The following is a 57,671-nucleotide window of genomic DNA, read 5'->3' as shown; positions in this document are numbered from 1 at the left end:
CCAAACCGCAAAATAAACGCCTCTTTCACCCTCTACTTCAAGTTCATGCGAACCAAATTTTTCATACAGTTTGAAATGCCTGCCCGACTGGAACAGTGCGACATCAAATTCCGAAAAAAGACTATGCGGTATTACGTTATAGGCCATGTTTACCCCTCTATCAATATGTTGTCAAATTCACGTGCGACATTAATCCAATATCGCCCCTGTTCATCTTGCTGTACTAGCGTATCAATTCCGTCTGTTTTTACTTTTTTTACCGTAAATGGTAGCCCTATCAATTGCAGTTTATATTCTTCGTACCGCTCGGTAAATAAGCCGTCACGGGTCTGTTTGATTGACAGGGAATCTTTTAATCCGGACACCGTAAAGCATTTTTCTAAATAAATATCTTGCTCATACGCGAAGGTGTCTCCGTGATCAGAATACACATAGGAACGATGCACACCTACTGAAAAATAGACATTTAATTGCAGTTCCTCTACTTTCTTTTCGCCAGTATATTGCATGACAGGATATTCTGGAATAACGGATCCACCGCGAATAAATAGTGGCATTTCATCCAAAGGTGTTGCAATTGTGTGCTCCTTACCCCCAATGTAAACCTCATTATTGAAATAATAATACCAATCTCCGGCAGGAAGGTATACAATCTTGCTTTTCTGCGCAGGTTGCAACACGGGCGACACCAATATTTTATCACCAAAACAGAACTCCTCTTCCCGCTGCCAATTGGTTGGAATATGCTGCTCAACCATTGAAATCGGACGTAGGATCGGATAGCCGTATTTGGTCTGCTCCCAAAAACAGGTATAGATATATGGCAAAAGCTGATAGCGCAGCTCAATAAACTTTTTATTTATTTTTTCCCAATCTTCACCAAAGCTCCAGGGCTCGCGGTCACGGGTATCGCCTGCAGAGTGCACCCGCATAAACGGCGAAAAAACGCCAAACTGCATCCATCGGGTAAAGAGTTCACCATCCGGTTCCCCTGTAAATCCGCCAATATCGGTTCCACAGAAAGACATCCCTGAGGTGGACAAGCGTTGCAACTGTAAAGTCCCTAGTTTAAGATGCTCCCAGCTGGCTAAGTTATCTCCCGTCCATACCGAGGAATAACGTTGTGTGCCGGCATAAGCCGCTCGTGTAATGGTAAATGGCCTTTTATTCTTATACAGTTTCTTCAGGCCGTCATAAGTCGCACGCACCATCTGCATGCCGTAGACATTATGTGCTTTTCGATGTGACCCGCGATGGCCATCATATTGATGCCTGACATCATCCGGAAATGTCCCACGACCAAAAACGGCCGGTTCATTCATATCATTCCAAAAGCCGGCCACCCCGTCCTCCACTAGTCCCTGGTATAAAGTTCCCCACCATTGTCGAACTTCAGGGTTCGTAAAGTCAGGAAATTGACAGCGTCCGGGCCAAACAAATCCTTCCATAAAATAATCATCGCCCCTTCGACAGAAATATCTATTCTCCTTTCCTTCTCTAAATACCCAGTAGTTTTCGTCAACCTTAATTCCCGGATCGATCATAACCACCGTCTTAAAGCCCTCATTGGCAAGGTCGGCAATCATTTTCTTCGGATTTGGAAAGTATTGCTTATTCCAGGTAAAACAGCGGTACCCATCCATATAGTCGATGTCAAGGTAAATGGCATCACATGGAATCTGTCTTTTACGGAATTCTTCGGCCACCTTACGTACATTCGCTTCGGGGTAATAACTCCAGCGGCATTGATGGTACCCAATAGCCCATAATGGTGGTAAATAATGTGTTCCGGTTAAGGTATGGTACCTCCGGATCACGTCAATAATATGAGGGCCATGAATATAATAATATTGCAATTCACCACCCTCAGACCAGAAACTGGTCTTACTTTGATCCTCGGCAGCAAAATCGAAATATGTTTTAAAGGTATTATCAAAGAAAATACCGTAGGCTTCCCCATCTTTCAACCCGATGTAAAAAGGGATCGTTTTGTATAAAGGATCCTGATCGTAGGCAAAAGCATAGGTATCCGAATTCCAGTTTTTTAATCGTTTGCCACGAAGATTAAGTTTGGTCGCCTTGTCGCCTAGGCCATAGAATGCTTCGTTTTCAAAAGCAATCTTTGTACTATAGACGTAATATCCGCCAAAATCCGGATTTTCTTCCCAATGCATAGGTGCCTGATCCGCATTAAACAATTTCCCGGCCCGATCAGAGAAAGAAATCAAAAAATCTTCTTTATTGATCCGGCAGGAAATCGTGTTCGTATGCACGCTATAGTGATCTTCCTCTTCTTTACACTGATGAATACTGACGCGATGATCTTTCTTTGCCAGCGCGTAGGAAAAGTCCTCTAAAAACGTTCCTTGCGGCGCCAATCGAACACGAACAATCTCATCGGTTACGATCTTAATCTCAACTTTTGCCTTACCATCGGAAAAATAGTATGATTTATCGTTTTGATTGTGGGATACAACATTTTCGAGGTATTTCTTTTCAATTTTGGGCAGATCCAATACCGGATTATTTACATGATGCATACTCTCCAAAGTACCATCATTTTCTTCCTCGTTTAGTGTGGTTTGATTTAGGTTGTCGTCTTCAAGCATAGCTGTATATGTTAAAAGTTTCTGAAGGCTTAATTCCTCTTTAAGATAGAAAAATTATCCCGCGCCGACAACAAAACGTAAAAAAAAATCCCGCCCCATCAGGACGGGCAGGATTTTTTTCAATAACCGTAGATGAATTGCTACATGCTACTTAATGAAATGCGCGCGCAGCATCCAGGCCATCTTTTCATGTTTTTCCAATAGTCCAACCAAAAAGTCCTCCGTACCGTTGTCTGCTGTTCCTTCGACTACAGCAATATCTGCACGAATGGACATCGCAATAGACTCATGATCTGTTAACAGCTCCTTATAATACGACTGGCTATCGGTCTTTTCGGAAGTAGACTCTGTTAAACGTGTTAATTTCAGATATTTATCAAAGGAGCCCACGGCATAATGGCCCAACGTACGAACACGCTCCGCAACTTCATCAATAACTTCGGCCAGCTCATCGTATTGGGATTCCAAAAATAAATGAGCAGCATGAAAATCAGCTCCTTCGACATTCCAATGCGCATTGCGTGTTTTCATGTAGATAATATGCTCGTCGGCCAATAAGACATTGAGCAATTTCGCAACTTTTTTCAAGTCTGCATCTTTAATTCCAATTGAAGTTTTCATATTGTGTTTATTTGTTAACCATATCTTTTAATCGCTTAGTTAAATTTACCCAAAAAAAGCAGGGAAAACAAAAAAAGCGGCGTTAAAATGTCATTTCAATCGCATAATAACCGTATTTTTGTGGTCAGAAAATTATTAGAGGGAAGACTGTGGGTACTTTAGACAACAACGCTTATTTTCATGCATTCAAGAAGGATATTTCGGGCTTCGAGCTCCCGTCACGGTTCACTTTCCCATTTTGCTATGAACCGCATCCACTCGCCATTATTGCTGCTCAGGAACTCCAGGACTACCTGGAGACACAAAACGAGTGGACCCATAACTTTGGGCTTGAAGAAAATAATGACGGTCTTGCCATAGGCAAGATGTTTGGTATATTGGTTGTCCGCGATCAGCAACACCGCCTCGGATATCTTGCGGCTGTATCAGGTAAGCTTGCCGGTAGCAACAAACACAGCTACTTTGTGCCCCCTATATTTGACATGCTGGAAAAGGATGGCTTCTTTTTAAATGAAGAAATACACTTGAATGCGCTCAACAGAAAAATTGAACTTCTTGAAAACAGCGCCGAACTGGCACAAACAAAAAGCAATCTCCATAGACTGAAAGACCAATGGGACACAGCGCTCGACCTGCTCAAAACAAAACTCAGAAATCAGAAAAAAGAACGTAAGGAAACCCGAACCAGATTGCGGCCTATCCTGTCAGACGAAGCGTATGAAACGCTGATGGAAGATATGCGTAGCCAAAGCTTAAAGGACAAACAAGAACTTCAGCGCTATCAATATGACATGCATCTGGCCCTGGAATCGGAGAACCTTAAGCTCCAACAATTGCTTTCCGATATTTTGGCAATGAAAGAGGAGCGCAAGACCCGATCGGGCAATCTGCAAAGACAACTTTTTGAACAATATAATTTTTTGAATGCTGAAGGGCAGCGCAAGAATGTCATTGCCGTTTTTCAGGATTTTGACCAAAGTACGCCGCCTGCAGGCTCCGGAGAATGTGCTGCGCCGAAATTATTGCAATATGCCTACAGCCGCAATCTTACCCCCATAGCACTGGCCGAATTTTGGTGGGGCTGTTCCCCCGCTTCCGAAATCCGCAGACATAAAAACTACTATCCGGCCTGCCGTAAAAAATGTGAACCTATTCTGGGTTACATGCTTCAGGGACTTACGGTCGACCCGAATCCCATGCAACAGGAAACAACCTTGCAAACGGAACTCCCGCAGATCTATGAGGATGAAGATATTATCGTCTTCAACAAGCCTGCAGAGTTTTTATCCGTTCCCGGTATATATGTTAAAGATTCCGTCTATAATCGTGTCCTCAAACGCTATCCAAATGCCGGCCCTATTATTATCCACCGGCTGGACATGTCCACTTCGGGGCTTTTGGTGGTAGCCAAAAACAAAATGGCGCATCAATTCATACAGGATCAATTTATACAACATACCATAACGAAGGAGTACATTGCTTTACTCGATGGTGTTATTGAACAGGAATGCGGGCTGATTGATCTGCCGCTCCGTGTGGATTTAGACGACAGACCCCGACAAATGGTCTGTTATACCTATGGAAAGTCAGCACAGACCAAATGGGAAAGAATTGCTGTCGAAAATGGTAAAACACGCGTTCGCTTCTACCCATTAACAGGTAGAACACATCAACTCCGTATGCACGCTGTACATCCAAAAGGCCTGAACACTCCCATCGTCGGTGATGATCTATACGGTACAAAAGCCAACAGATTGCACCTACATGCCTCTTTTATCAAATTTATGCATCCAGGTTCAAAACAAGAAATTAGCTTTGAAATCCTTCCCGATTTTTAGCGCAATTGACTATATCGTTACAAAAGTCAACAAATATTTGACAGGAAAATCATCGTGAAGTCAAAATGTGAACGCTAAATTATTGACTTAAATCAATAATTTAAGACAAATAACTGCAAAACAACAACTTAAGACACAAAAGAAAGAAGTAGGTTTCCTTTATTACATCACAATAAAATTTTAATTATTCTTAATTTTTTGTTTCCTTTGTTCACTGATTTTTTGATTTTAATACCTATAAAGTCAGAAATAAAGTAAAAACAACAAAACAATTTTGAATTTTCAAGATTATAGCAATATAATGGAAGCTAAAATAAACGCACAAACCTTCATAAATAAACTCTTTTTCTCGATAACATTCTTGCTATCAGCATCTCTGGCATTCGCACAGACCAAAACGGTGACAGGTACGGTCAAAGATGCAAAGACAAAGGCCCCCATTGCTTACGCCACCGTTGCGGTCGTGGGCGCGCCTGCTGCTGCAGGAACCTCGACATCGACCAATGCAAATGGTGAGTTCAGGCTGGTTTTCCCGACATCTTATGTCAAAATCAGAGCAAGCTATGTTGGCTATGACAATAAGGATGCTTTCGTTACCAATGATGCTGTACAGACCAAGGAAATCCTAATGGATGCACAGGACAATATGCTGGAAGAAGTTGTTGTCAAAGCCAAAAAGAAAAAATACAGCAACAAAGACAATCCTGCCGTTGCCCTAATCCGTAAGGTGATTGAAAATAAAGATAAAAACCGACTGTCGGGACAACAATATGCTGAATTTGATCAATACGAGAAGATGTCTTTGGGATTGAGCAATCTTTCAGAAAAATTCGTCAACAAAAAAATCTTTAAGAATTATCAATTTCTTTTCGAAACCGACGATTCGGCCAAAACAGCGAATAAATACCTTTTGCCAGCCTTTATCGAGGAGAAAATGTCCAAAGTATACTATCGTAAGGATCCGAGCAAAACAAAACAATATATTTTGGGTAACCAACGTGCACAGTTTGACCCTAAATTTATAGATAATGATGGTTTGACGGCCTATTTTAATAAACTCTATGAACAAGTTGATATCTATGACAACAACATTTCATTGGTGACCAACCAGTTTTTGAGTCCGATTGCGAATTCTGCACCGACATTTTATAAGTTTTTCATTACCGATACCATCAAAACTTCTCAGCCTTGGCTGGTCGAGCTAAGTTTCGTACCCCGTAATAAAGCAGATATGTTGTTTAAAGGGCAATTATATGTCACGCTGGATGGTAATTATGCCGTTCAAGGAGCCAATATGACTGTTGCGGATGATATCAACCTAAATTTTGTACGCGACCTTCAGGTTCAGCTCAAATTCGAAAAAGACAATAAGAGCAGGTTCTACCTGAAGACAAGTACATTGGGAATTGATTTTTCATTGACTGAAAAAGGAATGGGTATCCGCGGAAGCCGAACGGTCGATTATAACAACTATAAAGTCGGTGTGCAACAACCCGACAGCATTTATGATGGTCCATCAACGGTAATCGCTTACAATGTCGAGAATAAAAAAGCGACAAAGTCCTTATTTGAAACACAACGTCCTTTGGCTTTGGCACAGAATGAACTGAATATCTACCACAATATAGATACTTTACAGAAAATTCCTTCTTTCAGAACCTTCATGGATATCGCGGCCCTGCTTCTTTCGGGTTACAAACAAGCCGGTCCGGTGGAAATTGGTCCAGTAAATACATTCTACAGTTTCAACCCTGTTGAAGGCTTTCGCTTGCGTGTGGGTGGTCGTACGACCGAATCACTGAGCAAACGTTTCTATGCAGAGAGTTATGCGGCTTATGGCTTCAAAGATCAGAAATGGAAGTACTTTTTCAGTGGGACTTATGCCTTTAACAACAAGTCGGTATACTCCTTCCCTATGCACTATATCAGAGCCTCCTATAAAAAGGACACCAAAATTCCCGGACAAAAGCTCGAGTTTATTCAAGAAGACAACTTTTTGTTATCCTTCAAACGTGGTGATAACGACCGTTATATCTACGAAACCAACTATGGACTGGAGTATAAAAAAGAATTCTTGAACCACCTGGCTATTGGTGCTGGATTTAATATTAACAAACAAACTCCGGCAGGCAGCCTAACCTACCAAATGTTGGATGAAAATGGACAAAATAAATTATTCAACGAATTAAATACAACAGAATTGTCGGTCAACTTTAGATACGCACCGCATGAGGAATTTTATCAAGGTAAAATCTATCGTACGCCGATCTTCAATCAATACCCGATATTCACCTTCAATTATACTGCGGGAATAAAAGGTTTGGCAAAAGGAGAATACAACTATCATAGTTTTAATGTAGGTGCATTCAAGCGTTTTTACCTAAGTCAATTTGGTTACGCCGATGTGACTGCAGAGGGAAATTACATCGCTGGAAAAGAGATTCCATTTCCTTTCCTGACAATCCACCGGGCCAACCAGACCTATGCGTATCAGTTAAACTCGTATAACTTGATGAACTTTCTGGAATTTGTCAGTGATCACAACGCCTCTATCAATCTGCAGTATTATATGAATGGATTCCTGTTGAATAAGATCCCATTGATCAAAAAGCTCAAGCTACGCGAGGTATTTAGTTTCAAAGGTGTTTATGGTGGTCTTCGTAAAGAAAACGATCCTGACGATCCGAATTACGGTTCTAAAGTCTTTGCATGGCAACGCAATGCACAAGATATCCAAAGTTCATATACCTTCGGCTCTGAACCTTATATGGAAGCCAGTATCGGTCTGTCCAACATCTTTAAAATTTTGCGTGTAGACTACGTCAAACGTCTGAATTACCTTGACCATGTGGATGCTCCGGCTTGGGGGATCCGTGCCCGCGTCAAATTTGATTTCTAATAGTTTCCATAATTTATAGTATAATTTTGAGGCCCTGTCAATTGAGAAAATGACAGGGCCTTTTTTCTTATTTACAGCGTCTCCCATTTGATCCTTATCCCGCGGTATTTCCCCATCTTTCTTAGTCGATTTATCCGATTGCGGTTCGGCTCGGCGAAAAACCCCAAAAACTTTAACCCTCGCTGACTCCAAGTTCGGGGAGTTATTCGGGTCATATTTGTATCTGATTCGGGACAGATTTGGGACAGATTCGCCTCTGCTACCAGATGCGAGCGTGATTACTACACAATGAGTATCTGATAAATGCGTCCGAGACTCGGACTCAACACGGACTCATCATGGACTCAATACGGATTCACCCCGACTTTAGGGCGAAGTAGATACGACACTGTGCCGAAGCCTTGGCGAAGCGAATTCGATGGTGAACGAATGAATCCCTAAAAAAGTACTATATTAAGAAACATTGCATGATCGAAAAACTAAGCTTTACGCAAAAAAAATCCCCCTTGCAAACCGCAAAGGGGATAAAATTAGAATATGACGATGGTTAGTTTTTCTTTTTGAATGCATTTACACCGCTCTGTAGAAATGCTTTGTATTGTTCAACATTGTAATTTGCCCCACTTTGAGGAACCAGCACCTGACCGTTTGGATCAACAATCACATACAATGGCTGCGAATTACTATTAAATGAAGCGGCTTGAAAATCGCTATTTTTGTTTCCGATAGTCTTTATTTTTTTATTACTGTATGTAGAAACTATCTGCTCATCGACAGGCAATTCGGTTTTATCATCCACAAATAACTCGGCCATTACAAACTCTTCTTTCAACAACTTGGCTACCGCAGGATCTGTCCATACGTTTGCCTCCATTTTACGGCAATTAACACAATTCCAGCCTGTAAAGTCAATCAAAACAGGTTTGTTGAGTTCTTTCGCTGTTGCTAAAGCCTGATCGTAATCATAATAGGGATCGAAGCCTTTTGGTGTACCACGCTCGTGAAAAATCTCAGCGTATTTTTTGACTTTTCCATCCGTATGCGCAGCAGTACTATTGCCAACTCCAGTGGACAAATCAAAATCCTGGGTTGCCGATGGTGGCAAAAAGGCTGAAATAGACTTTAAGGGAGCTCCCCATAAACCGGGAATCATATAAATCACAAAGGAAAAAACCACAATAGCGAGTATTGTTCTCGGAACAGACAGAAATTTGAGGTCGCTATCGTGGGAAAACTTAATTTTACCGATCAGATAAAGCCCCATCAAACCAAATACGGCGATCCATAAAGAGAGGAATACTTCTCTGTCCAACCAGTTCCAATGGTAAGCCAAATCTACATTCGACAAAAATTTCAATGCCAAAGCCAGCTCCAAAAAACCAAGCACCACTTTTACACTGTTCAACCAGCCACCTGATTTAGGCAGCGATTTAAGCATTGATGGGAACATGGCGAATAGGCCAAATGGAATAGCCAAGGCAATAGAGAATCCCAACATACCTATGGCTGGCCCCAATCGTTCACCTTTTGACGCTGCTTCCACCAGGAGCGTTCCGATAATCGGCCCGGTACAGGAAAACGACACTAACGATAAACTAAATGCCATAAAAAACAGACCTACAAGTCCTCCTTTATCAGACTTGGCATCCATTTTATTCACAAAAGAGCTCGGCAAGGTAATTTCAAATGCACCGAAGAATGAGGCTGCAAATACCACCAACAGCAAAAAGAAAATAAAATTAAAAATCCCATTGGTCGAAAGGGCATTGAGCGCGTCAGAACCAAATGCAATGGTAATGATCATGCCCAAAGCGACATAAATCACAATAATAAACAGCCCGTACAATAAAGCTTTACTTATACCACTCGCGCGACTGCCTGACTGTTTGGTAAAGAAGCTTACGGTCAAAGGAAGCATCGGAAATATACAGGGCATCAATAAGGCTGCGAAGCCCCCAACCAAGCCTGCGATAAAAATACTCCAAAGTGATTTTTTTCCACCTTCTGCCGGACCAGCTGCTTTAGCCGTGGCAGCCACCGTTGTCTTACTGGAATCAACAGGAGCTGTAACCGTGTCAGGCGACTCTTCAAAAGATAATGAATCCGGGCTGATTGTACCATCCGTGAATTCGATACCTTCCGTGCTAACTGTACTATCCTGCTGCGCAAACATAGCAAGAGGAAAGATGAGCAGGAATAAAAGGGTTAATAGTTTAAAATTAGTTTTCATCAGAATATCATGTGTTTTTCATAATTTATTTGCTTGGAGACCTGTTCATTTGTTTCTTGTGTAAATAAAACCCGAGGAGCAATACACTCCCCGAGTTCACTATAAACATATGAAACTAAATCTTACTATGCCCCAAATACAGGATTTGGCAGCCTACAAATTGGTTGAAAACCCAGAAAATCAACATCGCTGGATAAATAGCCCGGTTTAACAGGCTCTTCTTTTACCAAATCCGTACTTAAATATTTCTTATTGTCATCACATAGTAGCGTGACGACAACCGCTTCGTCGCCTAACTCCTGTTGTAACTTGATTGCTCCTATAACATTTGCCCCGGAAGAAATTCCAACGGCAAGTCCCAATTGCCTTGACAGCTTCTGGGCCATAATAATCGAATCGCCATCGTTGGCACAAACAACACGATCCAATTCATCCAAATTCACAATTGCTGGAATAAATTCATCGGATATACCCTGAATGCGGTGTGAACCAACTTTATGTCCTGTTGTTAATGTTGGACTCTCTGCCGGTTCCAAGGGATGTACACGAACATTTGGATTAGCCTTCCGCAAGCTACGCCCTACCCCCATGACGGTTCCGCCTGTCCCCACTCCAGCCACAAAGGCATCAGCAATCAAGCCCTGTTCTTCCAGTTGCTTCACGATTTCATAACCGGTCGTTTTCTCATGTGCTTCGGCGTTATATTGATTTTCAAACTGTCGAGGAAGAAAAACCCCTCCAGCGGCAGCAAGCTCTTCGCTCAAACGAATGCTACCCAAAAAACCGCCTTCTTCTTTACTGATCAGCTGAATATCGGCCCCCATGCTTCTGATAATATCGGTACGCTCTTTACTCAACCAATTTGGCATGATAATCTTTACCTCATGTCCCAAAGCTTTACCAATTGCCGAAAAAGCAATTCCTGTATTTCCGCTCGTAGCTTCAATAACAACATCCGTCGGTCTAATTTGGCAATTCATATATGCTTTATACAGGATATATAAAGCCATTCTGTCTTTGATACTACCTGTTAAATTATAATTCTCACATTTTACGAATACCCGGCCTGGCTTACCTTTGTAGGTATACTGCAATTCCAACATTGGCGTGTTACCGACCAATCTCCACAAATGCTTAAATCTTTTGTCCAATGCAGGCGATAAACATGCACTTAGTAATTCTTGTTCAGCCATTTTTATATAAATGATTATTCTGTTGCAAAATTGAACAATAACAAGATATTATTCAATACAAAACTATAATTTCAAGAAAAATTCAATAAAAACACATCATAGACAATAAATTATTCATACAAACATTGTAATTTTGCAACAACACCGAAAATATTCAGATTATGGATTTGGACGATATCGATCTAAAATTATTGCGCTTATTACAGCATGATGCTTCATTAAGTAATAAGGAACTCTCCTTTGAATTGAATAAATCAATCGCAGCAGTGCACGAAAGGGTAAAAAAATTAAAAAGACTGGGTTATATCAAAAAAACGGTAGCGATCCTGGATCGGCATAAAATCGGGATTGGACTGATTTCGTTTTCGCAGGTATTCCTGAAAGCACATACCTTTGAGGTTTTGAACGAATTTGAAAAAGAAGTAGCCAAGTTTCCCGAAGTTATGGAATGCTATCAGATGGCCGGATCGTATGATTTCATGTTACGCATCGCTACGAAAGACATGGATGCTTATCACATTTTTTTAAGACACCGTCTGGCGGTGCTCCCGCAGGTCAATACCGTACAGACCTATTTTGTATTATCGGAAACAAAGAGTGAAACTGCTTATCCATTATAATAGGTACGGACAGGCCAAACACTTAGATAAAACGTATGAGGTATTGATTCTAATAAAATCAATACCTCACTTATATCATTCAATTTAATCGAACAGTAGGGTTCCGGTGACGTTCCAGCTGCTGAAACTTGTTCCTTCCGGAGCGCCTTGTGGGATCTGAACCTGCAATTTGTAATCACCAGCTTCTAAATCACCTAAATCGATGTAAATTGGTGGAGTCACTGTTCCTGGGCACCAGTTGGAACGACTCAAATCGGACGAAGATAATCCCGTGGCAAAATTACCCGAAGCGGGATTGGACAGACGGTAAGAACCGCAATCGTTACGCCAGGGTGTATACTTAAACAGTAAGGCATCATTTAGGAAAATTCGGTTTTCTTTGGGTACAAACTCATCGCCATTTCCCCAACCACCATGACCGGTTGTGATGTAACGCAGTTGCACATTTTTGGCATCCTGATCCAAATGGAACGAGAGCGTCAGCCCCTTATCCTGATCAAACATGGATCCATACTCCTGCCCTCCCATTTCCATCACATTGGTCGTCGTGAATAACGGCATCGTCTTTTTTAGATTTCCTTCTGATCCTGCCTCAAAACCTGGGTGAATTGTGAGCTCAACGCTAACTTCATGACCATTCTTGTCATAGTTGCCAATGAATGCACCTACATACACTTCCTGTTCGCTCAACATCCCAGCGAGCTCAGACACATCCTGCCGGTAAAGCACCGAATCCTGCCAGACCTTATCCTTTAACTGAAGATAGTTAAACTGCTTAACACCAAAAGGTGTAAAGAATCGCATCAATTCAACAATAGGTTCGAAAGTCGCCGTTCTTACCACGCCTTGATAACTCTTTCCATTTCCATTTTCATACTTTGGTAAGGTTGACATGCCATTTTTCATACCATCCATAAAACTCTGTGCTTTATTTGCTGGAATAATAAAAACGGATCCGGTTCGGTCATACGCATCACCTTTTGATTGCTCCACAAGTTGAACAAACACATTATCGCTAAGTTTGATTTCCGGTATTTTGACCTTCTTGACAATGACTGTACCATTCGCAAAACGCAGGATTGAATCAGATTTGACATCCTCGGAAAAACGAATGCGCTCTTTTTGAAAGATAGGAAGCCGGATAAAACGATTTTTCCAAATAAGGTCTTTATAGGAAAGTTCATCATAGCGCTTTTCGCTTCCTTTTAGCTTCAATTGATCAGGGACAGCATTCACTTTCTCGACTTTCGTTGCGAAGGTCCTTGTATTGCCGTTTCTGATTACTTCCAGCACTAAGCCAAGATCCTGCCCCAACTCGATCGGAGCTCCTTTTACCCCTAGTTTATCCGTGTACCATAGCTCGATCTTATTGGAATTGATACTGGTTTCCATTTTTTTACAGGGATAGCCCAAAATCGTCTTCGTCTCATTGGTCGGTGTAAATTTCTGTTTGGAGAGCGCCAAAGAGTCTCTTGTCAGGATAAGGGAACCATCTTTGAGTTTCGCAATTTTAAGCAAGGCATTTCCAGACGATCGGTCCACTAGTACGCGTTCGTAAGGCGGCAACAATTGTCCTTTTATATCTTTTTCCGAGCTGACATACGTTTCATTCACATTGGCATACACCAGTACTGCATTTTGATTAGCAGGCGTATTCCCATTAAAACTTTGATTATACTGGATGACATAGCTGGTTAGCTTTTGGGCATAAGAAGTCAATGACAGACATAAAATTGAAACAAAAAGGATATTTTTTTTCATAGTACGCATATTGGATTAGACACAAAAATAAGAAAGGCTTTAGGAATTCCTAAAGCCTTTCTTATTTTATGCTAAAACGTTTATTTTATCAACCAGATATCCAAAAGATAAAAGATGGCAAAGATGACCGAAGCGTAACCATTGGTGGTCATGAAATCGCGGTTTACCCGACTTAGATCTGTCGACGAAAACAGTGTGTGTTGATAGATCAGCAATGCACCATAAAACGCAACTCCTAAATAATAAATCCAACCGACGGGCATTAAAAAGGCAGGTATTAAAACAAATATAAAAGACAGCACATGTAAACATTCAGATACCCGCATCGCCCCTTTTGTTCCCAACCACACAGGAATGGAGTTCAACTTATTGGCCCGGTCAAAGGCCTCATCCTGCAATGCATAAATGATATCAAAGCCACTCACCCAGGTCAATACAGCAAAGCCATACAAAACAGGGACAGTTGCAAATTGTCCGGTGATCACCATATATGCCCCAATTGGTGCTAACCCCAATCCTGCCCCAAGTACCAAATGGCACAAGGGTGTAATGCGCTTGGTATAAGAATAAAAAAGCACAACAAAGAGTGCAATGGGTGACAGCATAAAGCACAGGGAATTTATAAAATAAGTCGCTGTGACAAAAAGTAAACAATTGACAACCGTAAAGATCAATGCATTCCGGGCCGAAATCTTCCCTGCCGGAATATCACGCATTGCCGTCCGCGGATTGATGGCATCAATATCCCGATCCAAATACCGATTGAAGGCCATGGCTGCATTCCGCGCCGTTACCATACACAACAGCATCAATAGTAATAGGTTCCAGGAAAAGGCATATTCAGTGGTATGCAGGGCTAAGAAGAAGCCTATAAGGGCAAATGGCAACGCAAATACACTGTGTGCAAATAAAACTAAAGAAAGATACTTCTTCATGAGGTGATCTTAATGGATTTTAAAACGTTCGACACCCTATCCTCGGCAATGATCAGGTTGACCAAGCGATGATGTTAACGAATTTTATTTTTTTGAACTACTTAAAACGGCATTCTTTCTTCCGGCTCAGGCCCTACAAATCGGCGATTGACTTCATTAATGGTTTCCAGAATCGGTTCATGACCTACTTTCTTCTCAGCCGAGGTCAAAAAGATCGGCGGCACCTCCTCAAACCATTGCAACAGCTCTTTTTTAAATTTTGCAATATTCGCATCAGATTTTACTGCTGATTGCTTGTCTGCTTTGGTAAAGACTAACATAAAGGGTAAACCGCATTCACCCAACCAATAACAGAAATCAAGATCGATCTTCTGTGGTTCGAGACGACTGTCTACCAAAACAAATACACATTGTAAATTGTCTCTATGTGTAAGGTATCTGCGAATGAATTTTTCCCATTCACTACGACTTGTTTTGGATGCTTTAGCGAATCCATAACCAGGTAAATCGACCAGATACCAGGTATCATCTATAATAAAATGATTGATCAACTGAGTCTTACCAGGTTTTTGAGAGGTTTTGGCAAGTCCCTTCTTATTTGTCATGGCATTGATCAAAGAAGATTTACCTACATTAGAACGGCCTATAAAGGCGTACTCAGGCAAATTTGGCGCAGGTAATTTGTCAACTCTCGTGTTGCTACACACGAATTCGGCTTTTTTTACTTCCATGGAACAAAGGTACATTAAATGAATCCGTTTGGCAAGGTTTACAACCTTCTATGCAATAAAAAACTGAACGCCCAATCTGTAACATTTAATGCTCTTCAGATACTAATAGTCAAAATAAACAAGTGTATATTTGATAGCAAACGATATATGCTATATTTTTTCGCCATACTGAATTTAATTAAACCCTAAAAAGATGTTACTCGAAATCAATCATGTTACCAAGGATTACGCCAATCATCGTGCATTGGACGATGTGTCCATCCAGATTCCAAAAGGAAAGATCTTTGGCCTGTTGGGTCCAAATGGAGCGGGAAAAACATCCCTGATCCGTATCATTAACCAGATCACTGCTCCGGATTCGGGTGAAATCCGGTTCAATGGCGAATTATTGGGCGCGCAGCATATCGCCCAGATAGGTTACCTCCCGGAGGAACGGGGGCTCTACAAAAAAATGAAAATCGGTGATCAGATGCTTTATCTGGCGCAGTTGAAAGGGCTTTCTAAAAAAGAAGCTTTACATCGGATACACGACTGGTGCGAACGTCTTGATATATCCTCATGGTTGGACAAGAAGATCGAAGACCTCAGCAAGGGAATGCAGCAAAAAGTCCAATTTGTCGCTACCGTCATCCACCAGCCGCAATTAATTATCCTCGACGAGCCCTTCTCCGGCTTTGATCCGGTCAATGCCAATATCATCAAAGAACAGATTTTACGATTGAATAAGGAAGGGGCCACCATTATCTTTTCGACACACCGCATGGAAACGGTCGAAGAACTTTGCGATAATATTGCGCTTATCAACCGATCAAAGAAAATACTGGATGGCTCTGTTCAAGCGATAAAAAAAGAATATCGGAATCAAACTTACAAATTGGAATATACAGCAACCGAAGATAATTTTCTTCTGTCCAACAACGCTCTCTTCGAGATCATAACGTCTACAAGGGTTGAAAAAACATACATCACTACAATTCAGTTAAATAGCAGTATTCATATAAATGATGTATTAATACATTTTTTACCACAAATACAGCTCAATCAATTGATAGAAATCGTACCTTCCATGGGGGATATTTTCATCCAAAAAGTTACTCAAGTCTCACCTAAAGCCAACGATCATGCATAAAATATTACTTATTATTCAACGGGAATATTTGTCCCGCGTCAAGAAAAAATCTTTTATTGTGATGACCTTTGCCGTGCCCCTATTCTTTTTTGCATTGTATGCGGGCATGTTTTACCTGACTAAAAAAAGCTTCAAAGATGCCCACACCGAGGTCTTTGTGATTGATGAACAGGGTGAATTTGCGGGGAAACTCCAAAGCAATAAAAACGTAAGCTATACGATCAGCAAGTTAGATCTAAAGGCGCAAAAAAAGCAGCTCTCAGAGAGCGAAGGAAAACAATCGATCTTGTACATTCCCAAGGATATTCTTAGCAGCCAGAAGGCCGAACTGATTACCAGTGGCAAAACAAGTTTTGTCACGCAGGAGATCATCGGCGGACAACTGGAAGAAATCATCCGCGAAAAAGAGTATAAAGCTAAGGGAATAGACTTGCAGATTATCCAGTCCATCAAACCCAAAGTTGCTATAGATGCCAAAGAGATCACGGCTGACGGTGAAGAGAAAAACAGTAATACTGCTATCGCCATGGGACTTGGTGTCGCACTGGCCATCCTGGTTTATCTCTCCCTCTTTCTGTATGGCGCACAGGTGATGCGCGGTATCATCGAAGAGAAGAGCAATCGTATTATCGAAGTTATTATCTCCTCCGTCAAGCCTTTTCAGCTTATGATGGGTAAAATTGTTGGGATTGGGATGGTCGGCCTCACTCAATTTGTGATGTGGCTGCTGCTTACCGGGGGCCTTTTCATAACGGCAACACTCTTGTTTGTCAATCCGCAGGATATGCAGGAGGTTGCTGCCAGTCAGCCCGGAGCTGGCAGTATGAGTACCGTATCGAAGGCGGTAGCGCAGAATGATTCAGCGGCTATCCTTACGTCGCTACAGAGCTTTAACTTCACCGAAGTCATCATCTTCTTCTTTCTGTTTTTTATTGCCGGATACCTGCTGTATAGCGCTATTTTTGCTGCTGCTGGTTCCGCTGTAGACAATGAAACAGAGGCCAATCAGTTTTCCATGCCCATTACCATGCCCTTATTGTTGACGTATATCCTTTCATTTGGCGTCATTATCAACGACCCCAATGGGCCCATTGCTACTTGGCTAAGCTTTATTCCGTTCACATCACCTATTGCCATGTTGGTCAGGATACCTTTTGGTGTGCCGATGTGGCAGATATTAACCTCATTGACCTTGTTGATCCTGACATTCTTATTGATCACTTGGGTTGCTGCCCGAATCTACCGTGTCGGCATCCTGATCTATGGTAAAAAGGCAAGCCTTAAGGAAATCATCAAATGGTTCAATTATAAAAATTGATCGGGCTGATCAGGATGACGAATCAAAAAAATAAATAGAAAAGGCCAGATCGCATTGTGCAATCTGGCCTTTCTGATATCATGTACAGGATAAATATTCCCTTATTTTGCTGCAAAACTCTGTTTTTAAACTCGAATACCTGTCCTATATAGATCGTTTAATACCGAATATTGAACTTCTGAAATACAAAATGCCATAACCATATCGGGCCAATGAGCAGGAATTGTAGGAACTGTTTTCCGCTGATTGCTTTTTTCTCTTTTCCTTTACCAATATACAACGCCGCCAGTGCGAGCAAAGCAATCGCAAGGCATACCCATATCACTGCAGGGCCACCATTTTTTTGCACATATTCCAATTGCACAATAAAGTAGCTCATTGCCCCGATCGAGAATAAAATCGCGTAAGACAGGGTTGCGGATAGCTTAAGGTAAAAATAGATCACAACCGCAATGAAGAAAGAACCCCAATTCAAAAAAGTATGCCAATTGAGCTTCACCAAAAATTCAAACTGTGGGAAAGGAATCATCCAGATGCAGCCCATCAGGCCGAAGAACAGCAGCGGCAAAAAGATAATCTGAATCATGCGATTGGTCGGGTCTTGAAAATTAGCATCCAACTCTTCAAAATAGGTATCTACCGGACGCTTTGGTTCTACTTCCTGAACTTTCTTCTTTTGTTTCATTCGGCAAATTTAATAAATATTGGTCTGCCGAGACGGTCGCGCGCCATAATAATATTATTTTTTTGGTCTGATGCTTGTCATTAAATGCATTCTTCTGGCTTTAGCTGGCAATCTCCTATCCAATTCCGTAATATTGCAGCATGAAGTCCTATAAACACATCTTATTTGATCTTGATGGAACCTTGACCGACCCTGCTGAGGGCATCACCAAATGCATCGCTTATGCACTCGAAGCCAAGGGAATTATTACGCCTGACCTAGATAGTCTTAAACCGCTGATCGGGCCGCCATTGAAAGATACGTTCATGCACAGCTACGGATTTGAGGAACAGGAAGCTTTGGCCTGTGTGGACAAATACCGTGAACGCTTTGCCACGCAGGGTTTGTATGAGAATATGCTGTTTGATGGCGTTCCCGAGCTACTGGAAAGACTCAAATCGAAAGATTATAAGGTTTACTTGGCAACATCCAAACCCGAAATCTTTGCGCATAGGATATTGCAGCACTTTGCTATAGACCAATATTTCGATTTCGCCGGAGGAAGTGCCCTGGACGATTCCAGGCCTACAAAAACCAGTGTCATTCAATATGTGATGGAAAATGCTCGTCTAACGAACCCGCATGACTGTATCATGATCGGTGACCGCAAACATGATCTCATCGGTGCCAGAGAGACAAACATGGATGCCATTGCTGTGCTTTATGGTTATGGCAGCCAAGCGGAACTCGAACAGGAATCGCCAGCCTATCTCCTGCACAGTGTTGCAGATTTAATTGAATTTTTTGGATAATAAAAAAGCTCCAACCTATAGCAGATTGGAGCTTTTCTTTATTATCGATCCCTTGGGATCTATTTTGCGTAAGACACGGATCTTGTCTCACGGATAACAGTTACTTTAATTTGTCCCGGATAAGTCATTTCCGTTTGGATACGGTTGGAGATATCGGCAGCCAGTATCTCTGACTGTGCGTCAGATACCTTCTCACTTTCCACGATAACGCGCAACTCGCGTCCAGCTTGGATGGCGAAGGTTTTTTCCACACCTGGGTAGGATAATGCTAGGTCCTCCAGTTCTTTCAGACGTTTGATATAGCTTTCAACCACCTCACGGCGTGCTCCCGGGCGTGCTCCCGAAATAGCATCACATGCCTGTACAACAGGCGAAATCAACGCTGTCATTTCGATCTCATCGTGGTGTGCACCGATTGCATTACATACATCAGGGTGTTCCTTATATTTCTCAGCAAGCTGCATACCTAAAATTGCGTGTGGCAATTCCGGATTATCATCAGGCACTTTACCAATATCGTGGAGCAATCCAGCGCGTTTTGCGTGTTTGACGTTCAAGCCAAGCTCCGCAGCCATTGTTGCTGCAAAATTGGCAACCTCACGGGAGTGCTGTAAAAGATTCTGTCCATAGGAAGAACGGTAACGCATACGTCCGACCATACGGATCAATTCAGGATGTAATCCATGGATCCCAAGGTCAATGGCTGTACGCTCACCAATTTCAACAATCTCATCTTCAATCTGTGTGCGTGTTTTTGCGACAACCTCCTCGATACGAGCCGGGTGGATACGTCCGTCAGTCACCAAACGGTGTAGGGCCAAACGGGCAATCTCACGACGTACGGGATCAAATCCAGACAAGATAATTGCTTCTGGTGTATCATCCACGATGATCTCTACGCCTGTTGCCGCTTCCAAAGCACGGATATTACGGCCTTCACGACCAATAATACGGCCCTTGATCTCATCATTTTCGATATTGAAAATAGATACCGTATTTTCGATTGCGGATTCGGTAGCCGTACGTTGAATGGTTTGGATAACGACTTTTTTCGCTTCTTTTGTCGCGGTCAATTTCGCTTCGTCCACAATATCCTTGATCTGAATCATGGCCTGCGAACGCGCTTCCTCGCGCAATGAATCCACCAATTGGTTTTTAGCCTCGTCCGCTGTAACACCGGCGATACTCTCCAATTGTTTGATCTGTTGTAATTTTAAAGCCTCAACTTCTTCGGATTTCTTTTCATTGAGTTCAACCAATTTATCCAGCTGCTTCTTTTTGGTGTCCACCTCCTGCTTATCGCGGTTGATGCTTTCCAGCTTTTGGTTAATGGATTGTTCTTTTTGTCTCAACGTATTCTCCTTTTGGTTGATGGTATTGTTACGTTGATTCACCTCCTTTTCGTGTTCGGATTTTAATTGAAGGAATTTTTCTTTCGCCTCTAATAAGCGTTTCTTTTTAATGTGTTCTCCTTCTTGCTCTGCATCTTTTAGTATGCTATTTACCTTATCTTTGGCTTCCTGTTCTTGTTTTTTGAATAACAGAACCAACAGATAACGACCTATAACTACACCAACAATCAGAGAAATTATGCTATAAATTGCGACGTCCATGTATGTATAATTGTATTATATATGTTTGTTTTTATTATTAATATTAAATTTCATTTACCAAAAAAAAACCGCAATTAAATTTAAACAGGTCTCATGTATTATTAAACTTCGTGATTACATAATTAGGCTTAGATTATGACCCAGATGGCTTTCGCAAAATGGCCTATATCTTTTTGCGCCTGTAATATTGAAGCGTTAAGTTTAAAATAGTGACAACCCGAATTTAATTGCGGCAAATTCGTCGTTTAAGCTCTAAATATAAAGAACGTAAATTTATTTTTTAAAGAAATCCGTCAACAACTGATCAAGCTCCTGTACTGAATTCTCTAACCCCACTTCGTGGTTCTGGGACTGTCGCTCCGCATTTAACATACGCGTAGCGAACTGCAATACACACATGGACAACAAATCCTGCTTATCTCTCACAGTATAGTTTTCCTGCAATTCCTTTACTTTTTCATTTATCAATTTCGCAGCATGTCGAATCACTTCCTCCTCCGCGCTTTCCACCCGTAGGGGATAAACACGATCTGCGATATTTATTTTTATGGAAATCTCTCCCATTTCTTTGAGCTTTTTAACGTTGTATTAGTTTAAATTCTGATGATCTCCAAATTCCAACTACTTCAACAAACTAATACACTTGTCTATTTCTCGCACAAAATCGTTAATTTTTTGTTTTGTGTCAAGTATTTTTTCATTAATTGCCCCCTTATCCGTTTCAGAATCCAACGTTCGGGCTACTGCCAGCGCCTTGACCTTCTCTTCCAATTGCTTGCTTTTATCGTTGCTCGCATCGAAAGCCACTTTTAAGGATTGTACCTCTAATTTAAGCAAATCATTTTCTTCTTGCAAGACTTCGCACATTTGAATTAAGTTTTTCGTTTTCTCAACGATCAGATTCATTTGTGAAGACAATGTTGCCATAGCGTAAATCGAATGTTACCAATTAATGTTATATCTTTAATTAACCACGCACCTCTGCGCTTAGTTCCTTCTCAAAATTAACAATTAATTTTTGAACTATCGCATCAATTTGTTTATCGGTCAATGTTTTTTCTTCATCTTGCAAGATAAAGCTCAGAGCATAAGACTTTTTCCCTTCCGGAATTTTATCCCCTTTATACACGTCAAACACATTTACCTCCTTTAAAAGCTTGCGTTCGGTCTTTTGAGCGACAAATTGAAGTTTGTCAAAGCTCACATTTTCGTCAATTAACAGCGATAAATCACGGCGTACTGCAGGGAATTTCGACACTTCTTTGTATTGAATACTATTCTTTCGAATGATTTTCATCAAGACATCCCAGTCAAAATCCGCGAAGAAAACCTGCCCTTCAACATCTGCTTTTTTCAAGTTGGCATGAGCTACCGCACCGAAAGAAACCAGACATTTCTGACCTTTCATATAACTCAATCCGTACGCAAAATGATTGCTCGGCGCATCTTGTATTTGTATGCCCTCAATCTTTAGACGCTTAACAATCGTATCAACTGCCGCTTTGAGGTTATAGAAATTAACATTTCCCTTTTTACTATTCCACTGTTCTGCTTCTGCCCTTCCTGTTATTGCAAAAGTCAAATGCTGCGTTTCTTTATACCCTTCTCCATCCAACGCATAGGTTTTACCAAATTCGAAGAATTTCAGATCAAAATTTCTGCGCTTCTGATTATATTCAATGGCATTCAACACAGAGAACAACATATTTTGACGCATGGTATCCAAATCCGAACTCAATGGATTGAACAATTTTACCGCTGTCTCGCTGTCATCTGCATAATCAAGCTTTGTCAACGAATTCGCCAATATTTCACGGAATCCATTACCAATCAATAAGTCAGCCAGTTGATTTAAGACCACTTCCTTATCTGGCTTTTCAACGGTGTTTAATGATGCTTTGATCTGGGATTTTAGTTCAATGTTATTGTAACCATAAATCCGTAATACCTCTTCTACCACATCCACTTCACGAGTTACATCAACGCGATATGCAGGTACTAAGACATCCAGTCCCGCAGCGGTTTCCGAGGCGATCTCAATGCCAAGAGCCACAATAATGGCTTTGATCTCTTCACTTGGAATTGCCTGTCCAATTAAACGCACCACGTTCGCATAGCTGACATGAAATGAATACGGCTTAACTTCTACGGGATATTCATCTTTTAAGGTGGATGAAATGGTTCCGCCAGCTACTTCCTGAATCAATAATGCCGCACGTTTTAACGCTTCCACCGTAATATTAGGATCTGTACCTCGCTCAAAACGGAAAGAGGCATCTGTTTTCAAACCATGTCTTTTGGATGTCTTACGAACTGAAACAGCATTGAAATAAGCTGACTCCAAAAATACATTCGTTGTTTCAGTAGAGACACCAGAGTGAGCTCCACCAAAAACACCTGCAATACACATTGGTTTTTCAATGTCCGCAATCACTAAGTCCTCCGCAGACAAAGTACGCTCAACACCGTCCAAGGTCACAAATTTTTCAGCTTCTGTGGCCCTACGGACAAGCACTTTGTTGCCCGCAATTTTATCTGCATCAAAAGCATGCAACGGTTGACCAAGATCATGCAATATATAATTCGTGATATCAACAATGTTATTGATCGGACGCACGCCGATCACATTTAATTTTTCCTTCAGCCAGTCTGGCGATTCACCTACCTGAACGCCAGAAATATTGATTCCACTATAACGAGGGCATGCAATAGTATCCTCAACAACAACCGATGTTCCAGTTGCCTCTGCGGCTTGAAATGCTGAAACATCTGCTTTTAAGATATGCGTGCGATAATAAGCCGCGATATCGCGTGCTACCCCAAGATGAGAAGCAGCATCGGCACGATTAGGTGTAAGACCAATTTCGTAGCGATAGTCATCCTGGATATTGAAATGATCTTTTACCAATGTTCCCACTGGAACATCAACAGGCAGCTCAACGATGCCCGCGTGGGATGTCCCTAGACCAATCTCATCTTCTCCACATAACATTCCTTCAGATACTTCACCACGAATTTTAGATTTGGTAATTTTAAATGGCTCTCCAGTCGAGGGATGACATGTTGTACCTACTGTTGCTACAATTACCTTCAATCCGGTACGGCAATTTGGTGCTCCACATACGATATTCAATAATTCGGAAGCGCCCACATCAACTGTAGTGACGCGTAATTTATCGGCATTGGGATGTTGCTCACAAGTTTTTACTTCGCCAACGACCAAACCATCCAACCCACCTGGGATACTCTGTACAACATCCAAGGCCTCTACTTCTAATCCTGTATTTGTCAAGATCAAAGATAATTCCTCCGGAGTCGAATCTATATTAACGTGTTGTTTTAACCAATTATATGAAATGTTCATCTCGAATTTGATTTGATGCACAAACTTAGATAAATTTGAGGTTATATACAACGTCAATTTAGTGATCAACCCAATACTTCCCGAATCTCATCCGTTAAGTTTTAACACGTATACCGCTCTGACATAACCCGTAAACCATAAATTACTTTACAGAAATATTTGCTTAATAAACGCAGGAGATAGGTTATACGCCGAAATAATGAATGAAGGGATAAACGTACCCCAACAGGTTGTAGAATGATAAAATTTGTCTACACTAATTAATACACCTTAATACAACGCTAAATTTATTTATTACGGAGACTCAATTTCGCTCTTGATGACACGAATATCCACTCGTTTTTTAATCAACATTTCGATCATTTCCATAAAAATAATATGTAACTTTGTGCTTTAATTTGAAGAACGTTCAAAACAAACATTTATAATGATTCATTTCTTTGAGAACCCATCGAACACCATATATGGTGTTCAAAGCGTAAACTCTTTATCACAAGAAGACATTACTAAACTTAACTGGCTATTCGGCAACGCCAAAAAACTCGACGACCAAACCCTTAACCATTACTTTGTAGGCCCCCGCGCAGCGATGGTCACTCCTTGGAGTACCAATGCCGTAGAAATTACACAGAACATGGGTATTGAAGGAATTGTTCGCATCGAAGAATTTCAACCGGTACCAGCGGATTTCAATGATTTCGACCCAATGATTTCGCAAAAGTTCAGTATGTTGACGCAGGACACGTACACGGTCAACATCACTCCGGAAGCTATTTTGGAAATTGAAGACATTGATGCCTACAACAAATCCGAAGGATTGGCATTAAATCCGGAAGAAGTAGCTTACCTCAACAACCTTGCTGCTAAATTGGGCCGTCTTTTGACAGACTCTGAAGTTTTTGCTTTTTCACAAGCCAATTCCGAACACTGTAGACATAAGATCTTCAATGGGACTTTTATCATTGATGGTGAAGAACAACCTACTTCCCTATTTAAACTAATCAAGAAAACTTCCGAAACAAATCCCAATAAGATTGTTTCTGCTTATAAAGACAACGTAGCCTTTATTAAAGGTCCACGTGTCACTCAGTTTGCTCCTAAATCGGCCGACAAACCTGACTTTTACGAGGAGAAATCCTTCGATTCTGTTTTATCGGTAAAAGCTGAAACACACAATTTCCCAACGACTGTGGAGCCGTTTTCCGGAGCGGCTACAGGTTCCGGTGGTGAAATCCGTGACCGTATGGCCGGTGGTCAAGGTGCTATTCCTTTGGCGGGTACAGCGGTCTATATGACGGCCTATTCCCGTCTATTACAAGATCGCCCTTGGGAGAAAGCCATGCAAGAACGCCAATGGCTTTACCAAACCCCTGTAGATATCCTCATCAAAGCTTCCAATGGAGCTTCTGACTTTGGTAATAAGTTTGGACAACCCTTAATTACAGGTTCTGTACTTACTTTCGAACATGAAGAGGACGGCCGTAAGCTTGGTTATGACAAAGTGATCATGCAAGCCGGTGGTGTAGGTTATGGAAAACTGGATCAAGCCAAAAAACATACCCCAAAAACAGGCGATAAAATCGTCATCTTAGGTGGTGAAAATTACCGCATTGGTATGGGTGGTGCGGCTGTATCTTCTGCAGATACAGGTGCTTTCGGTTCAGGTATTGAACTGAATGCGATCCAACGCTCAAACCCGGAAATGCAAAAACGTGCAGCCAATGCTGTAAGAGGCATGGTGGAATCCGATCACAATCCTATTGTCTCTATCCATGACCACGGTGCTGGTGGACACCTAAACTGTCTATCCGAATTGGTTGAGGAAACAGGTGGTTTAATCGATCTTGATGCGCTCCCGGTAGGCGACCCTACACTTTCAGCGAAAGAAATCATCGGTAATGAATCGCAGGAAAGAATGGGCTTGGTGATTGCTGAAGATGACATTGCTACCCTTAAACGTGTTGCTGACCGCGAGCGTGCACCGATGTACACCGTAGGTGATGTCACTGGTGACCATCGTTTTACGTTTGCATCCAAAAGCAATGGTGCAAAGCCAATGGATTATGCTTTGGAGGACTTCTTTGGCTCATCACCAAAAACTTTTATGCGTGATAAAACTATCACGCGTAACTACGCAGATCTGAGCTATGATTCAGCGAATATCCCAAGTTATTTAAATCAGGTTTTGCAATTGGAGGCAGTGGCTTCCAAAGATTGGCTGACCAATAAAGTCGACCGTTGTGTCGGTGGCCGCGTTGCAAAACAGCAATGTGCAGGCCCGTTGCAGTTGCCTTTAAATAACGTTGGCGTCATGGCTCTTGACTACAAAGGAAAAGAGGGTATCGCCACTACGATAGGGCACTCCCCTGTTGCCGCATTGATTGATCCCGCAGCCGCCAGTAAAACAGCTATTGCAGAATCACTCTCAAATATCGTATTTGCGCCGATCATAAACGGTCTTGCCGGTATTTCACTCTCAGCCAACTGGATGTGGGCAGCAAATAACGAAGGTGAAGACGCTAGACTTTACCAAGCCGTGAAGGCCTGTTCGGATTTTGCCATCGCATTAGGGATCAATATTCCTACTGGAAAAGACTCCTTGTCGATGAAGCAAAAATATCCAAATGGCGAAAATGTAATCGCTCCCGGCACATTGATTATATCTGCCGCTGGAAATTGTACGGATATTACCAAGGTAATCGAGCCCGTTTTAAACAAAAATGCAGGTTCCATCTACTACATTAATCTATCAAAAGACGGCTTCAAATTAGGCGGTTCTTCTTTTGCTCAGATTGTCAATAAATTAGGTACGGAAGTTCCGACAATCCAAGATGCGAATTATTTCAAAACCGCATTCAATACCGTTCAGGAGTTAGTCAACGATAACCAAATCGAAGCCGGCCACGATATCGGCTCCGGTGGTCTGATCACTACCCTTCTGGAAATGACATTTGCAGACGTTAATTTGGCTGCAAACTACGACCTTTCTGATTTAAATGAATCTGACTCGGTGAAAGTGCTGTTCAGTGAGAATATTGGTCTTGTACTACAGGCGAAGGATGATGCTGTTTTCGAGCAAGCTGTCAAAGAAGCTGGCGTTGATGCCATAAAAATCGGTCATGCGATGGCAGGAACTACAGTGACCATCAAAAACGGAGAAGAGAACTTCAGCTTTGATGTTGCGGCAACACGTGATGTTTGGTCGACCACTTCATTCCTATTGGATTCGAAACAATCGAAAAACGGAACTGCACAACAACGTTTCGATAACTACAAAAATCAACCGTTAACATTTACTTTCCCAAGTCAGTTCGATGGCAAAAAACCAACGATCGACGGAAGTAAAGCACGTCCGAAAGCGGCCATTCTTCGGGAAAAGGGTTCCAATTCAGAGCGCGAGATGGCAAATGCAATGTTCTTGGCAGGCTTTGATGTAAAAGATGTGCATATGACAGACCTGATTTCAGGCCGCGAAACATTGGAGGATATTCAGTTTATCGGCGCAGTTGGTGGATTCTCGAATTCTGACGTTTTAGGTTCGGCAAAAGGATGGGCCGGGGCATTCCTTTACAACGAGAAAGCGAAAAAGGCATTGACAGACTTTTTTGCACGTCCGGATACCCTTTCTGTCGGTATCTGTAATGGCTGTCAATTGTTTATGGAACTGGAAATGATCAATCCGGAGCACGAGATTCATGGTAAAATGCTGCACAACACATCAGGAAAGCATGAGTCAAATTTTGTTTCAGTGAAAGTTCAGGAAAATAATTCCGTTATGCTTTCTACATTAGCCGGCAGTACGCTGGGAGTTTGGATTTCACATGGTGAAGGAAAATTCAATCTACCACTTGCAGAAGAACAATATAATATTGTTGCAAAATACGGTTATGAGCAATATCCACACAATCCCAATGGTTCGGACTACAATACAGCGATGATCTGTGATAAAACTGGACGTCACTTGGCAACGATGCCTCATATTGAGCGTTCGATTTTCCAATGGCATTGGGCAAACTATCCGAAAGGACGCCAAGATGAGGTTTCCCCTTGGTTAGAAGCCTTTGTCAATGCACGCAATTGGATTGACAACCAAAGCAAATAAAAAGCGAAAAAATAAAGGCACCTTCATGAATGAAGGTGCCTTTATTTTAGATATCCCTTTTGTATCCAGGTTTGTTCATCATATTGTCAAGGGAATATTTTCCGGATCCCATGACCATAAAAAAGATCAACAAAAAGAAGACGACTATAGAAAGCCATAATTCGGAATTCAAATAACTAAAGCCATTGGTGATATTGACAAAAAAGACAGCCCCCACCAAGACAGGAAACAGCAATAAAGCCGCTAAACGAGTTTGGAACCCCAAAATGAGGAATAAGCCACCGACCAGATGCGTAAAGACCACATAATGAACAGCTCCCCATATGGACAGGTGAAAACTACTCTGTTCAATCATGTGCTCAACCACTTGCCTATCGTTTACGAAACTTACCCCCCTAGCAAAAATCATGATGCCCAAGGCAATTCTTAGGTAATCAATCCATTGTGGGTGATGGACGTTTCCCCAATGTTCAATTCTATGTATCAGGTTCATAATATACCTCCTTTTATAGATGGTTATACTGCTATAACAGCTGAAACACAAAAAAGTTGTTCCTAGTATCATTTTAATACACAAGCTATTGTCAGTCGCATTGAATACGGAAACCAAAAAGTCGGGAAATGAATCAGGCAATCACAAACTGGATCACTAGATCCCATAGTGCGGTCGTTATTAGTCCCGCTACAATACTAAAACCGATCACCAAGTTTACCAATTTTGTATTGAGGTGATACTGCTCAGCAATAATACCCGAAGTGACCAACGTAGGCATGGCAGCTTCAAAAATACTGATCCGGGCAACGGGACCTTTTACGCCCAGTATTAATGCAAATAACAAAACCAATAGTGGTGCCAAAACCAATTTATAGATCATAGCTGTACTGATCTGTGCCGCTTGTTGGTGCCAGCCGTCAAACTTCAATTGCAAACCAATAGAAAATAAGGCCAGCGGCCCTACTGTCGCTACGAGTTTATCAAAAAAGGGTTCAGCCACACTGAAATCAAAAAATTGGGATAAGGTCAATGCGAGGAGACATCCGATCAAAGGTGGAAAAGTAACCAGCTTCTTCACCATAAATTTTGCATCAATGGATTGCCCTTCATGCAGATTCGCTTTCAGGGCATTGATAATCCCCGCAGTGGACAATAAGATGAATGTTGTCTGGTCACAAATAATCGCTATAGGCAACTGTGCCTCTCCGAAATAGGCCATGATCAAGGGAAATCCAATAAAGGACGTATTGCTGTACCCTGCCGCCAACTCCAGACTGCTTCTGGAACGCTGCTTATAGGATTTTCGCCTACAATACCATTCCATAAATAACCAGCTTCCAACCCATACCAAAATCGCTGAAAAAATCGGAAACAGCATCTGTGAAGACCATACAATCTTTGGTATATATTTAAAGGAAACCGCCGGAAGCGCAAAATAAAGTATCCAGGTGTTGATTCCTTTGTGTGCTTCCCCATGAATTAACTTTGCTCTTCTTAATAGCATACCGGCAGCGATACAAAACGCAATCATTATAAAATTAACCATGTTTTTTTACAATTTTATTTGACACAAAGGTGCAACAGTATAGCACATAAAAACATGTATAAATACATTATTTTTTTGTACATTTAATACTACATATCAAATATGGAATGCAAAAAAAACAATTTGAGCCCTTATTGATCAGTGAATTTGTGGAAGACACTTTTCACCTCCCCATGCACGCGCAGAATTACTATGAACTTGTCTATATACGTGCCGGACGCGGAAAACAGGTCATCAATAAATTTGAACTGGAATATGAACGTGGCGATATTTTTCTTGTGAGTCCTGCAGATAGGCACTACTTTAACATCTACGAAAAAACACATTTCCTGTTCATTCTTTTTACGGACAGCTATTTTCGGCGGAATGGGCGTCAGCAAAAATTATACACCCGGGTTATGGAGTTAATGAACGACAGAGGATTAAGGGAAAGCAAACTCGTCCTGACGGAGCACGATCGTTTGATCTACTTCCATATGATGGAAGCGGTCAGATTATGCAGTATTGCGGAGGTCAGCCAAGCGTCCCAATGGTTATTTGATCAACTTGTCGCTATTTTTGGTCGTTATAAAGAAATATCGGAAATGCAGCGTTTACCGCAAAAACATACTGTTCAAATGGACAGTTCAATTGCAGCGTACATCCATCAGCATATTTTCACGCCTGAATATCTTCAGATAAAAACAATCGCGCAAAAATTTAACATCTCCCCAACTTATTTCGGCATCTATTTTAAAAAGAGCTTTGGCAGTAGCCTGAGAGAATACATTGCTATGTACCGCATCGAATTAATCGAACATAGGCTTAAAGTCACAGGGTATACACTAAAACAAATTGCGGAAGAACTGGGATTTGCTGACGAAAGCCACTTATCACATTTCTACAAGCGCGCGAAGGGATACAGTCCAAAAATTTATAGACAACTGCAGACGAAATAGTCCTCCACATTACAAGGGGTAACAAACTCCCTTAATTATTTTTAGGAGACAGGATACTATAAAATTTCAATCCCTTTTCTTCAAACTGCTTATAAAGGATAATCAGCACATCATTTTTAAAAGATGAGGCGTTCGCGGCGAAATTCACCCAGCAGGACACGCTTAAATAGATCATTTCTTCGCTGATGTCTTGAACACTGATGCCGCTATCTCGTTCTTTGACAAAATATGGACTCGCCGTCATCGCGTCATTAATCCATTGCTTCGCCTGGTCGAGGTCTGCTTTCCGGTCAATATGAAGAACAAAACTAGCTTTGCTATACTCTTGAGATAAGGTCCAGTTGACAACCCTGCCCGAAAGTAAATCGCCATTGGGAATAATCACATCGGCACCATCAGCAGTTTTCAATACACTGGCACGAATACCGATCTCCTTGACACGCCCTTTTTTATCCGCCAGCTCAATCTGGTCGCCTACACGGAAAGGCTTATCAAAAACGAGAATGATCCCCGACACAAAATTATTAATGATATTTTGCATCCCTAAACCGATCCCCACACTCAGTGCTCCAATGACGACGGTAAGTTTGTCCAGGCTCATACCTAAAGCCGAAATAGCCATAAAAAAGCCGATCAGAATAATCGCCAAACGAAATAACGGAAAAAGCGTCATTTTCTGATTATAGGCCTGATTTAACTGACCATCTTCACCGCCGAGTACAATAAGACTGATATTCTTTTGAAACCAATTGGCCACGAGCAAGAGCAGTAGCGCAACAACCAGATTCCCTAAGGTAAAGGAGATGCTACCGATGCTACGCACCTTGCTAAAAAACGTTTCACTAAGTTCCAACAAGGTTTCAATAAACTGAAGGTTATTCGCCAAGACAATAATTGCTAACAGGACACATACAATCCGAAGGATCTCTGTTATAATCGCCAAGGTACGCTGCTCATTAAAGCGCATCCAGAATCCCGACACCAAACGGTCCTTTTTGAACTGGTTGCGGACATCTGCTTTGATCATATCAGCAAAATACTGTAAGGTAAATGACTGCACCAAACCAACTGCACATGCAATACTGAAGCTGCGTGAATGCTCTACATGTCCAATGACATTCAATGTAATCGCCGTGATATTTAAAACAGCAAACACCACATAGATAAAATTGCTGATATACCCCGGGCTCTCCGGGTTCTTGATACGTCGTTTAGTATAACTTACCAATCCCAATGCGATCAGATTAAAGCCGATACAGATAATACGCAAAAACAGATCATCACTTACGATCATATTGACAAAGACATCCAATAGGTAAAAGATGATCAGAATCAGGGCAATCTTGCGTTGCTGTCCCGTCATTTTATGCCGCAATAGAAACATGAAGATTAACATGATCACCAGCTGAGAGGCCTGTAAAATGAAGGTCGGTGTAAAGAAATTGACAAAAGGCAATAATGTCAGCAGCAAAATAATGGTTTTTCCGACAATGGCATCGATGGCAAGCTTATTTTCCGGATCTTTCTGTTTCAAGATGTAAGCAACCCGTACAATCCAATAACAATAAGCCAATCCAAGCACGATCAACAAGATCCGGCTCGCCCAATCCGTGCGATTGACATATTTGTCGATGGATTTGTTATTCTTATAGTTACTGCGAATATTGTCTAACAACACATCTTTTGAAATACTCGTTGTATTTGCTTTCCAAATCGATTTTCTGACCGATGCGGAATCCGACATCTTAGCTACAGCTTTTGTTTCTGAAATCAGGTCTAATCTATTAAGATGCCGCTGATCCTTTATGATAAGCTCATCAATTGTACGATTAATCGATTCGAGGGAATCCATCTTTGCCGCTAGCCGAAGTTGGGCATTATTAAGATATTGATGCGCGCGCGAGTGATTGCTGGCACTAATATCATATCGATTGATGATACCCCGGATCTGATCTTGCGTGCTACTTAAACTGCCGGAATAATTTGCGATACTCCCTTTAATAGACCTAAGCTGTCTAATTTCTTCGGAAATTGAGTTTTTTACTGCCGTAACAGAATCTTTTGCTGAATTGCCACTAGCCGCCGTATACGAACTGGATTTTTCATTTAACTGAGCAACAAATTCCGCCATTGATGCCGCACGAATATTGGACAAGAACGTCAGATTAACTTTCCGCAGATCATTGCGTAACGAATCATTCCCCACTCGAGTCGAATCGGTACCGAATCTTCTATTTAAGCCCGTATGCGATACCGACCTGTCGGTATTAACCACTCCTCTTCTTACCTGCACCGAATCTTGTCCGAAGGCGTAGAGATTTAATATCAACAAACTGATAACAGTAATGAAATGCTTAACGCTGCTCAATTTCATATTCCCAAATTATTACTCTCTTTCATAATAGCCTGTCCGATCCTCAAGAAACACTACAAAAGGAGGTTTCAGGGGAAAAGTCCATCCTATTATTTTCCAACAAAAATAGTTTATCCAAGCTTAAAATCGAATAGCATCCGATAATTTAAGTTCCTCGAGGCGCTTGACCTTGTCATCACGGTAAAAGAGATTCATTGTCTCAAAAGGGATTAACTTTAAATCTTTGTTGACAATATGGACGCAGGATTTTTTAACCGCACGCACATCAAAATCATGCGCATCCATAAAATTCATGATAATAATCCGGAAAAGATTGTCATAATCAAGTTCAGGAGCACACACTTCGGGTAGGCAGCATAGCAATTGATTTACTTTGGGCTTTACTTTATCCACCGAAATACCGGTACTAAAAATATCCAGCAGCTGCATCTGAACACCGGTATCCTGCTCGTACACAATGGTATTACGGGATTGATTATTTAACAGTACCGCAGGATCAATATGTCGTGTCAGTGGAATCTTTTCCTCACCGATCTTAAGCACATAGCCCATAGCCAGCGCATCCGGGTTACAGGGAACAGGAATAATATCATGCGGGTTCAACAAGGGATACTGATCCAGGATTTCCTGCCGAACCTCCGTCAGTGTCATTTTATGCTGTTGAGCATCCTGTGCGTTTCGTCCGGCAATCTCCACCGGCTGGAAGGTTACCCCACGGACACAAGGTTGATTCAGGGCATAATCCAATATTTCTCCTATTTCATCGTCGTTGGTACCCTTTTCCAAAACTACGACAAGGGTTGTGCTCAGATTTAACGCATTGAGCTTTTCAATAGCCTTTTTGCGTACATCAGTCAGATCCTTTCCCCTAAATTTCTCAAGCACTTCAGGACGGAAAGAATCAAATTGCAGGTAAATTTCAAATTCTGGCGCGTAGGTTGCAAGTTGTTCAGCAAATCCCGGGTCATTTGCAATCCGGATACCATTGGTATTCAGCATCAAATGCTTTATCGGCTTGGTCTTTGCGATATCCAGTATCTTAAAAAACTCCGGATGAATGGTTGGTTCTCCCCCACTGATCTGAACGACATCCGGCTCACCTTCGCTTTCAACGATCTTGTCAAACATACGTTCGATTTCTTCGAGCGAACGATGTCTTCCATAGTGTGGTGAGGACATGGCGTAACAGGTCGGACATGTCAGATTGCAACGGTCGGTCACTTCAACGATGGAAAGACAGCTGTGCTGTTCGTGATCGACGCATAAACCGCAATCGTAAGGACAGCCATAGTGGACCTCATTTTCAAATTTTAACGGTGTCTCTGATGCCTTGTTATAGTTCCGGATATTTTTATAGTATTCCACATCGGTTGCGATCAAGGTTTTGAAAAAACCGTGATCAGGGCAATTTTTGGTCATAAAGACCTTCTCATCTTCGATGCTAATCTTTGCACCTACACGCGAAAGACAAGTCGGGCACAAACTGATGGTGTAATCGTAATACGTGTAATTTCTAACTGGCATATATCTATCCCTATTAATTTAGTGCTATTCCACAGGCAACCCCGCCAGCTATCATTGCTCCGATACCACCCAATAATACTTTCAGCCAAGGGTTAACGTTAAATGTAGATTCTTTATTATTGGATTTCATAATCGAACCGATGATGATGACCAAAAGTGCTATTCCAATGACTATAGCACCCCCAAACAGTAAAAACAAACCCAACATAGCTGTGTTTTCCGAACCAAATGACCCTTCAAGTAAATACATAATTTAGACCTTCCTTTCTATATGCGCATTCTTCAATAAATAAATATAATAAATTATCACGATAAGACAGGTAATTTGTATGGTACTCATCCCAAAAAGAATGATTGCCCTTGGCTTGATAAAATCCAATAAAAAACGAAAACTAAAATAACTGAGCATAAAAAGCTGAAAGAGGACACCATTTTGGCCTATAAATCTTCGTTTAAACCACTGTAATAAAATAAATAACAGGATCAAAAATGCAATTTCATATAACGCCACCGGATGTCTTCGATAAGCATCACCAAGGTACATCCCCAATGGGCATTCCGTAGGCAAGCCATAGGTCTGCTCAAATATCCCTGTATAAAAACAGCCTATCCTTCCAATCATAATCGCAACAATCAGGGGAAATACCATCAGATCACCGGTGCTCTCTTTCTTGCCCAAGATTTTTTTTATCAGTTCCACCCCGAGCAGTCCGCCGGCCAGACCGCCTACAATGGTATTATTTAACCAGATGTAACGTATTTTACTCACTGCACTCAACAATTCCTCGGGACGTTCCAGCGAACCAATGATATGGGATCCGATCAAGGCGCCTAAGGCCGCTGCTATAACAATCAAAAGTGAATTGGTATGCCCTAAACTCTCCTTATCCTTCCATTTCAGCAGCTGATAATAGCGCATCCCCATAAACATCCCTAATCCTTCCATAAACGGATGTAAGAGAAAGGTTTTTCCAAATAGATCAATAGTAACCGGAAATTCTATTGCTGTAAGCATAAGCAAGTATACAAAAGACATTTCAGATATCGATAAACGAAAAAACAAAAGCCGGTTCATAAAATGAACCGGCTCTCTAAATATATTTTTCGTCTAAAATCGGCGCTTACAATTGCTCACTATAGACAAATCTTATTTCCTCCCTCAAATTGTAGCGGGAAGCCATGACTTCTCCATAGGCTCCAGCGGAACGGATAGCGATTAGGTCACCACGTTTTGATACGGGCAAAGGCACTTCCTTTCCAAAGCAGTCCGAAGATTCACAAATCGGTCCGACGACGTCGTAGTTGAGTACCTCTGTCGCAGTGCCTTTACTGATATTCTCTATTTTATGGTACGCCTGATACAAAGCAGGGCGCATCAATTCGGTCATTCCGGCATCCAGCACCAAAAAGTTTTTCTTGACACCATTTTTAACATACAACACACGGCTTACTAAGCTCCCGCATTGAGCGACTAAAGCCCTTCCCAGTTCAAAATGAACTTCCTGATGTGGCTTACGCTCCAGGAAACGGTCAAAAATATCAAAATAGGCCTCAAAATCCGGAATCGGGTTGCCATCTGGGTTTTTATAATCTATCCCGAGTCCTCCGCCAACGTTCAACACACGTATCTGTGTTCCACGCTCCTCAAACCAGTTTTTCCACTCATTGACTTTTACACACAAACTTTTGAATACTGTCATATCCGTAATCTGTGAGCCTACGTGAAAGTGTAAACCCACCAATTCTATGAAATCACATTTCTTAAGGACAGCGGCACATTTCTCCAAATCCGCATTTGGAATTCCAAATTTGTTTTCATCGAGTCCTGTTGTGATATAGTGGTGCGTATGCGCATCGACATTGGGGTTTATTCGCAACGCCACGTTTGCTTTTACACCTTGTTTTGAAGCCAGTTCGTTGATAACTTCAAGCTCCTGAATAGACTCTACATTGAATGCAAAGATATTTTGCTGTAGTGCGTAATTAATCTCCTTATCCGATTTTCCAACACCGGCAAAAGTAATATTTTGCGGCGCAAAGCCACACTCAATAGCCTTTTTCACCTCATTGCCACTCACACAGTCGGCCCCAAAGCCGATCTGTTGAATTGCCTTGAGTAACACATCGTTAAAATTAGCTTTCAATGCATAATGAACGTGGAATCCTCTCTTATGCGAAGCTGCATAAGCTGCTTCCAAGGTTTTGTTTAACACGGCCAGGTCGTAGTAATAAAACGGCGTTTCTTTTTCTCCAAATCTTGCCGCAATAGCTGTATTTATCATATAAAAAACCTTCTTTCTTAAAATAAACGATTATGCAATGAACGTAAAGCCTCTGTTTTATGATCTGAGTTCAAAAGAATGGACACATTAAAGTCCGAACCACCGTAAGAAATCATGCGCACCGGGAGATGTTTTACAGCATCAAGTACGCGTGCGGCATAACCGTGGCTGTTCAAACCAAAGTCACCGACAACACAGACAATCGTCTGATCGCCATCTACGGTAACAGAACCAAAGTCTTCCACTTCCTTAATAATATCCGCTAAATTTGTTGTATCATCTACCGTTAGCGAGACTGCTACCTCCGAAGTGGTGATCATATCAATAGGTGTTTTATAACGCTCGAAAATCTCGAAAACACGACGCAAGAAACCGTAAGCAAGTAACATCCGCGAGGAATGAATATGAATTGCTGTGATACCATCTTTCGCGGCGATCGCTCTGATGCATCCTTTTTGCGCGCCGTCTTTGCTTATCAATGTTCCTTTGGCATTCGGCTCCATTGTATTTAACAAACGTACGGGCACATTATACTTTTGTGCCGGAAAAACGGATTGTGGATGTAATATTTTCGCACCAAAGTAAGCTAACTCGGCAGCCTCATCGAAGCTAAGGTGTGCGATCGGTGCGGTACCTTTAACGACACGCGGATCATTATTGTGCATACCGTCAATGTCTGTCCAGATTTGAACTTCATCGGCACGGATAGCTGCTCCGATCAATGAAGCCGTATAATCCGATCCACCACGGCGTAGGTTATCGATTTCGCCAAATGAATTTCGACAGATAAATCCCTGCGTAATAAACAAGGTGTTTTCGGGGTACTGAGCCAAAATCGCGCTCAATTTCTCACCGATATACTCCACCATAGGCTCATTGTCCTCATCGATTTTCATAAAATCCAACGCCGGTAACAAAACGGATGAGATGCCGATTTCATTGAGGTAAAAATGCCATAATGCTGTAGACATCAATTCACCTTGTGCCAATATGATTTTTTCTTCAATTGGCGTAAAAAGCTCATTTGCCAAGCTGGAAATCAGGTTAAAATGATAGTCGATTAGCTCCTTGCCATTTTTATAGCCAGCTTCAGTATTAAAAAGTTCCTTGATAAGGTCTTCGTACTTATCCTTGTGCTTCTTGATCAAATCCTTAGCTTCGTCCTTCTTACCTACTGTGTAAGCCTGACCGATTTCCACTAAAGCATTTGTCGTTCCAGCTACCGCGGACAACACAACGATCTGACGTTCCGTAGGGTTTACAATATCCAACAACCCTTTGATACGTACTGCACTTCCTACTGAAGTACCACCAAATTTTAAAACTTTCATACTAAAGTTACAATTATTAAATTTCTGTGCGCCAATATAGGCAATTCATGAATTTATATTAAAAAAAATGCGGCACAAAATCATGAAAGTTTTGTGCCGCATATATTTATTCTATGCGGAAGAATTACTTCTTCAAGTTTTCGATCAGTAAACCGGCCAATTCTTCGCCGATTCTTTCTTGTGCTTCATTTGTCGCTGCGCCAATATGTGGTGTCAACGAAATCTTTGGATGTTTTAAAATTTCCTCACGCGGTGTGGGCTCGTTGTCGAATACATCTAAACCAGCAAATGCAACTTTGCCAGCATCCAATGCCTTCACTAACTCTAGCTCATCAATAACACCACCTCTGGAAGCGTTCACCAAGCCAACACCATCTTTCAATAATGGGAATTCCTCAGCACCGATCGCCGGTTTATCCAAGAATGGTACGTGTAAGGAGATAAAGTCAGAAACTTTCAACAAGTCGGTCATTTCCACCTGTTTGATCGGAACCTCAACCTGAATACCCCCTGAAAGCTCAATGGTTAGTCCTTTCGGGCCTTCAAACAGATCTGTATAAACGACATCCATTCCCAGACCAATGGCGATCTTAGCGACTTCACGACCGATACGGCCAAAACCTACGATACCGATTGTTTTTCCGCGTAGTTCAGTTCCCGCACCGTAAGCTTTTTTCAAAGCACCGAATTTTGTATTTCCTTCAACAGGCATTTTCCGGTTGGAGTCATATAAAAACCGTACACCATTCAATAGGTGCGCAAAAACCAATTCAGCAACGGATAAAGACGATGCAGCTGGTGTATTGACAACAGCAATGCCTTTTGAACGTGCATATTCCACGTCAATATTATCCATACCTACTCCACCACGACCAATTACTTTCAGATTAGGACAGCCGTCGATCAATACCTGACGGACTTTAGTCGCACTGCGTACAGTGATCGCATCATAGGCAAGTAGCTTTTCAGCCAACTCTTCCTGTGGTATATGGTTTGTATCTACAGTATGACCAGCATCTTCCAACATTTTCTTTCCTAGTGGATCGATACCGTCATTTGCTAATATTTTCATTCTTATAATTATTTATGTGTGTCAATTTTCATTGTATAAATGAATTTTTGACATCCTGTTTATTTTGTATAGATAAATAGGCCAGATTTCATAGAGCCTACTGTTGTGGTTTCAATGAAGCTGATCCTTTCATTAGAATGTTTTAATCAATTCTATGAGTTGTGTGTATCTTCAAATTCCTTCATGGCATCAATCAATGCGTTCACGCTGCTCAATGGCAATGCATTATAAATCGAAGCTCTGAAGCCACCTACCGAACGGTGCCCTTTGATACCAATAAGATTACGTTCCTTCGCTAAAGCTAAAAATTCCGCTTCCAGCTCAGGCGTATCCATGACGAATGTCACATTCATGCGCGAACGGTCTTCAACAGCAGCAGTACCTTTGAATAAAGGATTGCGGTCGATCTCATCGTATAGTGCACGTGCTTTAATGATATTTTCCTGCTCCAAAACAGCAACGCCACCTTTTGCTTTTAACCAACGTAAATTCAACATCGAAACAAAGATCGAGTATACAGGCGGTGTGTTGTACATGGAGCCACCATTGATGTGCAACTGATAATCTAACATCGAAGGCAATACACGTCCTGATTTACCCAAAATATCATCCTTCACAATAACCAACGTCACACCGGCAGGGCCCATATTTTTTTGCGCTCCAGCATAGATCAAATCGTAATCTGCAACATTGATCTCGCGGGAAAAAATATCAGAAGACATATCAACAACTACGGGCAACTCTGTAGCCGGTTTTTCAAATACCTCGGTACCATAAATTGTATTATTTGCCGTATAGTGGAAATAAGCTGCATCTGCCGGAATTGAATATCCTTTAGGAATATAAGAATAGTTTTTATCTATCGAGGAGGCTACAACATCTACCGTTCCGAATTTTTTGGCTTCTTTTAACGCTTTTGTCGCCCATACACCAGTATCTAAATAAGCGGCCTTACCGCCTTCAGGTAAAAGGTTTAGGGGTGCCATTGCAAATTGTAGACTAGCGCCACCTTGCAAGAAAAGAATCGAATATCCTTGTGGCACGGCTAATAGTTCGCGTACTAACTGAGTCGCCTCATCTATCACTGCTTCAAACTCTTTGGAACGGTGAGAGATCTCTAAAATTGATAAACCTGTGTTGTTAAAATCAATTACAGCTTCTGAGGCTTGTTGAAATACTTCCTTTGGCAGAATACATGGACCTGCTCCAAAATTATGTTTCATTGATGTTATAGTTTGTTTGATTGCCCTTTCTGAACCCTAGTAAAGCAATCTGTTGTTTTAAAAACCAAAGGTAAAATAAAATTATATATTTTTCAACTATTCTGTTTTTTTATTGATAATTTACAAAATTATGATTCATTTCAATAAAAATATCACACAACAAGATCGCGATTGGTTATTAAAATAATCAAAGAAGAAGCACCTTCCAGGCCATATCTAATTGATTATCTTGCAAATACTCTTTCGCTTTAAGCTGAAGATGGACATTACGAGAAGATTGGTCACCGATGAAGGCATTTAATAATTCATAAATTTCAGGCAGGGATGTAATTTCATCCACTTCTTGTGGTGTAGGCAAACGGTCTATCTGAGCCAGTTTAATTTTGTCTTCCGTACTAAAAACGGTGGATTCTTTTACAAAAAGGGGAAGTTGATCACAATGCATAAAAAAGCAGAAATTTTAATCAAATTTCTGCTTAATATCTTAAAAAAGAAAATTCTTATAATTTTTCAATGATCCGATCTGCGAACTCACTGGTTTTCACCAATGTTGCATCATCCATCAGATTATAAAAATCCACAGTCACCGTTTTTGCGATAATGGTTTCCCCGAGTGCCTTTACGATAGCTGCCGCAGCTTCTGTCCAACCCAGATACTCAAACATCATGACACCGCTAAGGATCACTGATGAAGGATTCATTGTATTTGTATTTGCAAATCGCGGCGCTGTACCATGAGTAGCTTCAAAAACGGCATGACCGGTCTTAAAATTGATATTGGCTCCTGGTGCTATTCCAATCCCCCCAACCATGGCCGCGAGCGCATCGGAGATATAATCGCCATTTAAATTCAAGGTTGCCACTACCGAAAAATCACGTGGATTGAGCAAGATCTGTTGCAGGAAGTTATCCGCTATGATATCTTTAATCAAGATCTTGCCCGAAGCCAAAGCATCCTTTTGTTCCTGGTTGGCAGCCGTCTCGCCTTTCTCGGCTTTTGTTCGCTCCCATTGGCCCCAGGTATATGTCTTATCCGCAAATTCAGACTCCGCAACTTCAAAGCCCCAGATTTTGAAAGCTCCCTCGGTATATTTCATAATATTCCCTTTGTGCACAATTGTAACTGAGGGTAATGCATAATGAATGGCATGTTCGATCGCCGCACGAACTAAACGCTTGGATCCCTGCTCAGAAACCAACTTCACCCCCACTCCTGTGGTACTCGAAAAACCATAGTCAATATCAAGTTCGTCATGCAGAAAATCTTGTAGTTTATTGGATTCAGCACTCCCTGCCTGAAACTCTATACCGGCATAAATATCTTCAGTATTTTCCCTAAATATCACCATATCGACATATTCAGGATGTTTAACCGGAGACGGCACACCTTTAAACCATTTGGTCGGTCGTTGACAGACGTAAAGATCCAAATCCTTACGCAAGGCAACATTCAATGAGCGAATGCCCCCACCTACTGGAGTAGTCAATGGGCCTTTTATACCAACAAGATATTCCCGCAATACATCTAATGTCGCTTTGGGCAACCATTCACCGGTTGAATCAAAAGCTTTCTCACCTGCCAACACCTCCTTCCAGATGACTTTTCGCTGTCCCTGATAGGCCTTCTCCACAGCTTTATCAAAAACACGCACTGCGGCATGCCATAGATCTGGACCTATACCATCGCCTATGATAAACGGAATCGTTGGGGAATCTGGAACATGTAACGTTCCGTCACTGGACATTGTAATCTTATTTGACATAAATCTGTGTTTTTAGCGGATAGTAATTACCCTTTATTAAACATATTTCCAATCTCTTTACTGATCTTTCGGAATATCGGAGCAGCCTCGACGTCTTCATATTCGTCAATATGCGCATTCTCTATCCTACTAGGAAACACCAAAACAAGGTTTTCGTTTGCATAGATGCGATCTAATTTTTTTGCCACCCCATCTAGCGAATCACGGTAGGAAACTTCACCATTTCGAGCAGATACAAAAATGAACATGGAATCTTCTTCCTTAAAAGCTTTCAGCCCTTGTAAATTATCCCAATCATCGTATTGTCTAAAGGCAACAGGAACAGAGTTTTTTATTTCCTCAAGATGGGCTTTAATGGCAGATTCAGACCGTGAATCAACGACAAAAGAAATTGGTACAGATAACTCCTGTGCAAGCTTAATCACTTTCTCCAACCAATATTCAAAACCAAACTCAGCCTCACACATTGGCGGAGCAAACACAACAATAGATTTATTAGAGATAAATGGTTTCTTAAAATGACAGATCATCACGTTGGCAGATGTCCTGTTAAGAATGCTTTCTGTTTTTTCGCCAACAAATTTATCCATAAAATTGGCTGCACTTGGCCATCCTAGCACGATACAATTTGCAGAAACCTCTTTTGCTGACCTAGCCACTCCACTGGCAATATTCAAGTCTATTGTTGCGCTGATATTGACGTTCGTCTCTGAACCAGAAGCATAACGCACCATATTATCTAAATTCTTGCGTGCTCGGCTCATATTCAATTGCGCTTGTTCATTATCCTTTACTACCGAAACAATATTCACTGGATAGGTACATTTTTTACTCTTTATGTAGGTCGAGAAATCAAGTATTGGCTCCATGTTATCCATATTTGCAATAGAGATCAAAATGTTTTCATCTTGATCTTTTACAACATCGGTATGCTCTTCATCCTGTTCGCCATCCATAACCACTTTTTTGGATGCATTTCCTGTGACGATGGTAGCGACAATACAAGTGACCAGAATGAGCAAAATTGTACCATTGAGAACATTTTCATCGATAATCCCATTCTTGTGGCCAACCATAATAACAGCTAATGTAGCTGCAGCATGCGCACTACTCAAGCCAAAGATCAGGTTACGCTGCCCACGGCTATAATTGAATATTTTCTGGGTAAGCCAAGCAGCCACATATTTTCCTACAATGGCGACAATCGTGAGTGTACCAGCTATAATTAATGCCTGAGGTCCCTTCAAAATAACACTTACATCCACAATCATACCAACAGATATAAGGAAAAAAGGAATGAAAATGGCATTACCAATGAATTCAATTCGATTCATCAGTGCTGAAGAATGTGGAATCAATTTATTCAAAGCTAAACCCGCCACAAACGCTCCGATAATGGGTTCCAAACCTGCTATTTCTGCCAGAAAGGCAGCAAAAAACACAACGGAAAGTACAAAAATATAGTTTGCTGTCTTTTCGCTGCCTAGCCGCTCAAAAAACCATTTTGCAATCCTTGGGATAATACCAAACATAATAAAAAGGAAAATCGCAAAGGAAATCCCGAGTGTAACCCAAAATTCATTTCCTATATTCCCTTGTGAGACACCTGTGATGACAGCTAAGATAATCAGCACCGCCGTATCAGTCAGGATCGTTCCACCAATTGTAATTGCCACCGCTTCCATCTTGGATATTCCGTAACTATTCACTATAGGATATGACACCAAGGTATGGGTCGCAAACATACTCGATATTAACAAACTCGCCAGCACATCATAGCCCAACAGAAAATGGCAGACAGGATAACCAATGCTTATGGGAACGATAAATGTAAAAAAACCAAACAGTAAGCTTTTATTTTTGGTCTTTTTAAATTCATTCATATCCAATTCCAGACCGGCAATAAACATAATATACAAAAGACCTATTGTTGAAAACAGATTAATGGCTGAATTTTTCTCCAGCCAATTTAATCCGTGGGGGCCAATAATAACGCCGGAGATAATTAGTCCAATAATACCCGGCACCTTAATTGGCCGAAGGATAATGGGAGAAAGAAGGATAATAAAGAGTACCAGTGAAAAAATAAGTACGGGATTTTGTAAAGGCGCTTCAAAAGCGTGGGAAATATGCTCGAAAGTTTTATTCATATGTTCTCGTATGCTATCGGTAAAATATATCTAGTTATTTCCTTACTAGCCGAAAATAGCTAACAGCTCTAAAAATACGATTTTTCCAGTAAAACGAGTCCTAAAAAAGGGCCTACTTAAAAGAAATTGCTTTTATCGGACTAATCTTGGTGATTAACATCGAAGGAATGAACAAGGAAACCATTCCAATGAAGACTACGGCAAGATTAACTAGAATCACATCCGACCAATAGAGTTTTACGGCAACATAAGAAATATAGTAAGTCTGCTCATCCAGCTTGAAAAAGTGGGTATAATCCTGTAGAAAATAAAAGCCCAATCCGATAATATTCCCGATCAGTAAGCCTAGGCCAATTAGATATAAAGCACTATACATAAATACCCGTCGAATACCTGCATTACGATAGCCCAAAGCCTTTAAAATACCGATCATGGATGTACGTTCTAGAATCGTAATCAATAATGCAGAAATCATATTGATAATAGCCACTACAGTCATCAATATAAAGATGATCTTGGTATTCATATCCAATAGATCCAGCCATTGGAAAATATCAGGTACCTGATCTTTAATATTGATTGCCTGCATATCAATCGGCAGCAAATCCTCTATTTTGCTTGTTGCCTGTTCAAGTTGACTGAAATCCTTTATCCGAATTTCATACCCCCCCACTTCGTTGTCATCAAGATTGCTCAACTTCCTAATAACCTTCAAGGACCCGATCACATAAACCTTGTCTAGCTCCTCTGAACCAGTATTAAATATTCCCTTAATAACAAACTTCCGCTTACGGATAGGCTCTTGAACAAAATACATAATGAAGTCATCACCTACTTTTAAGAGAAGCCTGTCGGCCAGATATTTAGAGATTAAAATCTGATTGTCGACATCCTCAGATTTAAAGTCTATCGTATTCCCCTCGAGCAACATGTTTTTTATTGGTTGCTGATCATATAGCGAATCTATTCCTTTCAAAACAACCCCTTCCACCTCATCGTTCACATTGATGATGCCAGCTTTTGTCGCAAAAGGATTGATAGAATACACCTCTGGATTCGCTAATATAGACTTATGTAGTTGGGGTGTAAGTGAAATGGGTGAATTTTCGTAGGATTTATTGAGGTCATAGCGCAACACCAATACATCTGCAAAAAATCCACGCTGTTTGCTAATGATCTCTCCCTTAAATCCCCGCAAAACAGCAATAGAGATAATAATGGCAGCAATGGCTAGCGCAATTGCACCAATTGTAACCCGAACGATCAATTTTGAGAAAGTCCGTTTACCGGAAAATGCTATTCGATTTGCTAAAAAATAAGGAAAATTCAAGCTTTCAATATATTTATGTAACTTCGCAAAGTTATAAAAATTTGTTATTTACAAAACTGTAATAACAAATAATTAGCGCTTTCACGGCGGATTGATAATCTGCCAGACTATTGATTGATTTTAAAAAAATTATAAAAAACACCTGTACTATGCGTATCATTTTCATGGGGACACCTGACTTTGCGGTTGCTTCACTTGAAGCACTCATTCAATCCGGCGAACAAGTCGTTGCAGTCGTTACAGTACCGGACAAGCCAGCAGGCCGTGGGCAGAAAATACAGGAATCAGCCATTAAAATATACGCCACACAACATCATATCCCCGTTCTTCAACCGGTCAAGCTTCGGGACGAGGCTTTTCTCGCCGAACTAAAAAATTATCAAGCTGACCTTCAGGTCGTAGTCGCATTCCGCATGTTGCCTGAAGTGGTTTGGAATATGCCAAAATATGGTACGATTAACGTCCACGCTTCTTTACTTCCACAGTACAGGGGTGCCGCGCCGATCAATCATGCCATTATGAACGGTGAAAAAGAATCCGGGGTGACCACATTCCTATTGCAGCATGAAATTGACACAGGAAATATACTGTTGGCCGAAAAAGTTGACATCCGTGAAACAGATACTGCCGGAAATCTTCATGACAACCTCATGCATGCAGGAGCCCGAACATTGCTTCAAACAATCAAGGAGTTAAAAGCAGGAACTTTGCAACCTAAAAGCCAAGATGACATCGTCCCAACAACCGCACTGAAGCATGCACCAAAAATCTTCAAAGACGATTGTAAAATCAACTGGGATCAATCTACCGATGTTGTTTATAACTTTATACGCGGGCTAAGCCCCTACCCAACAGCATTCACGACTCTGAATGACAAAGTATTAAAAATATATAAAACCGAAAAAGAGAAAATGGCGACCGTTACTGTTCCTGGAACAGTCGAGACAGACCAAAAAAACTATTTAAAATTTGCGACGCAAGATGGCTATATCAGCGTATCTGAACTCCAGCTGGAAGGCAAGAAGAAAATGAACGTGGTAGACTTTTTAAAAGGCTATAGATTCTAGTTTTTCTCGTCACCACCATCATAATATTGCAACAAATCACCAGGCTGGCAGTCTAGTGCTCGACATATCGCTTCGAGTGTATCCAGACGTAAAGCCTTAGCCTTTTGATTTTTTATGATCGAAAGATTAGAAAGTGTAATCCCTACACTGTCACTCAATTGGTTAAGTGACATTTTTTTGTCTTTCATTATTTTATCCAAATGAATTAAAATTGGCATAGTATAATTTTTATTCTTCTAAATTTATTTAATGTCTCTAGTAAAACAAAACATATATCTTTTTGTTTTATCATAAAATTATCATTTTAAAATAAATTGATAGAATACAATTTATGTAACACATCTGATATCATTAGATAAATTACTTAAGAATAGAAAAAAATAAAAACTGTTAGGGCTTTAAATATCAATCAGTTGAATATTTAAGCAGCAATATAGAAAGAAAAACAATATTAAATGGAATAGTTTTTGATAGTGTAAAATGAAGGTTCACAAAATCATAACTCATTATAGATGAGAGGATAGATAATCCATTTTCCATTAATAATTCAAAAATTTTTCGTATTTTCGCAAACATTTCTTAGAGAGGAGAATTAATAAAAATTAATGAGACAGCTCAAAATTACACAATCTATCACCAATCGTGAGTCCCAATCTTTGGATAAATACTTACACGAAATTGGTAAAGTAGACTTAATTACAGCAGAAGAAGAAGTAGAATTAGCACAGCGCATCCGCGAAGGCGATCAAGTTGCCTTGGAAAAATTGACTAAAACCAACCTTCGTTTCGTAGTATCAGTAGCAAAACAATATCAAAATCAAGGATTGACCTTAGGTGATTTAATCAATGAAGGCAACCTGGGCTTAATTAAAGCAGCTAAACGTTTTGACGAAACAAAGGGTTTTAAATTTATTTCTTATGCCGTTTGGTGGATTCGCCAATCTATTCTTCAGGCAATTGCTGAACAATCACGTATCGTACGTCTGCCATTGAACCAGGTAGGTTCTCTAAGCAAAATCAGTAAGGCTTTCTCAAAACTAGAACAAGAATACGAGCGGGAACCATCTCCAGAAGAATTGGCAGATATCCTTGAAACCACAGTTGACAAGGTTTCGGATACCTTAAGTAACTCTGGCCGTCATGTATCTATGGATGCACCATTTGTTCAAGGTGAAGAAAACACACTCTTGGATGTATTGGAAAACCATGATCCAGACACGGATAGTTCTTTAATTGATGAATCTCTTTCAGAAGAAATCAAGCGATCATTGGCAACTTTAACAGAACGTGAACGTGAAATCATCGTTCTATTTTTTGGATTAGGCTCCAATCACCAATTGTCGCTCGAAGAAATCGGCGAGAAATTCAATTTGACACGGGAACGCGTGCGTCAAATTAAAGACAAAGCTCTTCAACGTTTGAGACACACGTCAAGAAGCAAAATCTTAAAATCTTATTTAGGTTAAAAGAGATATTTATTGAAATTTTTGGCAATCCCAATCAGAAATGATTGGGATTTTTTTATGAAATAATAAAGGCTGTCTATGGTAATAAACAGCCTTTATCCTCCTCCGGTACGATACATACCAAGAATATTCTTTATTTAGAATCTGGCATCAAAATAAATTCGAAAAGTCGCTCTTTCTTCAGATATTTCTCAGCTATCTCCTGCACTGACTTCGGTGTAACTTTATTCAAGTTTTCCATCCGACGCGTATATCTATTGATATCTAGATTATTTTGATAAGAACTGGAAATATAATTCAGCCAATAGCCGTTCTCCCGCAAGTTTAATTCGTTCTGTCTTTTTTGTTCAGCGACAAATTTCTCGATATCCACCTTATCCGGGCCTTGATCCTGAATCTTTTTCACTTCGTCCAAAGCCGAACTAATCAGCGGGTCAGCTTTATCCACTGCCGAACCAAAACCAATTGAAAATGCATAGCGTGGCTTAGGAAGCTTATTGAAACTGGCTCGGGCGCCAACCCCATAAACACCCCCTTCTTTCTCGCGCAGTCTTTCGAGCAATTTGATTGTCAATACACTTTCTAGAGCTTCCATATTGACATTCTCATTCTCGCTATAATTATAGTCACCATAATAAGCCAATTGCGTACTTGCCTTTTCTTCCTTGCCTTTATGCACAACAACACGTTCTCCCTTACTCGGTTCCAGAATATTTAAATCTTTGTAATTCTCACCGCGCTTGGACGCAGGTAAAGAAGCAAGATAAGTTTCAATAAAGGGTTTAATTTCATTTTCATCAAATGATCCTACAATAGTAAAGACGAAATCTGAAGCATCTGCAAATCGCTCTTTATAAATTGCCAATGCACGATCACGCTCGATTTTTGTAAGCGTCTCGACAGTAGCATTTTGTCGGCGAACGTTATTCCCATAGAGCACCTCCTTTACTTTATCCGAAAAAACATTATTTGGATTGCTCAATCTATTCTCCAATGATCCTTTCGCTCTGGTCATTGTACTTTGGAAAACGTCAGTATCCAAACGAGGTTCTGTAAAATACCCATAGATTAACTCGAAAGCATTCTTTAGACCTTCTTTATCCGTGCTACCAGAGATACCTTCATATCGTTCGGAAATATAAGGTGAAATCGAAACCTCTTTCCCGGCAAGATATTTTGTCAGCTCGACATTGCTCATCTGCCCGACACCGCTTGCATCGACCAATGAAGAGGCATTTGAAGCGGAGAAGTAATCAGCATCAGTATACAGCGACGTTCCCCCAGGGCTATAGGCCATAATCTGGATTTCGTCATTCTTAAAATCTGTAGGTTTTAAAATCACCTTCACGCCATTGCTCAAAACCAATTCTTTAGCTTGGACAGCTCCAATATCCTTTGAAGACACGATCGTACCCTTAGTAGGTTCTTTGGAAAGCAAGGGAAGATTGGAAACCTTATCCTCATAAGCAGAAACCGGACTATCTTCGACCGCCTTCACCCATCCCAAAACCGCTTGTTCTGTAGGCAGGTTTGCTTTTTCCTTTTCTGGCCCCATAATCAATATGTCACGATTTAAATCAGTGTAATATTTTTTGACAAGACCATTCACCTCTTCTAATTTCAAAGTGGGCAACAATTGTTTCGTTAAGCGATACGAAGCTTCATTGCTCAAGGCCGGTTCATTGTCAATAAAATAGTTCAGATAACGATTGACATAGCTGTCAGATTTTTTCTTATCCCGCTCGATATAGGCCATTTCATTTCCTTTCTTCATATCGGCAAGCGCACGATCCAATTCTGTCTGCGTGAAACCATATTTTTGGATACGCTCAAATTCAGTCAGCATGGCCTTAAATCCAGACTCCAGTTCACCCGGTTTAGGTACAACCAATAAAGAGAAGGTATTTAAATTCGCTACAAAATCACCAATACTACCACCAGCTTGCATAAAAGGCGGATTCGGTTGCTGCATCAGTTCAGAAAAACGGCCAGCAATCATCTGATTAAAAATATTTTTGAGTAATTCGTTACGGTAGTCTCCAACAGTCAAAACCTTGTCTTTCTCATTTTTGATTAAGACCTGAGCGACAGTATAAGGCAATTCTGGATCCGAAATAGCTAGAAACTGGTTCTTATTCAATAAATCTACCCGGTACTCTTTGCGTTGGAGCACCTTCTTCGGCATGGTCATATCCGAAAATAATACTTTCACTTTTTCCTCAATTGCTTTAGGATCAATATCACCTACAATAATGAGCGCTTGCAGATCTGGTCGATACCAATCCTGATGAAATTTGCGTATTTCAGTATACGGAAAAGTCTTTAAAATTTCTTCGGTACCAATTGGCAAACGTTTTGAGTAAAGGGATCCGTTGAGTACCATTGGAAAATATTGATCTTGCAGACGTTGTTGCACACCCCTTCCGCCACGCTTCTCTTCCAAAATTACACCACGCTCCTTATCAATCTCTTCCCCATCCAATAGGGCATCCTGTGCCCAATCACGCATGACCTGAAGCCCGTTTTTCAACAATTCTGGATCATCTGATGGTATAGGTAACTGATAGACTGTCTGATCAAAGCTGGTATAAGCATTCAAATCTGAACCGAACCGTACACCCGCTTTCTGAAGGTAATTAACAAGTTCATTTTTTGGGAAATGCTTCAGACCATTGAAGTTCATGTGTTCCAAAAAATGCGCTAATCCCAGCTGTTTTTCATTTTCTAAGATTGAACCAGCTTTCATACCCAAATACATCGTAACGCGCCCCTTGGGCTCAATATTTTTCCGGATAAAGTATGTGAATCCGTTCTTCAATTTACCGGTGACAACTTCGTTGTCGAAAGGTAATTTTTGATTTAGGGCCAAACTATCCTGTGACAAGACGGCTCGGGCTTGTGTCGTCAAGGAGGTAGGCATCTTTGCTTCTACCCCATAAAAAGTTGCAGGGAGTAAAAAGGCTAATGCGAGTGGTTTAATGAATCTCATACAAATGAATTTCTTTTTTTTAGTCAGTTATTCTTTGTTACTTGTTTTATAATAGGGTTAATGGACCTGGAGACCAATTGTCCCCGCAAGTAGTAAAATATGGATAAATACATTTTCATTATCACATACAGGATGGAGCATCCGATTGTATTGCTTATGATTGTAAGAAATCCGTCTAAAAATACAGAATATCTTTCAAAAAGAACGATAGTTAATTGTAATTTTGTTGCAAATGAATTTCAGCAGCTGGCAGATCATTAAAGAAGAATTCGAACAATTCCTAAAGTTCGAACGAGGTTTAAGCATCAATTCGATCGATGCTTACCTAAACGATGTCTCAAAATTCCAGATCTATTGTGAGGACAACGGCCTCGTTTTAAATCAGGTTGTCCGCAAGGATATTCAGAATTTTTTACAATGGCTACAGGAATTCAATATCTCGCCATTTACGCAATCTCGCTTAATTTCTGGACTAAAAACCTTTTTTAGCTTTCTAATGATCGAACACGAACTGGACAAGAACCCAACAGAACTGTTGCAGGCGCCGCGACTATCCAGAAAACTTCCGAGTGTACTGAGTATTCATGAGATAGATCAATTGATCGCTGCCATAGATCTATCTAGCCCCGAGGGCGAGCGTAACAAAACAATTATCGAAGTGCTATATGGCTGTGGGCTGCGTGTATCCGAACTTGTCAATCTCAAGATATCCAATTTGTTTCTGGACGTAGAGTTTATCAAAGTAGAAGGAAAAGGCAACAAAGAACGATTAATTCCAATAGGTCAGCAAGCGATCAAACATTTAAGGCGCTATCTAGATTTCGTCAGAACTCAAATTAAAATCAAAAATGGAAATGAAGACATCGTATTCCTCAATAGAAGAGGTTCCGCATTATCCCGAGTAATGATCTTTCTTATTATTAAGGAACTCGCTCAAAAAATTGGGCTACAAAAGACAATCAGTCCACACACCTTTAGGCATAGTTTCGCCTCTCACCTCGTTGAAGGTGGCGCTGATCTAAGGGCAGTACAAGATATGCTGGGGCATGAAAGTATTACCACAACCGAAATATATACGCATATTGATCGGGATTATCTACACGCTGTCATTACACAATACCATCCCAGATCTTAATCGGCAATCGGGTGAGCAAGTCAACACATATGTTATAAAATGGTTGCCGAGCCACATGCAATGATTTTTTTCTCTCCTAAACCCAATGAAATTTGCAGTCTGGTAAAGCATCCGAGTCAACAGTACGGTACAGCTTAAATACAGCCTCAAATACATGTTACTAATAAACAAAAAGTTAGACCAGAAAAACCGAAATGGCACAAATTATAAAAGCTGGGCAGCTAAAACAAGGATGACCATGCTCCTGAAATCCCCCGTTCAAAAGTTTAAATTTTATCACAAAGATTATTTGTAAGATCTGGAAAATAGTATATCTTTGCGACACGTTCCCGTAGTTCAATGGATAGAATTTCAGATTCCGGTTCTGACGATGTGGGTTCGACCCCCGCCGGGAACACATCCTATTTAACACTAAAAAAGACGATCAATTGATCGTCTTTTTTAGTGTTAACATAAATCGATAATGTGCACAACAATCTTCATTTTGCATGAGACTATAGTTGTGGCATACAATCAGCCCCCTGTTAAGTTTGGGAAAATCCTTTCTGCAGCAATTTATGTTGAGATGCCGTAAATATGTTCCGAAATAAAATATTGATCTCACTGTCAGCTTCTGCACCCGCAATTCCGGTATGGGGATAGAGTTTAATTACATTTGACAAAATAGTTTCTACAAAATTCCGACTTTCTATCGCTATACGCGCATATAGGGAGGAATTATCGAGCTCATTTTTGAGATTCTCCCAAGAACGAGCAGCCAAATCCATGACAGAATGCGCGCTTTCGATATAGTCCTGCTGCATTTCATCCAACATCCGAAAAGCAGCTTTACTTTCCATTTGCTCCCATTTCCCCCGATTAGACTTCAATACAAATAACTTCTCGATCAAATCTAAAAACCGATGATACATCCCCATAAAGTTTACCAATAAGGTCAACTCTGCAAATGGCATAAAAGGGTATTGATAGAGCAGCTCAGTCCCTGTACTTTTTGACGCATCGATAAAAAACGACTGCTTCTCATCCACCCGTATGTTGTCCAACGAAAAGGAATGCGATGCTGTCGCCTCCAGACCAAATGTATCCCAATCATAATGAATCAATACAAATTCACGCGCGACAAAGAAAGATTTTACAAGTGGATTTCCACCCTCATCCAATAGCTGTTGGCCATCCTCCTGAATATAGGCGTTCAAGGTAAAATGTGTCAAGTGGGGAGCTCCGGTAGCATATTTCCAAAGCCCTTTCAAGCGATAAGACTTGCCCTCACGCTCCGCGATGCCTGCAATCTGCCCACTTCCTCCAAAACATACCTTTTTTGAAGTGAAAATATCCTGCCCGACCGCCGGATCAATAAAGCCAACAAAAAGATTCGCGCCAGCACATAAAGTTACTGTCCACGCCAATCCTCCATCCCAGTAGGCCAGCTCCTTCAACAGAGAAAGCCCTCCGACCAAATCCAGCCCCAGGCCATTCAGAGATTGTGGTACCCAGATTTTAAACCACTTGTTCCGGTATATTAGCTCAAGCTGCTCATCGGACAAACTCTTTTGCTGAATTCCATTACGTTGCTGATCTTTTAGAACAGCGATAGCTGCATCAGTCAGTTGCATATTTTTTTTCATCACTTAATATTCTCCGCCAATTAAAATAGCCGCTAAAAGCCACCACAAATAAAAATAAGGTTAAACCAGCATACAGGAATAAACCCTTGTGCATAAGTAAAGGAATCGCCATCAAGTTACTGATGTTCAGCAAAATCCAATTTTCAAGTTTACGCTTTGCCAGCAGCCACATCCCTGCCCAGGCTGTACAGGAAACAAAGGAGTCCCATAGCGGTACATCTGAATCTGTTAAATGCACCAGACCAAAATAGAACGATAGAAAGCCTGCTACACAGATAAAACCAACAATCTGCCAATCTCGGGCTGTACTACGGCTGATCGGTACGATCGTATCACTGCTATATTTCCAATAGATCCAACCATAAATGCTCATGACAAGATAATACAGGTGTAACAGTATTTCGGCATATAATTTTGCATGGAATAAGACATATACCGAGATGATGATACCAATAACCCCAAAAAGGTAATTGACCGATTTATTCTGCCGCGAAAACCAAACCTGCAAGATACCAAAACATACCCCCAACCATTCGGCTATGGTGGCTTGTTGTATTTGTTTAATAAAAGCTTCGAAAATTGTCTCAGAAGTCATTCAATTGTTTATTATTTCGTGTAATTACATAATAAACTTACGAGCGGAAAAACGGATGTTTTTATTGAAATTAAAATCCCTACGCCAGCATTATCCGGATCAGGTATATAAAAGCGATTGTACAAGGTCGTACAATCGCTTTTATTGGGTATAATCTCAGCCCAGATGACATTGTCATTTCCGAGCACCCCATAAGTATATTGTTTATGAAATTAATCTATATCAATTAATTTCAATGCTTTATGCGTACGGATACGTGTCTCTCTACAAAGCTCCGCATCATCATTTAATGACTTGCCGTGTGAAGGAATCATCTCACGTAGTTTTTTGCGGTATTCATCTGATTTAGCACGCTCAGGGAAACATTTCTTCAATAGGCTGATCATGATCGCCACCGAAGTTGATGCACCTGGAGAAGCTCCCAATAGCGCAGCGATAGAACCGTCTGCACTTGAAACCACTTCTGTACCAAACTCTAAAATTCCACCTTTCTTCTCATCCTTTTTAATCACCTGAACACGTTGACCGGCTTTTTCGATAACCCAATCTTCCAATTTAGCTGTTGGCATAAATTGTTTCAACGACTCCAATTTATCTTTAGGAGATTTCATGACTTCCGTGATCAAATACTTGGTCAACGGCAAATTGTCAAGTCCTGCCGATAACATCGGACGGATATTGGATAATTTGATCGATGCAGGCAAATCAAAATAAGAACCTTGTTTCAAAAATTTTGTCGAGAAACCAGCGTATGGACCGAAAAGTAAAGCTTGTTTACCATCGATGTAACGTGTATCCAAGTGTGGTACCGACATCGGCGGCGCACCAACAGATGCTTTACCGTAGACTTTAGCATGATGCGTATTGATAATTTCCTCGTTTACGCATCTCAACCATTGGCCTCCTACAGGGAATCCACCGTAACCTTTTGCTTCTGGAATCCCGGATTTCTCCAGCAATAACAGCGAATGACCTCCAGCACCTATAAAAACAAACTTCGCTTTTAACTCTCTCTTCACCCCTGTTTTCAGATCTTTCACTTCGATTTCCCAACGGCCATCATCCTCGCGGTCGATATCGACAACTTCATGGTTTAAGGAAATTGAAATATTTTCTTTGTTTGCCAGGTTATTAATCAAATCACGTGTCAATGAACCGAAATTCACGTCAGTACCTAAATCCATCTTGGTAGCAGCGATTTTCTCGCTTGCATCCCGTCCTTCCATCATCAAAGGAATCCATGATTTCAAGAGCGCTGCATCTTCGGTATATTCCATGCCTTTGAACAAAGTTTGGGTATTCATCGTCTCCCATCTTGTCTTCAGGAATTTCACATCTTTTTCACCAAAAACCGCACTCATGTGTGGAATGCTGCGGATAAAATTCTCCGGCTGGGCAATAATGCCTTTATCAACCAGGTACGACCAAAACTGCTTCGATACTTCAAATTGCTCCGCAATTTTAACAGCTTTATCAACTTTTACCGAACCATCTTTTTGCTCCGGTGTATAATTCAATTCGCACAAGGCCGAGTGGCCTGTACCAGCATTATTCCAAGCGTCAGAGCTCTCAGCCGCCACAACATCCAAACGCTCAAGAATTTCAATATTAACGTCTGGGCTTAATTCATTGATTAGAGTACCCAAAGTAGCACTCATAATACCGGCGCCGATTAGAACAACGTCAACTTCTTTATTTGATTTTTTGCTCATGTTTTTGTGATTGATGCAAATTTAATATAGTTTTTGGTAAACCCCCAAGTCTTTTGTCAAAAAACTGTACTTTTTAGGAACACTTATTCAAAAATACCATTGATTTATTAAAATAATCCTAAGTATTGGCAAAATCTCCATTTGATGAGTTTCCAAACATCTACCCGTGATATCGCGTATATTGAGGACAATGAATTAGCCCAATCACAAGAATAATCATTGCTTTTTAACTCCTTATTTATGGAAAGATTTTGTGTTATAATATAGTTTTAACATTTTTGCAAAAACATCAACGAATAACATTACACTCTTATATGAAACTACTTGAAGGAAAAATTGCTTTGGTAACTGGAGCATCAAAAGGAATCGGAAGAAAAATTGCCGAAGTGTTTGCACAACACGGTGCCAATGTCGCTTTCACTTACCTTTCGTCTGTAGAAAAGGGACAAGCGCTGGAAAAAGAGCTTCAAGCCTACGGAACAAAAGTAATCGGCTACCGTTCTGATGCTTCAAAATTTGAAGAAGCAGAACAGTTGATCAATGCGATCGTTGCAGATTTCGGGAGCCTGGATATCGTAGTCAATAATGCCGGAATCACCAAAGATGGTCTATTGATGCGCATGACTGAAGAAAACTGGGATGATGTATTGAACGTTAACTTGAAATCCGTATTTAATGTTACAAAAGCTGCTTCAAAAATAATGATGAAAAGCCGAAAAGGTTCATTTATCAATATGTCTTCTGTTGTTGGCGTCCAAGGTAATGCTGGTCAATCAAACTATGCAGCTTCCAAAGCAGGCATTATAGGATTTACCAAATCCATTGCAAAAGAATTAGGCTCACGCAATATTCGCGCTAACGTTGTTGCTCCCGGATTTATCCGTACGGAAATGACAGATATATTAGACCCTAAAGTGATCGCAACATGGGAAGCCGGAATTCCATTGAAACGTGCCGGATCTCCAGAAGATGTCGCCAATGCATGCCTATACCTTGCATCTGATTTATCCGCGTATGTCACCGGACAGGTTCTTCCTGTTGACGGTGGTATGCTGTAACATATAGCTTTCAACATAAAGCGCCTGCTGCTGAAATTCAGCAGCAGGCGCTTTATG

At 40.9% G+C, this 57,671-nt stretch carries 44 protein-coding genes and 1 tRNA gene (1 of these 45 running past the window's edge); 13 read left to right on the top strand and 32 right to left on the bottom strand.

All coding sequences use genetic code 11. The annotated features are described in order from the left end of the window. The 3 genes from glgB to B4A24_RS15980 all read right to left on the bottom strand — a co-directional run. Window positions 1-147, bottom strand: the 5' portion of a protein-coding gene (glgB, locus tag B4A24_RS15990; RefSeq protein WP_293946091.1) for a 1,4-alpha-glucan branching protein GlgB. 1,812 nt of this gene lie to the left of the window's left edge; 147 of the gene's 1,959 nt are visible here — the first part of the coding sequence; it begins with the start codon at window positions 145-147; the stop codon falls past the left edge of the window. A 2-nt stretch (window positions 148-149) separates the two neighbouring features. Beyond that, window positions 150-2,609 carry a glycoside hydrolase family 31 protein gene (locus B4A24_RS15985; RefSeq protein WP_409456466.1) on the bottom strand — a complete coding sequence of 820 codons (2,460 nt, stop codon included), beginning with the start codon at window positions 2,607-2,609 and terminating at the stop codon, window positions 150-152. Between the two features lie 147 nt (window positions 2,610-2,756). Beyond that, entirely contained in the window at window positions 2,757-3,230 is a 474-nt protein-coding gene (locus B4A24_RS15980; RefSeq protein WP_293946090.1) for a Dps family protein, read from the bottom strand. Window positions 3,231-3,379: 149 nt separating this feature from the next. Here B4A24_RS15980 and B4A24_RS15975 point away from each other — a divergent pair, with 149 nt between their 5' ends. Together B4A24_RS15975 and B4A24_RS15970 are read left to right on the top strand one after the other, a co-directional pair. After that, window positions 3,380-5,068 carry an RluA family pseudouridine synthase gene (locus B4A24_RS15975; RefSeq protein ID WP_293946089.1) on the top strand — a complete coding sequence of 563 codons (1,689 nt, stop codon included), beginning with the start codon at window positions 3,380-3,382 and terminating at the stop codon, window positions 5,066-5,068. Between the two features lie 301 nt (window positions 5,069-5,369). Next, entirely contained in the window at window positions 5,370-7,967 is a 2,598-nt protein-coding gene (locus B4A24_RS15970; RefSeq protein ID WP_293946088.1) for a DUF5686 family protein, read from the top strand. A 547-nt stretch (window positions 7,968-8,514) separates the two neighbouring features. On the opposite strand, the gene B4A24_RS15965 is transcribed toward B4A24_RS15970, so the two are convergent. Together B4A24_RS15965 and B4A24_RS15960 are read right to left on the bottom strand one after the other, a co-directional pair. After that, window positions 8,515-10,197: a protein-disulfide reductase DsbD family protein gene (locus B4A24_RS15965; RefSeq protein WP_293946087.1), complete on the bottom strand. Its 1,683-nt coding sequence runs from the start codon at window positions 10,195-10,197 to the stop codon at window positions 8,515-8,517. Window positions 10,198-10,322: 125 nt separating this feature from the next. After that, a complete protein-coding gene (locus tag B4A24_RS15960) occupies window positions 10,323-11,390 on the bottom strand; it encodes a PLP-dependent cysteine synthase family protein (RefSeq protein ID WP_293946086.1) in 1,068 nt (355 codons plus the stop codon). A 158-nt stretch (window positions 11,391-11,548) separates the two neighbouring features. On the opposite strand from B4A24_RS15960, the gene B4A24_RS15955 reads away from it, so the two are divergent. Beyond that, entirely contained in the window at window positions 11,549-12,010 is a 462-nt protein-coding gene (locus B4A24_RS15955; protein ID WP_172395379.1) for an Lrp/AsnC family transcriptional regulator, read from the top strand. Window positions 12,011-12,094: 84 nt separating this feature from the next. On the opposite strand, the gene B4A24_RS15950 is transcribed toward B4A24_RS15955, so the two are convergent. The 3 genes from B4A24_RS15950 to yihA form a co-directional block, all read right to left on the bottom strand. Further along, window positions 12,095-13,771 carry a PNGase F N-terminal domain-containing protein gene (locus B4A24_RS15950; protein WP_293946085.1) on the bottom strand — a complete coding sequence of 559 codons (1,677 nt, stop codon included), beginning with the start codon at window positions 13,769-13,771 and terminating at the stop codon, window positions 12,095-12,097. An 80-nt stretch (window positions 13,772-13,851) separates the two neighbouring features. After that, window positions 13,852-14,706: a UbiA-like polyprenyltransferase gene (locus B4A24_RS15945; RefSeq protein ID WP_293946084.1), complete on the bottom strand. Its 855-nt coding sequence runs from the start codon at window positions 14,704-14,706 to the stop codon at window positions 13,852-13,854. A 101-nt stretch (window positions 14,707-14,807) separates the two neighbouring features. Beyond that, the gene (yihA, locus tag B4A24_RS15940) at window positions 14,808-15,437 is read right to left on the bottom strand and encodes a ribosome biogenesis GTP-binding protein YihA/YsxC (protein ID WP_293946083.1); all 630 of its coding nucleotides are present in this window, start codon (window positions 15,435-15,437) and stop codon (window positions 14,808-14,810) included. A 193-nt stretch (window positions 15,438-15,630) separates the two neighbouring features. Between yihA and B4A24_RS15935 the strand changes: the two genes are divergently transcribed. Together B4A24_RS15935 and B4A24_RS15930 are read left to right on the top strand one after the other, a co-directional pair. Further along, complete coding sequence (locus tag B4A24_RS15935; protein WP_293946082.1) at window positions 15,631-16,566, top strand: ABC transporter ATP-binding protein; 936 nt, start codon at window positions 15,631-15,633, stop codon at window positions 16,564-16,566. Beyond that, window positions 16,559-17,884 carry an ABC transporter permease gene (locus B4A24_RS15930; protein ID WP_293946081.1) on the top strand — a complete coding sequence of 442 codons (1,326 nt, stop codon included), beginning with the start codon at window positions 16,559-16,561 and terminating at the stop codon, window positions 17,882-17,884. The genes B4A24_RS15935 and B4A24_RS15930 overlap by 8 nt, the downstream gene beginning before the upstream one ends. 157 nt (window positions 17,885-18,041) lie before the next feature. Here B4A24_RS15930 and B4A24_RS15925 read toward each other — a convergent pair whose 3' ends face one another. Continuing rightward, entirely contained in the window at window positions 18,042-18,569 is a 528-nt protein-coding gene (locus B4A24_RS15925) for an Mpo1-like protein (protein ID WP_293946080.1), read from the bottom strand. A gap of 140 nt (window positions 18,570-18,709) precedes the next feature. Here B4A24_RS15925 and B4A24_RS15920 point away from each other — a divergent pair, with 140 nt between their 5' ends. Beyond that, on the top strand, window positions 18,710-19,360 hold the full coding sequence (locus B4A24_RS15920; RefSeq protein ID WP_293946079.1) for an HAD-IA family hydrolase: 651 nt from the start codon (window positions 18,710-18,712) through the stop codon (window positions 19,358-19,360). A 59-nt stretch (window positions 19,361-19,419) separates the two neighbouring features. Here the strand turns inward: B4A24_RS15920 and rny are convergent, their stop codons facing one another. The 4 genes from rny to pheT all read right to left on the bottom strand — a co-directional run bounded on the left by rny (window position 19,420) and on the right by pheT (window position 24,337). Continuing rightward, window positions 19,420-20,973: a ribonuclease Y gene (gene rny / locus B4A24_RS15915; RefSeq protein ID WP_293946078.1), complete on the bottom strand. Its 1,554-nt coding sequence runs from the start codon at window positions 20,971-20,973 to the stop codon at window positions 19,420-19,422. Between the two features lie 273 nt (window positions 20,974-21,246). After that, window positions 21,247-21,537 (bottom strand): cell division protein ZapA, encoded by a 291-nt coding sequence (locus B4A24_RS15910; protein ID WP_046675831.1) that lies wholly within the window; start codon window positions 21,535-21,537, stop codon window positions 21,247-21,249. Window positions 21,538-21,594: 57 nt separating this feature from the next. Next, the gene (locus B4A24_RS15905; RefSeq protein WP_172395240.1) at window positions 21,595-21,900 is read right to left on the bottom strand and encodes a hypothetical protein; all 306 of its coding nucleotides are present in this window, start codon (window positions 21,898-21,900) and stop codon (window positions 21,595-21,597) included. A gap of 40 nt (window positions 21,901-21,940) precedes the next feature. Then, window positions 21,941-24,337, bottom strand: a complete 2,397-nt coding sequence (gene pheT / locus B4A24_RS15900) for a phenylalanine--tRNA ligase subunit beta (protein ID WP_293946077.1) — start codon at window positions 24,335-24,337, stop codon at window positions 21,941-21,943. Between the two features lie 427 nt (window positions 24,338-24,764). On the opposite strand from pheT, the gene purL reads away from it, so the two are divergent. Next, window positions 24,765-28,439, top strand: a complete 3,675-nt coding sequence (gene purL / locus B4A24_RS15895) for a phosphoribosylformylglycinamidine synthase (RefSeq protein WP_293946076.1) — start codon at window positions 24,765-24,767, stop codon at window positions 28,437-28,439. A 46-nt stretch (window positions 28,440-28,485) separates the two neighbouring features. Here purL and B4A24_RS15890 read toward each other — a convergent pair whose 3' ends face one another. Together B4A24_RS15890 and B4A24_RS15885 are read right to left on the bottom strand one after the other, a co-directional pair. Beyond that, the gene (locus B4A24_RS15890) at window positions 28,486-28,932 is read right to left on the bottom strand and encodes a DoxX family protein (RefSeq protein ID WP_293946075.1); all 447 of its coding nucleotides are present in this window, start codon (window positions 28,930-28,932) and stop codon (window positions 28,486-28,488) included. Window positions 28,933-29,065: 133 nt separating this feature from the next. Next, on the bottom strand, window positions 29,066-29,980 hold the full coding sequence (locus B4A24_RS15885) for an AEC family transporter (protein WP_293946074.1): 915 nt from the start codon (window positions 29,978-29,980) through the stop codon (window positions 29,066-29,068). Between the two features lie 107 nt (window positions 29,981-30,087). On the opposite strand from B4A24_RS15885, the gene B4A24_RS15880 reads away from it, so the two are divergent. Next, window positions 30,088-30,918: an AraC family transcriptional regulator gene (locus B4A24_RS15880; protein ID WP_293946073.1), complete on the top strand. Its 831-nt coding sequence runs from the start codon at window positions 30,088-30,090 to the stop codon at window positions 30,916-30,918. 31 nt (window positions 30,919-30,949) lie between these two features. On the opposite strand, the gene B4A24_RS15875 is transcribed toward B4A24_RS15880, so the two are convergent. The 12 genes from B4A24_RS15875 to B4A24_RS15820 all read right to left on the bottom strand — a co-directional run bounded on the left by B4A24_RS15875 (window position 30,950) and on the right by B4A24_RS15820 (window position 45,967). Further along, window positions 30,950-33,292 carry a mechanosensitive ion channel domain-containing protein gene (locus tag B4A24_RS15875; protein WP_293946072.1) on the bottom strand — a complete coding sequence of 781 codons (2,343 nt, stop codon included), beginning with the start codon at window positions 33,290-33,292 and terminating at the stop codon, window positions 30,950-30,952. Window positions 33,293-33,412: 120 nt separating this feature from the next. Continuing rightward, window positions 33,413-34,816, bottom strand: a complete 1,404-nt coding sequence (locus B4A24_RS15870) for a radical SAM protein (protein WP_293946071.1) — start codon at window positions 34,814-34,816, stop codon at window positions 33,413-33,415. A gap of 13 nt (window positions 34,817-34,829) precedes the next feature. Beyond that, window positions 34,830-35,066 carry a hypothetical protein gene (locus B4A24_RS15865; protein ID WP_288812101.1) on the bottom strand — a complete coding sequence of 79 codons (237 nt, stop codon included), beginning with the start codon at window positions 35,064-35,066 and terminating at the stop codon, window positions 34,830-34,832. A gap of 3 nt (window positions 35,067-35,069) precedes the next feature. Further along, on the bottom strand, window positions 35,070-35,831 hold the full coding sequence (locus B4A24_RS15860) for a prolipoprotein diacylglyceryl transferase (protein ID WP_293946070.1): 762 nt from the start codon (window positions 35,829-35,831) through the stop codon (window positions 35,070-35,072). Window positions 35,832-35,937: 106 nt separating this feature from the next. Further along, window positions 35,938-37,098 (bottom strand): diaminopimelate decarboxylase, encoded by a 1,161-nt coding sequence (gene lysA, locus B4A24_RS15855; RefSeq protein ID WP_293946069.1) that lies wholly within the window; start codon window positions 37,096-37,098, stop codon window positions 35,938-35,940. Between the two features lie 17 nt (window positions 37,099-37,115). After that, on the bottom strand, window positions 37,116-38,429 hold the full coding sequence (locus B4A24_RS15850) for an aspartate kinase (protein WP_293946068.1): 1,314 nt from the start codon (window positions 38,427-38,429) through the stop codon (window positions 37,116-37,118). A gap of 124 nt (window positions 38,430-38,553) precedes the next feature. Beyond that, the gene (locus B4A24_RS15845; protein ID WP_293946067.1) at window positions 38,554-39,501 is read right to left on the bottom strand and encodes a D-2-hydroxyacid dehydrogenase; all 948 of its coding nucleotides are present in this window, start codon (window positions 39,499-39,501) and stop codon (window positions 38,554-38,556) included. Window positions 39,502-39,653: 152 nt separating this feature from the next. Next, window positions 39,654-40,724 (bottom strand): 3-phosphoserine/phosphohydroxythreonine transaminase, encoded by a 1,071-nt coding sequence (serC, locus tag B4A24_RS15840; RefSeq protein ID WP_293946066.1) that lies wholly within the window; start codon window positions 40,722-40,724, stop codon window positions 39,654-39,656. Window positions 40,725-40,911: 187 nt separating this feature from the next. Further along, entirely contained in the window at window positions 40,912-41,169 is a 258-nt protein-coding gene (locus tag B4A24_RS15835; protein ID WP_293946065.1) for a hypothetical protein, read from the bottom strand. A gap of 55 nt (window positions 41,170-41,224) precedes the next feature. Beyond that, window positions 41,225-42,487 carry an NADP-dependent isocitrate dehydrogenase gene (icd, locus tag B4A24_RS15830; protein ID WP_293946064.1) on the bottom strand — a complete coding sequence of 421 codons (1,263 nt, stop codon included), beginning with the start codon at window positions 42,485-42,487 and terminating at the stop codon, window positions 41,225-41,227. Window positions 42,488-42,513: 26 nt separating this feature from the next. After that, window positions 42,514-44,637 (bottom strand): cation:proton antiporter, encoded by a 2,124-nt coding sequence (locus B4A24_RS15825; protein WP_293946063.1) that lies wholly within the window; start codon window positions 44,635-44,637, stop codon window positions 42,514-42,516. Window positions 44,638-44,749: 112 nt separating this feature from the next. Continuing rightward, window positions 44,750-45,967 (bottom strand): ABC transporter permease, encoded by a 1,218-nt coding sequence (locus B4A24_RS15820; RefSeq protein WP_293946062.1) that lies wholly within the window; start codon window positions 45,965-45,967, stop codon window positions 44,750-44,752. Between the two features lie 149 nt (window positions 45,968-46,116). Between B4A24_RS15820 and fmt the strand changes: the two genes are divergently transcribed. Then, window positions 46,117-47,034 (top strand): methionyl-tRNA formyltransferase, encoded by a 918-nt coding sequence (fmt, locus tag B4A24_RS15815; protein WP_293946061.1) that lies wholly within the window; start codon window positions 46,117-46,119, stop codon window positions 47,032-47,034. Here fmt and B4A24_RS15810 read toward each other — a convergent pair. Next, window positions 47,031-47,252, bottom strand: coding sequence for a helix-turn-helix domain-containing protein (locus B4A24_RS15810; RefSeq protein WP_172395221.1), 222 nt, complete (start codon window positions 47,250-47,252; stop codon window positions 47,031-47,033). The two genes, fmt and B4A24_RS15810, sit on opposite strands and share 4 nt — an antisense overlap. A gap of 387 nt (window positions 47,253-47,639) precedes the next feature. Here B4A24_RS15810 and B4A24_RS15805 point away from each other — a divergent pair, with 387 nt between their 5' ends. Then, on the top strand, window positions 47,640-48,500 hold the full coding sequence (locus tag B4A24_RS15805) for a sigma-70 family RNA polymerase sigma factor (RefSeq protein ID WP_028068906.1): 861 nt from the start codon (window positions 47,640-47,642) through the stop codon (window positions 48,498-48,500). Window positions 48,501-48,633: 133 nt separating this feature from the next. On the opposite strand, the gene B4A24_RS15800 is transcribed toward B4A24_RS15805, so the two are convergent. Beyond that, window positions 48,634-51,489 carry a M16 family metallopeptidase gene (locus B4A24_RS15800; protein WP_293946060.1) on the bottom strand — a complete coding sequence of 952 codons (2,856 nt, stop codon included), beginning with the start codon at window positions 51,487-51,489 and terminating at the stop codon, window positions 48,634-48,636. Between the two features lie 232 nt (window positions 51,490-51,721). On the opposite strand from B4A24_RS15800, the gene xerD reads away from it, so the two are divergent. Beyond that, window positions 51,722-52,624 (top strand): site-specific tyrosine recombinase XerD, encoded by a 903-nt coding sequence (gene xerD / locus B4A24_RS15795; RefSeq protein ID WP_293946059.1) that lies wholly within the window; start codon window positions 51,722-51,724, stop codon window positions 52,622-52,624. A gap of 325 nt (window positions 52,625-52,949) precedes the next feature. Next, window positions 52,950-53,021: transfer RNA gene (locus tag B4A24_RS15790), tRNA-Arg, on the top strand. Between the two features lie 127 nt (window positions 53,022-53,148). Here B4A24_RS15790 and B4A24_RS15785 read toward each other — a convergent pair. The 3 genes from B4A24_RS15785 to B4A24_RS15775 form a co-directional block, all read right to left on the bottom strand. Further along, window positions 53,149-54,249 (bottom strand): acyl-CoA dehydrogenase, encoded by a 1,101-nt coding sequence (locus B4A24_RS15785; protein ID WP_293946058.1) that lies wholly within the window; start codon window positions 54,247-54,249, stop codon window positions 53,149-53,151. Beyond that, window positions 54,224-54,844: a nicotinamide riboside transporter PnuC gene (gene pnuC / locus B4A24_RS15780; protein WP_293946057.1), complete on the bottom strand. Its 621-nt coding sequence runs from the start codon at window positions 54,842-54,844 to the stop codon at window positions 54,224-54,226. Before pnuC ends, B4A24_RS15785 begins: the two co-directional genes overlap by 26 nt. A 212-nt stretch (window positions 54,845-55,056) precedes the next feature. Continuing rightward, window positions 55,057-56,556 carry a malate:quinone oxidoreductase gene (locus tag B4A24_RS15775; RefSeq protein ID WP_293946056.1) on the bottom strand — a complete coding sequence of 500 codons (1,500 nt, stop codon included), beginning with the start codon at window positions 56,554-56,556 and terminating at the stop codon, window positions 55,057-55,059. A gap of 314 nt (window positions 56,557-56,870) precedes the next feature. On the opposite strand from B4A24_RS15775, the gene fabG reads away from it, so the two are divergent. Continuing rightward, window positions 56,871-57,614 carry a 3-oxoacyl-[acyl-carrier-protein] reductase gene (gene fabG / locus B4A24_RS15770; protein WP_293946055.1) on the top strand — a complete coding sequence of 248 codons (744 nt, stop codon included), beginning with the start codon at window positions 56,871-56,873 and terminating at the stop codon, window positions 57,612-57,614. Window positions 57,615-57,671 lie beyond the last annotated feature (57 nt).

The sequence above is a fragment of the Sphingobacterium sp. UBA7249 genome, from assembly GCF_002472835.1.
Taxonomy (GTDB): Bacteria; Bacteroidota; Bacteroidia; order Sphingobacteriales; family Sphingobacteriaceae; genus Sphingobacterium; species Sphingobacterium prati.
Note: the sequence above shows the minus strand (reverse complement) of the source record. Positions and strands in the feature narration are given on the sequence as shown.

Bases quoted from the DNA above. Each gene is read 5' to 3' on its own strand.
- B4A24_RS15985 (WP_409456466.1), bottom strand. From the start codon at position 2,609: ATGCTTGAAGACGACAACCTAAATCAAACCACACTAAACGAGGAAGAA.
- B4A24_RS15980 (WP_293946090.1), bottom strand. From the start codon at position 3,230: ATGAAAACTTCAATTGGAATTAAAGATGCAGACTTGAAAAAAGTTGCG.
- B4A24_RS15970 (WP_293946088.1), top strand. From the start codon at position 5,370: ATGGAAGCTAAAATAAACGCACAAACCTTCATAAATAAACTCTTTTTC.
- B4A24_RS15965 (WP_293946087.1), bottom strand. From the start codon at position 10,197: ATGAAAACTAATTTTAAACTATTAACCCTTTTATTCCTGCTCATCTTT.
- B4A24_RS15960 (WP_293946086.1), bottom strand. From the start codon at position 11,390: ATGGCTGAACAAGAATTACTAAGTGCATGTTTATCGCCTGCATTGGAC.
- B4A24_RS15950 (WP_293946085.1), bottom strand. From the start codon at position 13,771: ATGAAAAAAAATATCCTTTTTGTTTCAATTTTATGTCTGTCATTGACT.
- B4A24_RS15945 (WP_293946084.1), bottom strand. From the start codon at position 14,706: ATGAAGAAGTATCTTTCTTTAGTTTTATTTGCACACAGTGTATTTGCG.
- yihA (WP_293946083.1), bottom strand. From the start codon at position 15,437: ATGGAAGTAAAAAAAGCCGAATTCGTGTGTAGCAACACGAGAGTTGAC.
- B4A24_RS15935 (WP_293946082.1), top strand. From the start codon at position 15,631: ATGTTACTCGAAATCAATCATGTTACCAAGGATTACGCCAATCATCGT.
- B4A24_RS15930 (WP_293946081.1), top strand. From the start codon at position 16,559: ATGCATAAAATATTACTTATTATTCAACGGGAATATTTGTCCCGCGTC.
- B4A24_RS15925 (WP_293946080.1), bottom strand. From the start codon at position 18,569: ATGAAACAAAAGAAGAAAGTTCAGGAAGTAGAACCAAAGCGTCCGGTA.
- B4A24_RS15920 (WP_293946079.1), top strand. From the start codon at position 18,710: ATGAAGTCCTATAAACACATCTTATTTGATCTTGATGGAACCTTGACC.
- rny (WP_293946078.1), bottom strand. From the start codon at position 20,973: ATGGACGTCGCAATTTATAGCATAATTTCTCTGATTGTTGGTGTAGTT.
- B4A24_RS15910 (WP_046675831.1), bottom strand. From the start codon at position 21,537: ATGGGAGAGATTTCCATAAAAATAAATATCGCAGATCGTGTTTATCCC.
- B4A24_RS15905 (WP_172395240.1), bottom strand. From the start codon at position 21,900: ATGGCAACATTGTCTTCACAAATGAATCTGATCGTTGAGAAAACGAAA.
- pheT (WP_293946077.1), bottom strand. From the start codon at position 24,337: ATGAACATTTCATATAATTGGTTAAAACAACACGTTAATATAGATTCG.
- purL (WP_293946076.1), top strand. From the start codon at position 24,765: ATGATTCATTTCTTTGAGAACCCATCGAACACCATATATGGTGTTCAA.
- B4A24_RS15890 (WP_293946075.1), bottom strand. From the start codon at position 28,932: ATGAACCTGATACATAGAATTGAACATTGGGGAAACGTCCATCACCCA.
- B4A24_RS15885 (WP_293946074.1), bottom strand. From the start codon at position 29,980: ATGGTTAATTTTATAATGATTGCGTTTTGTATCGCTGCCGGTATGCTA.
- B4A24_RS15880 (WP_293946073.1), top strand. From the start codon at position 30,088: ATGCAAAAAAAACAATTTGAGCCCTTATTGATCAGTGAATTTGTGGAA.
- B4A24_RS15875 (WP_293946072.1), bottom strand. From the start codon at position 33,292: ATGAAATTGAGCAGCGTTAAGCATTTCATTACTGTTATCAGTTTGTTG.
- B4A24_RS15870 (WP_293946071.1), bottom strand. From the start codon at position 34,816: ATGCCAGTTAGAAATTACACGTATTACGATTACACCATCAGTTTGTGC.
- B4A24_RS15865 (WP_288812101.1), bottom strand. From the start codon at position 35,066: ATGTATTTACTTGAAGGGTCATTTGGTTCGGAAAACACAGCTATGTTG.
- B4A24_RS15860 (WP_293946070.1), bottom strand. From the start codon at position 35,831: ATGCTTACAGCAATAGAATTTCCGGTTACTATTGATCTATTTGGAAAA.
- lysA (WP_293946069.1), bottom strand. From the start codon at position 37,098: ATGATAAATACAGCTATTGCGGCAAGATTTGGAGAAAAAGAAACGCCG.
- B4A24_RS15850 (WP_293946068.1), bottom strand. From the start codon at position 38,429: ATGAAAGTTTTAAAATTTGGTGGTACTTCAGTAGGAAGTGCAGTACGT.
- B4A24_RS15845 (WP_293946067.1), bottom strand. From the start codon at position 39,501: ATGAAAATATTAGCAAATGACGGTATCGATCCACTAGGAAAGAAAATG.
- serC (WP_293946066.1), bottom strand. From the start codon at position 40,724: ATGAAACATAATTTTGGAGCAGGTCCATGTATTCTGCCAAAGGAAGTA.
- B4A24_RS15835 (WP_293946065.1), bottom strand. From the start codon at position 41,169: ATGCATTGTGATCAACTTCCCCTTTTTGTAAAAGAATCCACCGTTTTT.
- icd (WP_293946064.1), bottom strand. From the start codon at position 42,487: ATGTCAAATAAGATTACAATGTCCAGTGACGGAACGTTACATGTTCCA.
- B4A24_RS15825 (WP_293946063.1), bottom strand. From the start codon at position 44,637: ATGAATAAAACTTTCGAGCATATTTCCCACGCTTTTGAAGCGCCTTTA.
- fmt (WP_293946061.1), top strand. From the start codon at position 46,117: ATGCGTATCATTTTCATGGGGACACCTGACTTTGCGGTTGCTTCACTT.
- B4A24_RS15810 (WP_172395221.1), bottom strand. From the start codon at position 47,252: ATGCCAATTTTAATTCATTTGGATAAAATAATGAAAGACAAAAAAATG.
- B4A24_RS15805 (WP_028068906.1), top strand. From the start codon at position 47,640: ATGAGACAGCTCAAAATTACACAATCTATCACCAATCGTGAGTCCCAA.
- B4A24_RS15800 (WP_293946060.1), bottom strand. From the start codon at position 51,489: ATGAGATTCATTAAACCACTCGCATTAGCCTTTTTACTCCCTGCAACT.
- xerD (WP_293946059.1), top strand. From the start codon at position 51,722: ATGAATTTCAGCAGCTGGCAGATCATTAAAGAAGAATTCGAACAATTC.
- B4A24_RS15785 (WP_293946058.1), bottom strand. From the start codon at position 54,249: ATGAAAAAAAATATGCAACTGACTGATGCAGCTATCGCTGTTCTAAAA.
- pnuC (WP_293946057.1), bottom strand. From the start codon at position 54,844: ATGACTTCTGAGACAATTTTCGAAGCTTTTATTAAACAAATACAACAA.
- B4A24_RS15775 (WP_293946056.1), bottom strand. From the start codon at position 56,556: ATGAGCAAAAAATCAAATAAAGAAGTTGACGTTGTTCTAATCGGCGCC.
- fabG (WP_293946055.1), top strand. From the start codon at position 56,871: ATGAAACTACTTGAAGGAAAAATTGCTTTGGTAACTGGAGCATCAAAA.